The sequence below is a fragment of the Streptomyces sp. HUAS MG56 genome (genome assembly GCF_058673395.1).
This window is the reverse complement of the sequence record NZ_CM178722.1, coordinates 6,099,767-6,155,097: the sequence shown is the minus strand read 5'-3', so window position 1 is coordinate 6,155,097 and position 55,331 is coordinate 6,099,767. Positions and strand designations below refer to the sequence as shown.

The 55,331-nt window shown below is 71.6% G+C and carries 50 protein-coding genes, 1 tRNA gene, 1 pseudogene and 1 riboswitch (1 of these 53 cut by a window edge); of the genes and pseudogenes, 21 read left to right on the top strand and 31 right to left on the bottom strand.

Annotation, left to right across the window (positions count from 1 at the left end; genetic code table 11):
- Positions 1-18 precede the first annotated feature (18 nt).
- Complete coding sequence (locus AC4OXY_RS29110; RefSeq protein ID WP_376293373.1) at positions 19-249, top strand: DUF7489 domain-containing protein; 231 nt, start codon at positions 19-21, stop codon at positions 247-249.
- Positions 250-362: 113 nt separating this feature from the next.
- Here AC4OXY_RS29110 and AC4OXY_RS29105 read toward each other — a convergent pair.
- Positions 363-444: transfer RNA gene (locus AC4OXY_RS29105), tRNA-Tyr, on the bottom strand.
- 227 nt (positions 445-671) lie between these two features.
- On the opposite strand from AC4OXY_RS29105, the gene AC4OXY_RS29100 reads away from it, so the two are divergent.
- On the top strand, positions 672-1,160 hold the full coding sequence (locus AC4OXY_RS29100; RefSeq protein ID WP_356027471.1) for a YajQ family cyclic di-GMP-binding protein: 489 nt from the start codon (positions 672-674) through the stop codon (positions 1,158-1,160).
- Positions 1,161-1,270: 110 nt separating this feature from the next.
- Here the strand turns inward: AC4OXY_RS29100 and AC4OXY_RS29095 are convergent, their stop codons facing one another.
- On the bottom strand, positions 1,271-1,537 hold the full coding sequence (locus AC4OXY_RS29095; protein ID WP_356027474.1) for a GlsB/YeaQ/YmgE family stress response membrane protein: 267 nt from the start codon (positions 1,535-1,537) through the stop codon (positions 1,271-1,273).
- 164 nt (positions 1,538-1,701) lie between these two features.
- On the opposite strand from AC4OXY_RS29095, the gene AC4OXY_RS29090 reads away from it, so the two are divergent.
- Positions 1,702-2,955, top strand: coding sequence for an APC family permease (locus AC4OXY_RS29090; protein ID WP_491991339.1), 1,254 nt, complete (start codon positions 1,702-1,704; stop codon positions 2,953-2,955).
- Positions 2,956-3,101: 146 nt separating this feature from the next.
- Here AC4OXY_RS29090 and AC4OXY_RS29085 read toward each other — a convergent pair whose 3' ends face one another.
- The 12 genes from AC4OXY_RS29085 to AC4OXY_RS29030 form a co-directional block, all read right to left on the bottom strand.
- Positions 3,102-3,494, bottom strand: a complete 393-nt coding sequence (locus tag AC4OXY_RS29085) for a YccF domain-containing protein (RefSeq protein ID WP_356027479.1) — start codon at positions 3,492-3,494, stop codon at positions 3,102-3,104.
- Positions 3,491-4,354, bottom strand: a complete 864-nt coding sequence (htpX, locus tag AC4OXY_RS29080) for a zinc metalloprotease HtpX (RefSeq protein ID WP_362822958.1) — start codon at positions 4,352-4,354, stop codon at positions 3,491-3,493. The genes AC4OXY_RS29085 and htpX overlap by 4 nt, the downstream gene beginning before the upstream one ends.
- 191 nt (positions 4,355-4,545) lie before the next feature.
- Positions 4,546-6,063, bottom strand: a complete 1,518-nt coding sequence (locus AC4OXY_RS29075; protein WP_491991338.1) for an NADH-quinone oxidoreductase subunit N — start codon at positions 6,061-6,063, stop codon at positions 4,546-4,548.
- The gene (locus AC4OXY_RS29070; protein WP_491991337.1) at positions 6,060-7,634 is read right to left on the bottom strand and encodes an NADH-quinone oxidoreductase subunit M; all 1,575 of its coding nucleotides are present in this window, start codon (positions 7,632-7,634) and stop codon (positions 6,060-6,062) included. The genes AC4OXY_RS29075 and AC4OXY_RS29070 overlap by 4 nt, the downstream gene beginning before the upstream one ends.
- Positions 7,635-7,640: 6 nt before the next feature.
- Positions 7,641-9,662 (bottom strand): NADH-quinone oxidoreductase subunit 5 family protein, encoded by a 2,022-nt coding sequence (locus AC4OXY_RS29065; protein WP_491991336.1) that lies wholly within the window; start codon positions 9,660-9,662, stop codon positions 7,641-7,643.
- Positions 9,659-10,048 (bottom strand): NADH-quinone oxidoreductase subunit NuoK, encoded by a 390-nt coding sequence (gene nuoK, locus AC4OXY_RS29060; RefSeq protein ID WP_356027491.1) that lies wholly within the window; start codon positions 10,046-10,048, stop codon positions 9,659-9,661. The genes AC4OXY_RS29065 and nuoK (AC4OXY_RS29060) overlap by 4 nt, the downstream gene beginning before the upstream one ends.
- Positions 10,048-10,716: an NADH-quinone oxidoreductase subunit J family protein gene (locus tag AC4OXY_RS29055; RefSeq protein WP_376293442.1), complete on the bottom strand. Its 669-nt coding sequence runs from the start codon at positions 10,714-10,716 to the stop codon at positions 10,048-10,050. Before AC4OXY_RS29055 ends, nuoK (AC4OXY_RS29060) begins: the two co-directional genes overlap by 1 nt.
- Entirely contained in the window at positions 10,713-11,264 is a 552-nt protein-coding gene (locus tag AC4OXY_RS29050) for a NuoI/complex I 23 kDa subunit family protein (RefSeq protein ID WP_356027493.1), read from the bottom strand. The genes AC4OXY_RS29055 and AC4OXY_RS29050 overlap by 4 nt, the downstream gene beginning before the upstream one ends.
- The gene (locus AC4OXY_RS29045; protein WP_356027495.1) at positions 11,264-12,232 is read right to left on the bottom strand and encodes a complex I subunit 1/NuoH family protein; all 969 of its coding nucleotides are present in this window, start codon (positions 12,230-12,232) and stop codon (positions 11,264-11,266) included. The genes AC4OXY_RS29050 and AC4OXY_RS29045 overlap by 1 nt, the downstream gene beginning before the upstream one ends.
- Positions 12,229-13,596 (bottom strand): NADH-quinone oxidoreductase subunit C, encoded by a 1,368-nt coding sequence (locus tag AC4OXY_RS29040; protein ID WP_491991335.1) that lies wholly within the window; start codon positions 13,594-13,596, stop codon positions 12,229-12,231. The genes AC4OXY_RS29045 and AC4OXY_RS29040 overlap by 4 nt, the downstream gene beginning before the upstream one ends.
- Positions 13,596-14,234, bottom strand: a complete 639-nt coding sequence (locus AC4OXY_RS29035) for an NADH-quinone oxidoreductase subunit B (RefSeq protein WP_491991334.1) — start codon at positions 14,232-14,234, stop codon at positions 13,596-13,598. The genes AC4OXY_RS29040 and AC4OXY_RS29035 overlap by 1 nt, the downstream gene beginning before the upstream one ends.
- Positions 14,225-14,644: an NADH-quinone oxidoreductase subunit A gene (locus tag AC4OXY_RS29030; protein WP_356027503.1), complete on the bottom strand. Its 420-nt coding sequence runs from the start codon at positions 14,642-14,644 to the stop codon at positions 14,225-14,227. The genes AC4OXY_RS29035 and AC4OXY_RS29030 overlap by 10 nt, the downstream gene beginning before the upstream one ends.
- 243 nt (positions 14,645-14,887) lie before the next feature.
- Between AC4OXY_RS29030 and AC4OXY_RS29025 the strand changes: the two genes are divergently transcribed.
- From AC4OXY_RS29025 to AC4OXY_RS29005, 5 genes are all read left to right on the top strand, one after another.
- Entirely contained in the window at positions 14,888-16,069 is a 1,182-nt protein-coding gene (locus tag AC4OXY_RS29025; protein ID WP_356027505.1) for a sensor histidine kinase, read from the top strand.
- Positions 16,070-16,267: 198 nt separating this feature from the next.
- A complete protein-coding gene (locus AC4OXY_RS29020; protein WP_356027508.1) occupies positions 16,268-17,605 on the top strand; it encodes a sensor histidine kinase in 1,338 nt (445 codons plus the stop codon).
- A gap of 149 nt (positions 17,606-17,754) precedes the next feature.
- On the top strand, positions 17,755-18,444 hold the full coding sequence (locus tag AC4OXY_RS29015) for a LuxR C-terminal-related transcriptional regulator (RefSeq protein WP_356027510.1): 690 nt from the start codon (positions 17,755-17,757) through the stop codon (positions 18,442-18,444).
- 288 nt (positions 18,445-18,732) lie between these two features.
- Entirely contained in the window at positions 18,733-20,661 is a 1,929-nt protein-coding gene (locus tag AC4OXY_RS29010; RefSeq protein WP_491991333.1) for a 2-oxoacid:acceptor oxidoreductase subunit alpha, read from the top strand.
- Complete coding sequence (locus AC4OXY_RS29005) at positions 20,654-21,715, top strand: 2-oxoacid:ferredoxin oxidoreductase subunit beta (protein WP_356027515.1); 1,062 nt, start codon at positions 20,654-20,656, stop codon at positions 21,713-21,715. The genes AC4OXY_RS29010 and AC4OXY_RS29005 overlap by 8 nt, the downstream gene beginning before the upstream one ends.
- A gap of 28 nt (positions 21,716-21,743) precedes the next feature.
- Here AC4OXY_RS29005 and AC4OXY_RS29000 read toward each other — a convergent pair whose 3' ends face one another.
- Positions 21,744-22,133, bottom strand: a complete 390-nt coding sequence (locus AC4OXY_RS29000; RefSeq protein ID WP_362822965.1) for a winged helix-turn-helix transcriptional regulator — start codon at positions 22,131-22,133, stop codon at positions 21,744-21,746.
- Between the two features lie 92 nt (positions 22,134-22,225).
- Between AC4OXY_RS29000 and AC4OXY_RS28995 the strand changes: the two genes are divergently transcribed.
- From AC4OXY_RS28995 to AC4OXY_RS28985, 3 genes are all read left to right on the top strand, one after another.
- The gene (locus AC4OXY_RS28995) at positions 22,226-23,080 is read left to right on the top strand and encodes an SDR family oxidoreductase (protein ID WP_362822966.1); all 855 of its coding nucleotides are present in this window, start codon (positions 22,226-22,228) and stop codon (positions 23,078-23,080) included.
- A gap of 132 nt (positions 23,081-23,212) precedes the next feature.
- Positions 23,213-24,181, top strand: a complete 969-nt coding sequence (gene rarD, locus AC4OXY_RS28990) for an EamA family transporter RarD (protein WP_356027523.1) — start codon at positions 23,213-23,215, stop codon at positions 24,179-24,181.
- 86 nt (positions 24,182-24,267) lie between these two features.
- Positions 24,268-24,735 carry a VOC family protein gene (locus AC4OXY_RS28985; protein WP_376293460.1) on the top strand — a complete coding sequence of 156 codons (468 nt, stop codon included), beginning with the start codon at positions 24,268-24,270 and terminating at the stop codon, positions 24,733-24,735.
- Between the two features lie 52 nt (positions 24,736-24,787).
- On the opposite strand, the gene AC4OXY_RS28980 is transcribed toward AC4OXY_RS28985, so the two are convergent.
- From AC4OXY_RS28980 to AC4OXY_RS28960, 5 genes are all read right to left on the bottom strand, one after another.
- Positions 24,788-25,954 (bottom strand): hypothetical protein, encoded by a 1,167-nt coding sequence (locus tag AC4OXY_RS28980; RefSeq protein WP_491991332.1) that lies wholly within the window; start codon positions 25,952-25,954, stop codon positions 24,788-24,790.
- Positions 25,955-26,130: 176 nt separating this feature from the next.
- A complete protein-coding gene (locus AC4OXY_RS28975; RefSeq protein WP_491991331.1) occupies positions 26,131-27,048 on the bottom strand; it encodes an ABC transporter permease in 918 nt (305 codons plus the stop codon).
- On the bottom strand, positions 27,035-28,033 hold the full coding sequence (locus AC4OXY_RS28970) for an ABC transporter ATP-binding protein (RefSeq protein ID WP_362822969.1): 999 nt from the start codon (positions 28,031-28,033) through the stop codon (positions 27,035-27,037). The genes AC4OXY_RS28975 and AC4OXY_RS28970 overlap by 14 nt, the downstream gene beginning before the upstream one ends.
- A gap of 70 nt (positions 28,034-28,103) precedes the next feature.
- Positions 28,104-29,312 (bottom strand): LolA family protein, encoded by a 1,209-nt coding sequence (locus AC4OXY_RS28965; RefSeq protein ID WP_356027535.1) that lies wholly within the window; start codon positions 29,310-29,312, stop codon positions 28,104-28,106.
- A 341-nt stretch (positions 29,313-29,653) separates the two neighbouring features.
- Positions 29,654-30,664, bottom strand: coding sequence for a polyprenyl synthetase family protein (locus tag AC4OXY_RS28960; protein ID WP_356027538.1), 1,011 nt, complete (start codon positions 30,662-30,664; stop codon positions 29,654-29,656).
- 614 nt (positions 30,665-31,278) lie between these two features.
- Positions 31,279-31,459: riboswitch (cyclic di-AMP (ydaO/yuaA leader) on the top strand.
- Between the two features lie 4 nt (positions 31,460-31,463).
- Here AC4OXY_RS28960 and AC4OXY_RS28955 point away from each other — a divergent pair.
- The gene (locus tag AC4OXY_RS28955; protein WP_376293469.1) at positions 31,464-31,967 is read left to right on the top strand and encodes a transglycosylase SLT domain-containing protein; all 504 of its coding nucleotides are present in this window, start codon (positions 31,464-31,466) and stop codon (positions 31,965-31,967) included.
- 24 nt (positions 31,968-31,991) lie between these two features.
- Here the strand turns inward: AC4OXY_RS28955 and AC4OXY_RS28950 are convergent, their stop codons facing one another.
- The 3 genes from AC4OXY_RS28950 to AC4OXY_RS28940 form a co-directional block, all read right to left on the bottom strand.
- Positions 31,992-32,798 carry an HAD family hydrolase gene (locus AC4OXY_RS28950; protein ID WP_491991330.1) on the bottom strand — a complete coding sequence of 269 codons (807 nt, stop codon included), beginning with the start codon at positions 32,796-32,798 and terminating at the stop codon, positions 31,992-31,994.
- Between the two features lie 152 nt (positions 32,799-32,950).
- A complete protein-coding gene (locus AC4OXY_RS28945) occupies positions 32,951-34,189 on the bottom strand; it encodes an FAD-dependent oxidoreductase (RefSeq protein WP_356027545.1) in 1,239 nt (412 codons plus the stop codon).
- Between the two features lie 54 nt (positions 34,190-34,243).
- Positions 34,244-35,488 carry a carboxylate--amine ligase gene (locus AC4OXY_RS28940; RefSeq protein WP_491994656.1) on the bottom strand — a complete coding sequence of 415 codons (1,245 nt, stop codon included), beginning with the start codon at positions 35,486-35,488 and terminating at the stop codon, positions 34,244-34,246.
- A gap of 305 nt (positions 35,489-35,793) precedes the next feature.
- On the opposite strand from AC4OXY_RS28940, the gene fahA reads away from it, so the two are divergent.
- From fahA to AC4OXY_RS28900, 8 genes are all read left to right on the top strand, one after another.
- A complete protein-coding gene (fahA, locus tag AC4OXY_RS28935; protein WP_491991329.1) occupies positions 35,794-37,011 on the top strand; it encodes a fumarylacetoacetase in 1,218 nt (405 codons plus the stop codon).
- A gap of 700 nt (positions 37,012-37,711) precedes the next feature.
- The gene (locus tag AC4OXY_RS28930; RefSeq protein WP_491991328.1) at positions 37,712-38,650 is read left to right on the top strand and encodes a M56 family metallopeptidase; all 939 of its coding nucleotides are present in this window, start codon (positions 37,712-37,714) and stop codon (positions 38,648-38,650) included.
- 132 nt (positions 38,651-38,782) lie between these two features.
- Positions 38,783-39,571, top strand: a complete 789-nt coding sequence (locus AC4OXY_RS28925; RefSeq protein ID WP_356027552.1) for a GntR family transcriptional regulator — start codon at positions 38,783-38,785, stop codon at positions 39,569-39,571.
- A gap of 48 nt (positions 39,572-39,619) precedes the next feature.
- Positions 39,620-39,847, top strand: coding sequence for a 4Fe-4S dicluster domain-containing protein (locus AC4OXY_RS28920; protein WP_010986276.1), 228 nt, complete (start codon positions 39,620-39,622; stop codon positions 39,845-39,847).
- Positions 39,848-39,861: 14 nt separating this feature from the next.
- Positions 39,862-41,205, top strand: a complete 1,344-nt coding sequence (locus AC4OXY_RS28915; RefSeq protein ID WP_491991327.1) for an ABC transporter substrate-binding protein — start codon at positions 39,862-39,864, stop codon at positions 41,203-41,205.
- Positions 41,202-42,116: an ABC transporter permease gene (locus AC4OXY_RS28910; protein WP_491991326.1), complete on the top strand. Its 915-nt coding sequence runs from the start codon at positions 41,202-41,204 to the stop codon at positions 42,114-42,116. The genes AC4OXY_RS28915 and AC4OXY_RS28910 overlap by 4 nt, the downstream gene beginning before the upstream one ends.
- A complete protein-coding gene (locus tag AC4OXY_RS28905) occupies positions 42,100-42,891 on the top strand; it encodes an ABC transporter ATP-binding protein (protein WP_491991325.1) in 792 nt (263 codons plus the stop codon). The genes AC4OXY_RS28910 and AC4OXY_RS28905 overlap by 17 nt, the downstream gene beginning before the upstream one ends.
- 11 nt (positions 42,892-42,902) lie before the next feature.
- Complete coding sequence (locus AC4OXY_RS28900) at positions 42,903-45,668, top strand: fumarate reductase/succinate dehydrogenase flavoprotein subunit (RefSeq protein WP_402064146.1); 2,766 nt, start codon at positions 42,903-42,905, stop codon at positions 45,666-45,668.
- A 48-nt stretch (positions 45,669-45,716) separates the two neighbouring features.
- On the opposite strand, the gene recQ is transcribed toward AC4OXY_RS28900, so the two are convergent.
- On the bottom strand, positions 45,717-47,732 hold the full coding sequence (recQ, locus tag AC4OXY_RS28895; protein WP_402064149.1) for a DNA helicase RecQ: 2,016 nt from the start codon (positions 47,730-47,732) through the stop codon (positions 45,717-45,719).
- Positions 47,733-47,895: 163 nt separating this feature from the next.
- Here recQ and AC4OXY_RS28890 point away from each other — a divergent pair.
- Positions 47,896-48,157 (top strand): annotated as a pseudogene (locus tag AC4OXY_RS28890) (hypothetical protein); the annotation flags it as partial.
- Between the two features lie 45 nt (positions 48,158-48,202).
- On the opposite strand, the gene nuoN reads toward AC4OXY_RS28890, so the two are convergent.
- The 7 genes in view from nuoN to nuoH are tightly spaced (at most 15 nt apart) and all read right to left on the bottom strand, a layout consistent with a single transcriptional unit that may run on beyond the window.
- Positions 48,203-49,852, bottom strand: a complete 1,650-nt coding sequence (gene nuoN / locus AC4OXY_RS28885; protein WP_356027562.1) for an NADH-quinone oxidoreductase subunit NuoN — start codon at positions 49,850-49,852, stop codon at positions 48,203-48,205.
- Positions 49,849-51,420, bottom strand: coding sequence for an NADH-quinone oxidoreductase subunit M (locus AC4OXY_RS28880; RefSeq protein WP_356027565.1), 1,572 nt, complete (start codon positions 51,418-51,420; stop codon positions 49,849-49,851). Before AC4OXY_RS28880 ends, nuoN begins: the two co-directional genes overlap by 4 nt.
- Positions 51,421-51,425: 5 nt before the next feature.
- On the bottom strand, positions 51,426-53,321 hold the full coding sequence (gene nuoL / locus AC4OXY_RS28875) for an NADH-quinone oxidoreductase subunit L (RefSeq protein WP_491991324.1): 1,896 nt from the start codon (positions 53,319-53,321) through the stop codon (positions 51,426-51,428).
- 15 nt (positions 53,322-53,336) lie between these two features.
- Positions 53,337-53,636 carry an NADH-quinone oxidoreductase subunit NuoK gene (gene nuoK, locus AC4OXY_RS28870; RefSeq protein ID WP_071384283.1) on the bottom strand — a complete coding sequence of 100 codons (300 nt, stop codon included), beginning with the start codon at positions 53,634-53,636 and terminating at the stop codon, positions 53,337-53,339.
- Complete coding sequence (locus AC4OXY_RS28865) at positions 53,633-54,475, bottom strand: NADH-quinone oxidoreductase subunit J (protein WP_356027570.1); 843 nt, start codon at positions 54,473-54,475, stop codon at positions 53,633-53,635. The genes nuoK (AC4OXY_RS28870) and AC4OXY_RS28865 overlap by 4 nt, the downstream gene beginning before the upstream one ends.
- On the bottom strand, positions 54,472-55,122 hold the full coding sequence (gene nuoI / locus AC4OXY_RS28860) for an NADH-quinone oxidoreductase subunit NuoI (protein ID WP_376293496.1): 651 nt from the start codon (positions 55,120-55,122) through the stop codon (positions 54,472-54,474). Before nuoI ends, AC4OXY_RS28865 begins: the two co-directional genes overlap by 4 nt.
- Positions 55,115-55,331 carry the 3' end of an NADH-quinone oxidoreductase subunit NuoH gene (nuoH, locus tag AC4OXY_RS28855; RefSeq protein ID WP_362822981.1) on the bottom strand. 1,148 nt of this gene lie beyond the right edge of the window, so only the last 217 of its 1,365 coding nucleotides appear in the window; the start codon falls outside the window, past its right edge; its stop codon occupies positions 55,115-55,117. The genes nuoI and nuoH overlap by 8 nt, the downstream gene beginning before the upstream one ends.

Sequence of the window (55,331 nt, the reverse complement as noted above, 5' to 3'; positions counted from 1 at the left end):
CCTGGCTACAGTGATGAAATGTTCAAATCACGCAAAGTGCATGAAGAAGACGCCTGGGACGGCATCGTCATCGACAAGACCCGCGAGGCGCCCGACGGTTCGAACCACTACCACTACGTCGAAGTCCGCCTCCAGGACGGCACGACCAAGAAGGCCCGCATCGACAAGGCCCTCTGGGAGTCGCTGGCCACCGGCGATCGACTCGTCAAGGAAGCGGGCACCACGGCCCCGGTCAAGGCGCACCCGTAGCCGGCAGCGAACAGCCGACGACCGGCGGCAGGGCCGGACAGGGCACGCCGATCGGGAGAACGACGAGAGCCCCGTGATCTGCTCTCACAGATCACGGGGCTCTCGTTCCCGTGTGGCGGCGCCAGGATTCGAACCTGGGAAGGCTGAGCCGGCAGATTTACAGTCTGCTCCCTTTGGCCGCTCGGGCACACCGCCGGGTTTTGCTGCCGTCGAAGACCGCTTCTCGGCGGTGCTCCCTGGCAACGACGTAAACAATACCTGATGCAGGGGGGTGCTTCGCCACCCGGTTGATCTCCGCCTCTCGGCTCCCGGGGTGGCTAGGCTGGTGCGGATGCGGCCCGGTGACTCGCCGGGCCCGGCGGCCGCCGCCGCGCACGCCGGCACGCACCCGATTCGCACCCCGATACAAGGAGCCACAGGACATGGCCGACTCCAGTTTCGACATCGTCTCGAAGGTCGAGCGGCAGGAGGTCGACAACGCCCTCAACCAGGCCGCCAAGGAGATCTCGCAGCGCTACGACTTCAAGGGCGTGGGCGCCTCGATCTCGTGGTCCGGTGAGAAGATCCTCATGGAGGCGAACTCCGAGGACCGGGTGAACGCTGTCCTCGACGTCTTCCAGTCCAAGCTGATCAAGCGCGGCATCTCGCTGAAGGCGCTGGACGCCGGCGAACCCCAGCTGTCCGGCAAGGAGTACAAGATCTTCGCGTCGATCCAGGAGGGCATCTCCCAGGAGAACGCGAAGAAGGTGGCGAAGATCATCCGTGACGAGGGCCCGAAGGGCGTCAAGGCGCAGGTCCAGGGCGAGGAACTGCGCGTCACCTCCAAGAGCCGCGACGACCTCCAGGCCGTGATCGCGCTCCTGAAGGGCAAGGACTTCGACTTCGCGCTCCAGTTCGTGAACTACCGCTAGGACACCGGCGGGAACAGCGACAGCGAGCGCAACGGCAGGGGTGGGCCGCCCGGTTCCGGGCGGCCCACCCCTGCGGTGTCCCACGTGTCAGGGTCGCGTCCCACGGGGGCTCAGTCGCGTGAGTTTCCGAACAGGATGCGGTAGACGATCAGCAGCACCAGCGAGCCGCCGACGGCCGCGGCCCAGGTGGCACCGTCGTAGAAGCTCTTGGTGATCGGGTGGTCCAGCCAGCGGGCCGAGATCCAGCCGCCGATGAACGCCCCCGCGATGCCGATGAGGGTCGTACCGATGAAGCCGCCGGGGTCACGCCCCGGCAGGAGGACCTTGGCGATGACTCCGGCCGCCAGGCCCAGGATGATCCAAGCGATGATGCTCATGTCGTGAACCTGCCCTTCCCAGCTCTCCTCGCACGGTCCCGCTGCTGAGGATCCGGTGAGGACTCGCTGTCCACGCGCGCGTGTTCGTGTCGCGTCGATGGAGAGGACGTCACGGGTCCCTCACCTGGTTGCGACGGTCGGCAGGGTGCGGCAGGGTGCGGCGCATGACCACATCCGGCACGGGCCTGCGGCGCACGCTGGGCGTACGCGACGCCGTGGTCGTCGGTCTCGGCTCGATGATCGGCGCCGGTGTCTTCTCGACCCTGGGCCCGGCCGCCCGCGCGGCCGGGTCGGGTCTGCTGCCCGGGCTGGCGCTCGCGGCCGTGGTGGCCTACTGCAACGCCATGTCCTCGGCCCGTCTCGCCGCCCGCCATCCGGCCTCCGGCGGGACGTACGTGTACGGCAGGGAGCGGCTCGGCGCCTTCTGGGGGTACCTGGCCGGCTGGGCGTTCGTGGTCGGCAAGACGGCGTCCTGTGCGGCCATGGCACTCACCCTGGGCGCCTACGTCTGGCCGGGACAGGCGCACGCGCCGGCGGTCGCGGCGGTGGTGGCGCTGACGGCCGTGAACTACGGCGGGATCCAGAAGTCGGCGTGGCTGACCCGGGCGATCGTGGCCGTCGTGCTGGCCGTCCTCGCGGCCGTGGTCGTCGTGTGCCTCGCCTCGGGGCGGGCCGGCGCCGAACGGCTGGACATAGGGCTGTCGTCGGGCGCGAACGGGGTGCTCCAGGCAGCCGGGCTGCTGTTCTTCGCGTTCGCCGGGTACGCGCGGATCGCGACTCTCGGCGAGGAGGTGCGGGATCCGGCACGGACGATCCCGCGCGCCGTCCCGCTGGCCCTCGGGATCACCTTGTTGGTGTACGCGTGCGTGGCCGTCGCGGTGCTCGCCGTCCTCGGCCCGGCCCTGCTCGGGCAGGCGGCGGCGCCGCTGGCCGACGCAGTGCGGGCTGCCGGGGCGCCGGGCCTCGTGCCGGTGGTGCGCGCGGGGGCCGCGGTGGCCGCGCTGGGTTCGCTGCTCGCGCTGATCCTCGGGGTGTCCCGTACGACGCTCGCCATGGCCCGGGACGGGCATCTGCCCGCGGCGCTCGCGGCCGTACATCCGCGGTTCCGGGTGCCGCACCGGGCGGAGCTGGCCGTGGGCTCGGTGGTCGCCGTACTGGCCGCGACGGTGGACGTGCGCGGCGCGATCGGCTTCTCGTCCTTCGGTGTGCTGGCCTACTACGCCGTCGCCAACGCCTCCGCGTGGACGCTGAGTCCGGCCCCGCGGTCCCGCGTCGTACCCGTGGCGGGCCTGCTGGGTTGCGCCACGCTGGCGTTCGCGCTGCCCGCCGGTTCGGTCGCGGCGGGAGCGGGCGTGCTCGTGGCGGGCGCGGCGGCCTACGGTGTACGACGGTGGTGGGCGGACCGGCGCCGCCCGTGACGCGCTGCCGGAGCGCTGGTTACGGCACGCGCGCGTGAGCCGTCGTCGGTACCGGGGCGAGGCCCGGCGCGTCGGCGGGAGAAGTCGCCAGTGGCGGTACGCACGCGTGACGCCCTGTCAGTGACCTGGTGGCTGTGACCGCCTGCTCAGCGGCTCGCGAACGGCTGGTCCGTGGGGACGATCTCGCGGCCCAGCGGCAGCAGGGAGACCGGGATCAGCTTGAAGTTGGCGATGCCGAACGGGATGCCGATGATCGTGACGCACAGGGCGATGCCGGTGACGATGTGAGCGATCGCCAGCCACCAGCCGGCCAGGATCAGCCACAGGACGTTGCCGATGCAGGAGGGGGCGCCCGCGTCCCGGCGCTCGACCGTGGTGTACCCGAAGGGCCACAGGGCGTAGAGGCCGATACGGAAAGCCGCTATGCCGAAGGGGATGCCGATGACGGTGATGCACAGCAGGACGCCTGCGAACAGGTAGCCCAGGAACAGCCAGAAGCCGCTCAGGACGAGCCAAATGACGTTCAGGATGGTCTTCACCGGGTGCGTCCTGCCATCTTCTCGAGCCGGGCGATGCGGTCCGCCATCGGCGGGTGCGTGGAGAACATCTTCGTCAGTCCCTGGCCCGCACGGAAGGGGTTCGCGATCATCATGTGGCTGGCGGTCTCGATCCGGGGCTCCGGCGGCAGCGGAAGCTGCTGCGTGCCCACCTCCAGCTTGCGCAGGGCGCCGGCGAGGGCGAGCGGGTCGCCGGTGAGCTGCGCGCCGGAAGCGTCCGCCTCGTACTCGCGGGAGCGGCTGATGGCCAGCTGGATGAGGGTGGCGGCGAGCGGGCCGAGGATCATGATCAGGAGCATGCCGAGCAGGCCGGGGCCGTCGTCGTCGTCCGAGCGGCCGATCGGGATGAGCCAGGCGAAGTTCACCAGGAACATGATCACCGAGGCGAGGGCGCCGGCGACCGAGGAGATGAGGATGTCCCGGTTGTAGACGTGGCTCAGCTCGTGCCCGATCACGCCTCGCAGCTCGCGCTCGTCCAGCAGGCGCAGGATGCCCTCGGTGCAGCACACCGCGGCGTTGCGCGGGTTGCGGCCCGTGGCGAAGGCGTTGGGGGCCTCCGTGGGCGAGATGTACAGGCGGGGCATGGGCTGGCGGGCCTGCGTGGACAGCTCGCGGACCATCCGGTAGAGCGCGGGGGCCTCGAACTCGCTCACCGGGCGGGCGCGCATCGCGCGCAGCGCCAGCTTGTCGCTGTTCCAGTACGCGTACGCGTTCGTGCCGAGCGCGATCAGGACGGCGACGACGAGGCCGGTGCGGCCGAAGAAGCCGCCGATGACGATGATGAGTGCGGACAGTCCCCCGAGGAGTACTGCGGTCCTGAGCCCGTTGTGCCGGCGGTGCACCGTACGTCCTCCAAATCCGTGCAGCTGGGGAACACTTTGGTCCAGTGGACCCTCCCGTCTGTGACAACGCCAGGCGGCGGTCACGAGTTCCCTGTGTCCGTGCGGGCGTCGCTCGGCTGTACGGGTGACGTGCTGTTTCTTCCTCCCGCGCGCGTGGGGGTACGGATGCGGCACGCGCGCGGGGCGGTGTGTCAGAACAGTCCGGTGGAGGCGAACCGGAGGACCACCTGGGGTGCTCCGGACAGGGCGACGCCGAGGACTCCGGTGAGGGCGATGGCGGCCGTGAGAGGGGCCGGAACGCGGTGCCGCGCGGGCTCGCCCTCGGGGGCGCGGAACAGCAGGGCCGTCCACTGGAGGTAGTAGAAGAGGGCGATCACCACGTTGACGGCCATGACGACGGCGAGCGAGCCGAGGCCCGCGTCAACGGCCGCCGAGAACACGGTGACCTTGGCGAACAGGCCGATGACGCCCGGCGGGAGCCCGGCCAGGCACAGCAGGAAGAAGGCCAGGAGGAGCGCGGTGAGCGGGTTGGTGGCGTACAGCCCCCGGTAGTCGCTGATCCGGTTCAGGGCCCGGCTGCGGCCCACCAGGGCGGCCACCGCGAACGCGCCGAGGTTCACGGCCGCGTACATCAGCGCGTAGGCGACCGTGGAGCCGATCGCTTTCTGCGGGTCCTTGGCGTACCCGGCGGCGGCGATCGGCACCAGCAGATAGCCGGCCTGGCCGACGGAGGACCAGGCGAGCAGTCGTACGGCGCTGTACGCGCGCGTGGCCTGCTGGCGCAGGGCTCCGACGTTGCCGACGGTCATGGTGAGGGCGGCCAGGGCGGCGAGCGCGGGCCCCCAGACGTCGGCGTACGACGGGAACGCGACGACGGTGACGAGGATCAGGCCGGAGAAGCCGACCGCCTTGCCGACCACCGACAGGTAGGCGGCGACGGGCAGCGGCGCACCCACGTAGGTGTCGGGCACCCAGAAGTGGAACGGGACGGCGGCGGTCTTGAAGGCGAAGCCGACGAGGGTGAGGACGACCCCGGTCTGGGCGAGGGTGTGCAGCTGTCCGTCGACGTGGGGCAGGCGCTGCGCGACCTGGGTGAGGTACAGGGTGCCGGTGGAGGCGTAGACGAAGCTGACGCCCATCAGGCTGACCGCGGTGGCCGTGACCGAGGACAGGAAGAACTTCAGCGCGGCCTCGGAGGAGCGCTTGTCGCCGTGCCGGATGCCGACGAGAGCGAAGGCGGGCAGGGAGGCGACCTCCAGGGCGACGATCAGGGTGGCCAGGTCGCGGGAGGCGGGCAGCAGGGCGGCGCCGGCCGCGGAGGACAGCAGCAGGAACCAGAACTCCCCCGCGGGGACCCGCTGCTCGTCGTCCTTGAGGTTCGTGACCGACAGCAGGGCCGCCAGCAGCGCGCCGCCGAGGACCAGGAACTGGATGACGAGCGTGAAGTGGTCGGCGGTGTAGCTGCACGCGCGCGTGGCGCGGTCCACGCAGAAGGTGCTGCGGTGCCCGTCCAGGAGAGGCAGCAGCATCAGCGCGGCCAGGGCCAGGCCGGCGACCGAGACCCAGCCCAGGACGGCCTTGCGGGCCTCGGGCAGGAACAGGTCGGCGACCAGCACCGCGAGCGCGACCGCGGCGGCGACGAGCGGCGGGGCGACGGCGAGCCAGTCGACGGACTGGACCAGCGACTCGGCGAGGGGCTGGGCGCTCATCGGGGGCCTCCTGCGAGGAGCTGGTGCACGGCCGGGTCGGTCAGGCCGAGCAGGGCCTTGGGCCACAGCCCGGCGCCGACGGTGAGGGCGACGAGCGGGGTCCAGGCGGCGAACTCGTAGCCGTGGACGTCGGCGAGCTTCGGGACCTCCTGTTCCGCGCCGCCCATGCAGACGCGGCGCACCACGATCAGCATGTACGCGGCCGTCAGCAGGGTGCCGAACACGCCGATCGCCATGAACGTGAGGAACGCGGGCCGGCTGAGATCGGCGGCGGGCTTGAACGCGCCGAACAGGGCCAGCATCTCGCCCCAGAACCCGGCGAGCCCGGGCAGCCCGAGCGAGGCGACGGCGGCGAAGGCGAGCAGGCCGCCGAGGCGTGGGGCCCTGCCGTACAGGGCCGCGCCGCTCTCCTCGGCGAGGGTGTCCAGGTCGGTCGTGCCGGTGCGGTCCTTCAGGCCGCCGACCAGGAAGAACAGCAGCCCTGTGATGAGGCCGTGGGCGATGTTGGCGAACAGGGCGCCGTTCACGCCGGTCGGGGTCATGGTGGCGATGCCCAGCAGGACGAAGCCCATGTGGCCGACTGAGGAGTAGGCGATCAGCCGCTTCAGATCGCCCTTCGCGCCGCGCTTGGCCAGGGCCAGGCAGGCCAGGGATCCGTAGATGATCCCGACGACGGCGAAGGCGGCGAGGTACGGCGCGAAGGTGTGGAAGCCGTGCGGCGCGATCGGCAGCAGGATCCGGACGAACCCGTACGTACCCATCTTCAGCAGGACACCGGCCAGCAGGACCGAGCCGACGGTCGGGGCAGCGGTGTGGGCTTCGGGAAGCCAGCTGTGCAGCGGCCACATCGGGGACTTGACCGCGAGTCCGATCCCGATCGCCAGAACGGCGATGACCTGCACGGATGCGGTGAGCGACCGGCCGTTGTCAGTGGCGAGTGCCACCATGTCGAACGTGCCCGCCTTGATTCCGATCAGGAGCAGGCCGAGCAGCATGACGACGGAGCCGAGCAGCGTGAACAGGATGAACTTCCACGCGGCCCGGGTCCGCCCCTCGCCGCCCCAGCGGGCGATGAGGAAGTACATCGGAACGAGCACCGTCTCGAACGCGAGGAAGAACAGCAACAGGTCGAGGACTGCGAAGGTGGCGAGGGTGCCGGACTCAAGCAGGAGCAGCAGCGCGACGAACGCCTTGGGGGAGCCGCCCGTCGGCGGCTTGAAGTAGGAGTACAGCGCGCAGAGGAAGGTCAGCAGCGCGGTAAGGACCAGAAGGGGGAGGGAGATGCCGTCGATGCCGAGGTGGATCCGCACGTCGAGCGCGGGGATCCAGCTGATGTCGGTCGTGGCCTGCATCTTCGACGGGTGGTCGCTGTCGAAGCCGAGCGCGAGGACGATCGCGGCGATGAGGATCGCGCCGGTCACGGTGACGCCGTGGCGCAGCACGGCCTGCTCGGGCGACCTCCCCTTCAGCCCGGGCGGGGCGGGCAGGAGAGCGGCGACGGCGCCGAGGAGCGGGCCGACGACGACGAACGCCAGAAGGAACTGCATCACGGACTCGTTGATATCGATCACGCCTGCTCACGCTCCGGTGGCGACGAGGACGACGGCGACCGTCAGGACGACGGTGCCGGCGAGCAGCGCGCTCACGTAGGTCTGCACATTGCCGGTCTGCGCCCGCCGCACGGCGGCCCCGAGCACGCGGGGCAGGGCGGCCGCGCCGCGTACGTAGGTGTCGACGACCTCGCGGTCGAGGAATCGCACGAGGCTCGCCCCGGCCTGGACCGGGCGGACGAACAGGGCCGTGTACACGGCGTCCAGGTGGAAGCCGGTGGCCGCGTGCCGGTACAGCGGGCCGAGCAGCAGCCGCCCGGGGTCGGGCGCGTGGGCGAGGTCGCGGTCGGCCGGGCCCTGGCTGGCGAGGGCGTGTGCCTCGACAAGGCTCGCATCGCCCTCCGGATGCGCGGCGGCCTCGCCCTGGAGGTGCTCCCACTCGAAGGAGGGCGCGGGCGCCGCCGGGGTACGGGCGGCGATCGCACTGGTGCGCTGCCAGGCGCCGTAGGTGAGAAGGCCGCCCACCAGGGCGAGGCCGGTGCCGAGGATCGAGGTGAGGGGGGTGGGGGTCAGGTCGCGGCCGTCGAACCAGCCGGGCAGCGCGCGGTAGGCGAGCCCGCCGAAGGCGAGGGACGGCACGGCCAGGACCCACAGCACCGCGTTCATCGTCAGCGGCTGGCGGCCGTGGTCGGGCGCCTCGGTGCCCCGGCCGCGGAAGGCCAGCAGCCACAGGCGGGTCGCGTAGGCGGCGGTGAGCAGGGCCGTGAGCAGACCGGCGACGAGGACGATCCAGCCCGCCGCTCCTGGAGCGTGGCCGGTGTTCCCGGTGGCCACGTGCTCGGCGGCGCCGAGCACGGACTCCTTGGAGAAGAAGCCGCTGAACGGCGGGATCGCGGCGAGCGCGAGCAGCGCCACGGTCATCGTCCAGTAGGCGTCCGGGACGCGCTCTCGCAGGCCGTGCATGCGGGACATGGCCGCCAGCGAGTTGGTGCCGGCGGCGTGGATGATCACGCCGGCCGCGAGGAACAGCAGCGCCTTGAAGGCGCCGTGGGACAGGAGGTGGAAGACGGCGGCACCGCGGTCGCCGACGGCGAGGGCGCCGGTCATGTAGCCGAGCTGGCCGATCGTCGAGTAGGCGAGGACGCGCTTGATGTCGTCCTGGGCGAGCGCGGCGAGCGCCGAGCCGGCCATCGTGACGGCGGCCATGACGGCGAGGACGACCATCGCGGCCCGGGAGGCCTCGAACACCGGAAGGAGACGGGCGATGAAGTAGACACCGGCGGCGACCATCGTCGCGGCGTGGATCAGTGCCGAGACGGGCGTGGGGCCCGCCATCGCGTCCGGGAGCCAGGTGTGCAGCGGGAACTGCGCCGACTTGCCGGCCACGCCCGCCAGGAGCAGCAGGGCGGTCACGGTCGGGTGGTCGAGACCGCCGCTCGTCACCGCGCCGAGGATCCGGGTGATGCGGAACGATCCGGCGTCGGTGCCGAGGGCGAACAGGCCGATGAGGAACGGCACGTCGCCGAGCTTGGTGACCAGGAAGGCCTTCAGGGAGGCGGCGCGGGCCTCGGGGGTCTCCCAGTAGTGGCCGACCAGGAAGTAGGAGCAGATGCCCATGACTTCCCAGCCGACCAGCAGCACGATCAGGTCGCCGGAGTAGACGACCAGGAGCATCGCGGAGGTGAACAGGGAGACGAGAGCGGCGTAGGACGGGTAGCGCGGGTCGTCGCGCAGATAGCCGGTCGAGTAGATCTGCACGCAGGACGCGACGAACGCGACCAGGATCGCGACGAGTGCGGCGAAGCCGTCGATGTGCAGGGCCAGCTCGATCGGGACCGAGCCGGTGGGTGTCAGTTCCGTGTGGGCGTCGACGGCCCGGCCGCCGCCCTGGTCGGCGGCGACCAGCGCGGCGAGGACGAGCGCCACCAGCGGCGGCAGCACGGCGAGCGGGCGGACGAACCGGGGGGCGGTGCGGCCGAGCAGCAGGCCGGCCACGGCACCCAGGAACGGCAGGAGGGGGACGAGGACGGCGAGGTGGATCGTGGTCACGCGGTGGCCTCAGCCTTCTCGGCCGCGGAGGTGCCGGGGCCCTCGGTGCCGGGGCCGCCGGCCTCGGGGCCCTCGGCGGTGTCGCGGAGCTTGTCGATGTCGGAGGTGCCGCGATTGCGGTAGACGGCGAGCACGATCGCCAGGCCGATGCCGATCTCGGCGGCGGCGATGGCGATGGTGAACAGGGTCAGCGCCTGGCCGGAGTGCAGGGTGTCCCTGGCGGCCCGGCTGAGCCAGACGTCGAAGGCGACCAGGTTGAGGTTGACGGCGTTGAGCATCAGCTCGACCGACATGAGGACCAGGATCGCGTTGCGGCGGGCCAGGACGCCGTACAGGCCGGTGCAGAACAGGAGGGCGGAGAGGACGGCGGGATAGGCGAGATGCATCAGTGGGCGCCTTCCGGCTCGGCCGGGTGAATTCCGGAATCCGTGCCCGAATCCGTGACGGACGGGGAACTCTCGGTGACCGCTCGGGAGTTCACAGGGGGAGGGCCCGACTCCGCCTTCGCCTTGCGGGACAGGACGATCGCGCCGACCAGGGCCGCGAGGAGGAGGACGGACAGGGCCTCGAAGGGCAGCACCCAGTGCCGGAACAGGCTCTCGCCGGTGACGCGGGTGGTGCCGGCGGCGGGGCCGGTCAGGTCGATCCACGTGGTGCGGAAGGCGTCGACCACCACCCACACCAGCGCCGCGGCGGCGACGGCCGCGACGGCGAGGGCGACCCAGCGGTTGCCGGAGTCGGCGTCCGGGGACCGGCCGATCGGCGCCTTGGTGAGCATCAGACCGAACAGGAGGAGGACGACGACGGAACCGACGTAGATGAGGACCTGCACCCAGGCGATGAACTCGGCGGTGAGCAGGAGGTACTCGACGGCGAGGCCGCCGAGCGCGACCACCAGCCACAGGGCGGCGTGCACCAGTTGACGGGTGGTGACCGTGATCAGGGCCGCGCCGAAGGTGGCGAGGCCGACGAGCAGGAAGGCGATCTCGACGCCGGTCGGGGACAGGAACCCGTGCGGGGCTGCCGCCAGGCTCACGGCTGCGGCGGGGCTCACGACTGGCCCTCCCCCGGTTCGGCCTGCGCGGCCGCCAGCTTCTCGGCGGTCTTGCGGGCGGCGGCGATCTCCTTGGGCTCCTCGGCGCACGGGTCGAGGGCGGGCGGGGCCGGGACGGTCCACATCCACTCGCGGAGCTTGTCCCGCTCGTGGGTGAGGTCGTGGATGTCGGTCTCGGCGTACTCGAACTCCGGGGACCAGAACAGCGCGTCGAAAGGACAGACCTCGATGCAGATACCGCAGTACATGCACAGGGAGAAGTCGATCGCGAACCGGTCGAGGACGTTGCGGCTGCGTTCGCGGCCGCCGGGCGCGGCGGGCGGGACGGTCTCCTTGTGGGAGTCGATGTAGATGCACCAGTCCGGGCACTCGCGGGCGCAGAGCATGCAGACCGTGCAGTTCTCCTCGAACAGGCCGATCACGCCACGGGTGCGCGGCGGCAGTTCGGGCTGGGCGTCCGGGTACTGCTCGGTGACGGACTTGCGCGTCATCGTGCGGAGCGTGACGGCCAGGCCCTTGGCGAGGCCGCTGCCAGGAATGGGGGCCATCAGCTGATCACCACCTTGACGATGCCGGTGAGGGCGATCTGGGCGAGGGAGAGGGGGACGAGGAGGGTCCAGGAGAGCTTCTGGAGCTGGTCCTCGCGCAGGCGGGGATAGGTGACACGGAGCCAGATGACGACGAAGGCGAGGATCGCGGTCTTCAACAGGGTCCACAGCCAGCCCAGGCCGGCGGCGCCCCAGGGACCGTGCCAGCCGCCCAGGAAGAGGACGGTGGTCAGACCGCACAGGACGACGATGCCGGCGTACTCGGCGAGGAGGAACAGTGCGAAACGCAGTCCGGTGTACTCGGTGTACGCGCCGAAGATGATCTCCGAGTCGGCGACGGGCATGTCGAACGGCGGGCGTTGCAGCTCGGCGAGTCCGGCCACGAAGAAGACGAGCGCGCCGACGATCTGCCAGGGCACCCACCACCAGTGGAAGGCGTGCAGGATGCCGGGCAGGGAGACCGTGCCCGCGGCCATCGCGACCGAGGCGGCGGCCAGCAGCATCGGCAGTTCGTAGGCGAGGAGTTGCGCGGCGGTGCGCAGGCCGCCGAGGAGGGAGAACTTGTTCGCGCTGGCCCAGCCGGCCATCAGCGAGCCGAGCACGCCGACACCCATCACCGCGAGCACGAAGAAGACGCCCGCGTCGACGACCTGGCCGACCGCGCCCTCGCTCGGGCCGATCGGGACGGCGAGCAGCACGAGGAGGTACGGCAGCAGGGCGACGGCGGGGGCGAGCTGGAAGACGCGGCGGTCGGCGCCGGCCGGGACCACGTCCTCCTTCTGCGCGAACTTCACGCCGTCCGCGATGAGCTGGGCCCAGCCGTGAAAGCCGCCCGCGTACATCGGGCCGAGGCGGCCCTGCATGTGGGCCATCACCTTGTGCTCGGTCTGGCCGACGATCAGCGGGAAGGTGAGGAAGACGACGAACACGACCAGGAGTCGCAGGGCGACGTCCAGCGTGTCGTTCACTGCGGGCCTCCTGTGGGGTCGCCGCCGGGGGTGCGGTCGGGAGTGCTGGGGGGTTCGGGGCGCTCGGGCGGTTCGGCGGTTGCGGAGCCGGCCGGCCCTTCGGCTTGCCCGCTCTCCGGCTCGCGTTCCGGCCCGCTCTCGGGTTCGGTCTCGGGTTCGCGCTCCGGCTCGGGCCGGGACGTCGGCCCGGACGCCGCCTCCGGCTCGTCGAAGGCCGGGCGGGCGTGGTGCCAGGGGGCGTCCGAGCTGTGCGGGGCCGTGCTGCGCCGGGCCGGGCGGGACGCGCCCTCCGGTTCCGCCGGTGCCTGCTCCTGGCCCGGAGCCCGGCCTTGCTCCTGCTGCTGCGCCTGCTCCGGCATCGGTGCGTCGGCCCGCTGGGAGGCGGAGCCCTGGGAAGCGCTGCGCGAGCGGCGTGAGCCGGTCGGTGTCGCAGCAGCCGACGGCTCCGCCGAGGCGGCCTCGCCGGCCCCGGCCTCCGGCACCGGCCGGCCCGTCTCGCCTCCGCCCTCGGCCGGGGCCGGTGTCTGGCTCGCCGAGCCCTGGCTCGCGCTCCGCATCCGGCGCGGCCGGGCACCCGCACCGGTATCGGCGGCCGGAGCTCCCGCCACGGTCCCGGCGGCCTCCGTCGCGGCGCCGGAGGTCTGGCTCGCGGAGCCCTCGGTGGCTGTGCGGGTGCGCCGTACCGGGCGGTCCCCGGAGGCGGGCGCGCCCGCGCGGGCCGGGCGGTCGCCCGCCGCGCGGCCTGCCGCCGCGCCGCGTGCCGGGCGGGCCGGAGCCGGGGGGAGCTGGCCCTTCAGCGGGCCCCACTCGTTGGGGTCGGGGACGCCCGGGGGCAGCATCTGGCGGCGCTTGGGCCCGGCGTGTGCCGCACCCGCCGCAGGTTCCCCCGGCTCCTTCGCGCCCGGCCAGGCCTTGGCAACGCGGGCGGCGAGGACGAAGTCCTTGCGCAGGGGGTGGCCCTCGAAGGTCTCGGGGAGGAGGAGGTGGTCGAGCCCCGGGTGGCCCGTGAAGCGGACGCCGAACATCTCGTGGGTCTCGCGCTCGTGCCAGGCGGCGCCCGCGTACACGCCGACGGCGCTGGGCAGTTCCGGCGCCTCGTGCGGGAGTGTCGTACGGACGAGGAGGCGGCGGACCGGGCCGAGGGCGACGACGTGGGCCGAGACACGGAAGCCCGTGCCCGGTTCGTCGACGGCGCTCAGCCAGTCGAAGTAGGTGCAGCCCAGGGTCGTACGGGCCGTCTCCAGGGCGGTGAGCCAGGTGGACGGCGGTACGTCCACGGTCAGGACGTCGTACGACTCCTCGGCCGTGGCGTCCGTGCCGAAGAGGTCCTCGACCGGGGCGGGCAGCCAGCCGACCGTGCTCATCACGCGCCCCCCTCGGCAGCGGGCGCCGGCGGCTTCACCAGGTCGCTGGTCAGGGCGGCCACCGACGGCCGGGCGGACCCGGTGCCGTAGCGCTCCTCCAGCGACTCGCGGGCGATCTTCTCCTGGAGTTTGAGGATGCCCTGGAGCAGCGCCTCGGGGCGCGGCGGGCAGCCGGGGACGTAGACGTCGACGGGGATGATCTGGTCGACGCCCTTGGTGACGGAGTAGGAGTCCCAGTAGGGGCCGCCGCAGTTGGAGCAGGCGCCGAAGGAGATGACGTACTTCGGCTCGGGCATCTGCTCATACAGGCGCTTGACCGCCGGGGCCATCTTGTCCGTGACCGTGCCCGACACCACCATCAGGTCGGCCTGGCGGGGGCCCGGCGCGAAGGGGATGACGCCGAGGCGGATGAAGTCGTGCCGGGCCATCGACGCGGCGATGAACTCGATCGCGCAGCAGGCGAGGCCGAAGTTGAAGACCCAGAGCGAGTAGCGGCGGCCCCAGTTCAGGATCACCTTCATCGGCTCGGGGGCCAGCCGGGCCAGCGCGCCCAGACGCTTCGGTTCCGGCAGCAGCACGGGCTCGGAGACGAACTCGGTCGCCGACGGGTTCCCGTCCACCGAGTGGTTCACGTCCATGTCAGGACGCCCTTCTTGTATGCGTACAGCAGGCCCACGGCGAGGAAGCCCAGGAAGACGAACATCTCCACGAGGGTGGTCGCGCCGTAGCCGGGGGCGGCGAAGACCGTCGCCCAGGGGAACAGGAAGATCGAGTCGACCGCGAAGATCACGTACAGGAAAGCGTAGACGTAGTAGCGGACCTGGGTGTGGGCCCAGCCCTCGCCGACGGGGTCGACGCCGCACTCGTAGGTCAGGAGCTTCTCGGGGGTGGGGACGACGGGGCGCAGCAGGCGGCCCGCGCCGAAGGCGACGGCGACGAACAGCACGCCGACGAGCGCGAGCAGGCCCACCACCGAGTAGGACCGGAAGTAGCCGGCCGCGATGACGTGCGCCGTGGCGACCCCACCGTCCCCCAACGTCTCCCGCACCGTCCGTCCCTCATTCCCTGACGTCGTGGCCTGCATGACCCGAGTGAATTCGGTGATCCCATGTGATTCGAGGATCTGTACGCACGGGAGTCTAGGCCCTGATAAAGAGACGGTAAGCAGCCCGTCATCGGGTGAGACGGCTGGCGGCGGGCCGGGGTTCGACGGGGGTGGGGCTTTCCCCCGCGAGCGGAGGGCGGCGTACCGCATGGCGCCGGGGGCGGCGCGCACGGCAGGCTGGCTGCCATGACCGCTCCCAGCTCAGCCGCCGGCGCGGCAGACGGCACCGACCGCCTGCCGCCGCCGCGGCCGGCCTACGACGCGCACACCTGGAAGGAGATCGCGTATCTCCTGCTGAACCTGCCGCTGGCGGTGTTCGGCTTCGTGTACGCGCTCACCGCGCTGTCCGTCGGCGGGTCGCTCTCGATCACGGTGATCGGCCTGCCGCTGCTGGCGCTGAGCCTGCTGGGTTCCCGGCAGCTGGGGAAGCTGCAGCGGGCCCGCGCCCGCCGGCTGCTCGGGGTGCGGGTGGAGGAGCCGACCCCGCTGCCGTTCGCCAGGGCCGGGAGCCTGACGCAGCGGCTGTGGCTGGCGCTGAAGGACCCGGTGGGCTGGCGGACGATGCTGTACGACCTGGTCCGGCTGCCCTGGGGCGTCCTCACCTTCTGCGCCACGCTGATCTCGTTGATCGCGCTGTGGCCGGTGCTGCCGTATCTGGCCCGGGGCCTCTCGAACGTGGACCGGGCGCTGGTGCGCGGGCTGCTGTCGCCCTCGGACGAGCTGGAGCGCCGTATCGCCGAGCTGGAGTCGGACCGGGGGATCGTGGTCGACACCGCCGCCGCCGACCTGCGCCGCATCGAGCGCGACCTGCACGACGGGGCGCAGGCCCGGCTGGTGAACCTGGCCATGGGGCTCGGCCTGGCCAAGGAGAAGCTGCTGGAGGACCCCGACTCGGCGGCGGCGATGGTGGAGGAGGCGCACGGCGAGGTGAAGCTGGCCCTTCAGGAGCTGCGCGATCTCGCCCGCGGCATCCACCCGGCCGTTCTGACCGACCGCGGCCTGGACGCGGCCCTGTCCTCGGTGGCCACGCGCTGCACGGTGCCGGTGAAGGTCACCGTGGACCTGGCCACCCGCCCGGCGCCCGCCATCGAGGGCATCGCCTACTTCACGGTCTCCGAACTGCTCCAGAACATCAGCAAGCACAGCGGCGCCCGGGGCGCCTCCGTCGACGTCTGGCGCGCCGAGGAGCGGCTGCTGATCCAGGTCCGTGACGACGGCCGGGGCGGCGCGCGCCTGGACGGCGGCACGGGGATGCGGGGGCTCGCCGAGCGGCTGGGCGCGGTGGACGGCCTGTTCGTCCTCGACTCCCCGGCCGGCGGTCCGACGGTGGTCACGGCGGAACTGCCGTGGCGGGACCGGACCGAGTAGCCACGCCCACGCCCGTGCGCAGACGCGCCCCCGTGCGGTGCGGGGCGGGGGTGGGGAAAACCCCCGGGTGGAGACGCCGACGGCCTCCATGGCCCGCGGAGCCGCGACGCACGACCGTAGAAGCACAGCCTCACAGGACAGCCGCAGAGGCGCGGCCGCAGAGACACGGCCGACACGACGAGAACGGAACGAGAATCGATGGCCATGGAGTACGGACACGGGTATGAGCGGGGGCAGGGGCGGCCCGCCGGAACCGGCCACCGGCTGCCCGCCGGACTGCGGGCGCCGTTCGAGGCGCGCAGCTGGCGTGAGTTCGGGTACGTCCTGCTGAGCCTGCCGGTCTCGACCGTGCTGTTCGCCTGGACGGTGACGATGGTGTCGCTCGGGGCGGGCCTGCTCGTCACCTTCCTCGGGGTCCCGGTGCTCGCGGCGGCGCTCGCCGGCTGCCGGGGCTTCGGCGCACTGGAGCGGGCGCGGGCGCGCGCGCTGCTCGGGGTGGAGGTGGCCGCGCCGGAGCCGCTGCGGGTGCGCAAGCCGGGCGTGCCGGCCTGGGTGGGCGCGGTCCTCAAGAGCGGCGCCTCCTGGCGGAGCACGCTGTACGCGCTGGTGCAGTTCCCCTGGGCGGTGTTCTCGTTCGTGGTGGCGGTGACCCTGTGGCCCCTGGGCTGGTCGCTGCTGACCTACCCGCTGTGGTTCTGGGTCTTCCCGGCCTACGTCGGCCAGGGCGGCCTTCAGCTGTACGGCGACGAGCACCACAGCGTGTACCTGGACAACCCGTTCGAGATCACCGTGACCGCGCTGGTCGGGCTGCTGGTCACGCTGGCCACGCCGTGGATCGTCCGGGCCCTGACGACGGTCGACGGGCTGCTGGTGCGCGGGCTGCTGGGGCCGTCGCCGCTGTCGGCGCGCGTGGTGGAGCTGGAGTCGGACCGGGGCGTCGTGGTCGACACGGCCGCCGCCGACCTGCGGCGCATCGAGCGCGACCTGCACGACGGGGCGCAGGCCCGGCTGGTGAGCCTGGCGATGGACCTGGGGCTGGCGAAGGAGAAGCTCCAGGAGGACCCGAAGGCCGCGGCGCAGATGGTGGAGGAGGCGCACGGCGAGGTGAAGACCGCGCTCCAGGAGCTGCGCGATCTCGCCCGCGGCATCCACCCGGCCGTTCTGACCGACCGCGGCCTGGACGCGGCCCTGTCGGCGGTCGCCTCGCGCTGCACGGTGCCGGTGCGGGTCGAGGTCGACCTGCCGGGCCGCCCGGCGGCCGCCATCGAGGGCATCGCCTACTTCACGGTCTCCGAACTGCTCCAGAACATCAGCAAGCACAGCCGGGCCCGGTCCGCGTCGGTGGACGTGTGGCGGGCGGAGGACCGGCTGATGCTCCAGGTGATCGACGACGGGGTCGGCGGCGCGGACGTCTCGCGCGGCTCGGGTCTGGCCGGCCTCGCCGGACGCCTGGACGCGGTGGACGGCGTCCTCGTGGTGGACTCCCCCGCGGGCGGCCCCACCCGGGTCATCGCGGAACTGCCCTGGCGGGCCTGAGGCACACCCCCCCCCGCCCCGGCACCGCACTCCCCTGGAACCCCCTTCTCCGAGGGCGGGGTTCCCAGGTGGGGCGGCGGGCCGGGGCGATTGCTGGAATGCTTGACCTCCGTACGGACCGTAGGGACGAACACCGTCGGAGAGCGGGCATGGGGGGCCGGGAGATCGTGGAGAACAGGGTGCGGGTGGTCATCGCCGAGGATTCGGTGCTGCTCAGAGAGGGTCTGACCCGGCTGCTGACCGACCGCGGGCACGATGTCGTGGCCGGTGTCGGGGACGCGGAGGCGCTGGTGAAGACCATCGCCGACCTCGACGGACAGGGCGCGCTGCCCGACGTGGTGGTGGCGGACGTACGGATGCCGCCGACGCACACCGACGAGGGCGTGCGCGCGGCCGTGCGGCTGCGCAAGACGTATCCGCGGCTCGGGGTGCTGGTGCTGTCGCAGTACGTGGAGGAGCGTTACGCCACCGAGCTGCTGGCCGGTTCCAGCCGGGGCGTGGGCTATCTCCTCAAGGACCGGGTCGCCGAGGTGCGCGAGTTCGTGGACGCGGTGGTGCGGGTCGCCGAGGGCGGTACGGCGCTGGACCCGGAGGTGGTCGCGCAGTTGCTCGGCCGCAGCCGCAAGCAGGACGTGCTGGCGGGGCTGACACCGCGCGAGCGCGAGGTGCTCGGGCTGATGGCCGAGGGCCGTACGAACTCGGCGATCGCCCGGCAGCTGGTGGTCAGCGACGGCGCCGTGGAGAAGCACGTCAGCAACATCTTCCTGAAGCTCGGCCTGGCGCCGAGCGACGGCGACCACCGGCGGGTGCTGGCCGTTCTCACGTATCTGAACTCCTGACGGCCGCCTCCTCCGGGCCCGCCCCGTCAGCTCCGCGTCAGACCGTCCGGCTTCTGTGGGAGGCGGGCGGGGAACCGTGGAACGTGCGGGGAGCGCCTTGACCGGTGCTCGAGCACGGCGGGACATCATGGAAGCCAGCTAGCCAAGCCAGCGCGACAGGCCGTCTCGAAATGTCGTCCAATCGGTGGATGGCCTCGGGAAGGCGACCCTAACCGACGTAGGGTTGATCTGGGATGGTCCGTGGGACGGCCAACCCCCGGACAGCCGCCTCGAAGGAGGTCCAGTTCAGTGACCAGCCAGGTCAGCAGCCCAGCGGAGCAGGCCGACGGAAACGTCGTGGGAGAGCAGCGCGATCCGGGCGACGCGAAGGACGTGCGGCGTCTGGACCGGGTGATCATCCGGTTCGCGGGGGACTCGGGTGACGGCATGCAGCTCACCGGTGACCGTTTCACCTCGGAAACCGCTTCCTTCGGCAACGACCTCTCCACCCTCCCCAACTTCCCCGCCGAGATCCGCGCCCCCGCCGGCACCCTGCCCGGCGTCTCCAGCTTCCAGCTGCACTTCGCGGACCACGACATCCTCACCCCGGGTGACGCGCCCAACGTGCTCGTCGCGATGAACCCGGCCGCGCTGAAGGCGAACATCGGCGACCTGCCGCGCGGCGCCGAGGTCATCGTCAACACGGACGAGTTCACCAAGCGCGCCCTGCAGAAGGTCGGCTACGACGCCTCCCCGCTGGACGACGGCTCGCTGGACGGCTACAACCTGCACCCGGTGCCGCTGACCACGCTCACGGTGGAGGCCCTGAAGGAGTTCGACCTCTCCCGCAAGGAGGCCGAACGCAGCAAGAACATGTTCGCGCTGGGCCTGCTGTCGTGGATGTACCACCGGCCGACCGAGGGCACCGAGAGGTTCCTGAAGTCGAAGTTCGCGAAGAAGCCCGAGATCATGGCGGCGAACATCGCGGCGTTCCGCGCGGGCTGGAACTTCGGCGAGACGACGGAGGACTTCGCGGTCTCCTACGAGGTCGCCCCGGCCGCCAAGGCCTTCCCCGTGGGCACCTACCGGAACATCTCCGGCAACCTCGCCCTCGCCTACGGCCTGATCGCGGCCTCGCGCCAGGCGGACCTGCCGCTGTTCCTGGGCTCGTACCCGATCACCCCGGCCTCCGACATCCTGCACGAGCTGAGCCGGCACAAGAACTTCGGCGTACGCACCTTCCAGGCCGAGGACGAGATCGCGGGCATCGGCGCGGCGCTCGGCGCGGCGTTCGGCGGCTCGCTCGCGGTGACCACGACGTCCGGCCCGGGTGTGGCGCTCAAGAGCGAGACGATCGGCCTGGCCGTCTCCCTGGAACTGCCGCTGCTGGTGGTCGACATCCAGCGCGGCGGCCCGTCGACGGGTCTGCCGACCAAGACCGAGCAGGCGGACCTGCTCCAGGCGATGTACGGCCGCAACGGCGAGGCACCGGTGCCGATCGTCGCCCCGAAGACCCCGGCGGACTGCTTCGACGCGGCCCTGGAGGCGGCCCGGATCGCACTGACGTACCGCACGCCGGTGATGCTGCTCTCCGACGGCTACCTGGCCAACGGCTCGGAGCCCTGGCGGATCCCCGACCTGGACGAACTGCCGGACCTCACCGTCCAGTTCGCGCAGGGCCCGAACCACACCCTGGCCGACGGCACCGAGGTCTTCTGGCCCTACAAGCGGGATCCGCACACCCTGGCCCGGCCGTGGGCGATCCCGGGCACGCCGGGTCTGGAGCACCGCATCGGCGGCATCGAGAAGCAGGACGGCACCGGCAACATCTCCTACGACCCGGCCAACCACGACTTCATGGTCCGTACCCGCCAGGCCAAGATCGACGGCATCACCGTGCCGGACATCGAGGTCGACGACCCGGACACCGCGCGGACGCTGGTGCTGGGCTGGGGCTCGACGTACGGACCGATCACGGCGGCGGTACGACGCCTGCGCCGCTCCGGCGAGTCGATCGCACAGGCGCACCTGCGCCACCTCAACCCCTTCCCGCGGAATCTCGGTGAGGTGCTGCGGCGTTACGACAAGGTGGTGATCCCCGAGATGAACCTCGGGCAGCTCGCCATGCTGATCCGGGCGAAGTACCTGGTCGACGCCCACTCCTACAACCAGGTCAACGGCATGCCGTTCAAGGCGGAACAGCTCGCCACGGCGCTGAAGGAGGCCATCCATGACTGACGCCGGCAACGGGCTGCTCCAGCTGGTCCCCAAGGCCGAGGCCAAGCAGTCGATGAAGGACTTCAAGTCGGACCAGGAGGTGCGCTGGTGCCCGGGCTGCGGTGACTACGCGATCCTGGCCGCCGTCCAGGGCTTCATGCCCGAGCTGGGCCTGGCGAAGGAGAACATCGTCTTCGTCTCCGGCATCGGCTGCTCCTCCCGCTTCCCGTACTACATGAACACCTACGGGATGCACTCCATCCACGGGCGCGCCCCGGCGATCGCGACCGGGCTCGCCACCAGCAGGCGGGACCTGAGCGTGTGGGTGGTCACCGGTGACGGCGACGCGCTGTCCATCGGCGGCAACCACCTGATCCACGCCCTGCGGCGCAACGTGAACCTGAAGATCCTGCTGTTCAACAACCGGATCTACGGCCTGACCAAGGGCCAGTACAGCCCGACCTCCGAGGTCGGCAAGATCACCAAGTCGACCCCGATGGGCTCCCTGGACGCCCCGTTCAACCCGGTGTCGCTGGCCATCGGCGCCGAGGCGTCCTTCGTGGCCCGCACGATCGACTCCGACCGCAAGCACCTGACCGAGGTGCTGCGCCAGGCCGCAGACCACCCGGGCACGGCCCTGATCGAGATCTACCAGAACTGCAACATCTTCAACGACGGCGCCTTCGACGCCCTGAAGGACAAGCAGCGGGCCCAGGAAGCACTGATCCGCCTGGAGCACGGGCAGCCGATCCGCTTCGGCGCCGACGGCGCGCGCGGTGTCGTACGCGACCGGGCCACCGGCGACCTCGAAGTCGTCACCGTGACCGCGGAGAACGAGGCGGACATCGTGGTCCACGACGCACGCTCCGCGTCCCCGACCACCGCCTTCGCCCTCTCCCGCCTCGCCGACCCCGACACCCTGCACCACACCCCGATCGGCGTCTTCCGCAACGTCGAACGCCCGGTCTACGACACCGCGATGGCCGACCAGCTGGACACCGCCGTCGAGCAGAAGGGCAAGGGCGACCTCGCCGCGCTGCTGGCCGGGGGCGACACCTGGACGGTCGTCGGCTGAAGCGTCAGCTCTCGTCTCTCTCGCTCGGCTACGAGGCCCGGGACTGGATTTCCCGGGCCTCGTCGTATGCCCGCCGGGCGCCGAGCACGTCGTCCATGCGCCGCGCGGTCCACTGCGCCAGCGCCCGCACCTGCTCCGCCGCCTCGCGGCCGAGGTCGGTGAGGGAGTAGTCGACACGGGGCGGGATGACGGGCTTGGCGTCCCGGTGGACGAGGCCGTCGCGCTCCAGGGTCTGGAGGGTCTGCGTGAGCATCTTCTCGCTGACCCGGCCGATCGCGCGGCGCAGTTCGCTGAAGCGGTACGGGCGGTCGAGGAGCTGGATCAGCACCAGCACACCCCAACGGCTGGTGACATGCTCCAGGACCAGGCGCTGGGGGCACATCGCCTCGCCGCCGCCCTTCCACTCACTTACCGACATGCAGGTACCTTACTTCAAAGTAGGTACTTTCCAACAGTTAGCGCCACTCCTAGGGTTAGCGAAGGACGCACCCGAGAAGGAGATCGCACATCATGAGCATCGTCGTCACCGGAGCCACCGGACACCTCGGCCGCCACGTCGTGGAGCAGCTGCTGGAAAAGGTTCCGGCGGAGCAGATCACCGCCGTCGTGCGCGACGAGCAGAAGGCCGCCGACCTCGCGGCCCGCGGCGTACGGCTCGCCGTCGCCGACTACAACGCGCCCGAGACCTTCGGCAGCCTCTTCGCCGCCGGCGACAAGGTCCTGCTGATCTCGGGCAACGAGTTCGACAAGGGCCGGGTGGCGCAGCACAAGGTCGTCATCGACGCGGCGAAGGCGGCCGGCGTGGCGCTGCTCGCGTACACCAGCGCCCCGGGCACCCTGACGGCCGCCCTCGCGGACGACCACCGCGCGACCGAGGAGGTGCTGCTCGCCTCCGGCCTGCCGTACACGCTGCTGCGCAACGGCTGGTACTTCGAGAACTACACCGAGAACCTCGCACCGGTGCTGGAGCACGGCGCCGTCGTCCAGGCCGCCGGCGCCGGCCGGATCTCCGCCGCCTCCCGCGCCGACTACGCCGCCGCCGCGGTCGCGGTGCTGACCGGCGAGGGCCACGAGAACAAGACCTACGAGCTGGGCGGCGACGAGCCCTTCGGCTTCGCCGAGTACGCGGCCGAGCTCAGCCGGCAGACCGGCAAGGAGATCGCCTACACCCCGGTCACCCCCGAGGTGCTGACCGGCATCCTGACCGGCGCCGGGCTGCCCGCTCCGCTGGCCGGGATCCTGGCCGAAGTGGACGCCTCCATCGAGAAGGGCGAGCTGGTCGTCACCACCGGCGACCTCACCCGTCTGACCGGCCGCCCGGCGCAGTCGCTGGCGGAGGCGGTCAGCGCGGCCGTCAAGGGCTGACCCTTCCGCCTCCACCGGGTTTCCACCGGCTGTCATGACCGTATACCGATACGGGCATGACAGCCGGGGGTGCTCGGCACTACCTTCGTTCTCGCGCGCGCGTGTGCCGATGCACCACGAGAAGGAGGGGCCGTGAGCGGGACGTCCAAGAACTCCGGGAGCTCCGGAAGCGAGGACCGGACAGGCCTGCTGAACGGCTTCGCCGCCTATGGCATGTGGGGGCTGGTCCCCCTCTTCTGGCCGCTGCTGAAACCCGCCGGCGCGGTGGAGATCCTCGCCCACCGCATGGTCTGGTCCCTGGTCGTCGTCGCCGCCGCGCTGCTCTTCGTACGGCGCTGGGCCTGGGCCGGAGAGCTGCTGCGCCAGCCGCGCCGGCTCGCGCTCGTCGCCGTGGCGGCGACCGTCATCAGCGTGAACTGGGGCGTCTACATCTGGGCCGTGAACGCCGGCCATGTGGTCGAGGCCTCGCTCGGGTACTTCATCAACCCGCTGGTGACCATCGCGCTGGGCGTGCTGCTACTCAAGGAACGGCTGCGGCCGGTGCAGTGGGCGGCGGTCGCGACCGGCCTCGCCGCCGTCGTCGTGCTGGCCATCGGCTACGGCCGCCCGCCGTGGATCTCGCTCGTCCTCGCCTTCTCCTTCGGCACCTACGGCCTGGTGAAGAAGAAGGTCGACCTCGGCGGCGTCGAGTCACTGGCCGCCGAGACCGCGATCCAGTTCCTGCCCGCGCTCGGCTATCTGCTCTGGCTCGTCGCCCACGGCGAGTCCAGCTTCGTGAACGACGGCTCCGGGCACGCCGCCCTGCTCGCCTCCACCGGCCTGGTCACCGCGCTGCCGCTGGTCTGCTTCGGCGCGGCGGCGATCCGCGTGCCGCTGTCCACGCTGGGCCTGCTCCAGTACCTCGCCCCCGTCTTCCAGTTCCTGCTCGGCATCCTGTACTTCCACGAGGCCATGCCGATGGAGCGGTGGGCCGGCTTCGCGCTGGTCTGGCTGGCGCTGATCCTGCTCACGGGCGACGCGCTGCGCTCCGCGCGCCGCACGCGGCGGTCGCTGGTGGTGGCGCGCGGCGGCCAGGCCGAGTCCGCCGCGGTGGACGCCTGACGGCTGTTCCACGGCCACGGCCGTCGTGGCGGGCCGCGGTCGTGTCCGACGGCCGCTGTCAGTGGCGCGCGCTATAAGTGACAGCCATGTCGACACAGACGCCCGCACCCCTGCACTGGAAGCTCGTCATCGACGCGGCCGACCCGCACGCCCAGGCCGACTTCTGGGCCGCGGCGCTGCACTACCCGGCCGAGGACAACAGCGCCCTGATCGAACGGCTGCTGTCCGCCGGCGCGCTGCCCGGCGAGGCCACGGTCGAGTACCACGGCCGCCCCGCCTTCCGTGACCTGATCGCCGTACGGCACCCCGACGACCCGTACGACCCCGCAACCGGCACCGGGCTGGGCCGGCGCCTGCTCTTCCAACGCGTCCCGGAGCCGAAGACGGCCAAGAACCGGCTCCACCTCGACCTGCACGCCGGCCCGGAGCGGCGCGCGCAGGAGGTGGCCCGGCTGGAGGCGCTGGGCGCGCGCGTGGTGCGCGAGGTGACGGAGCCCGCCGGGCAGTGGGTGGTGCTGACGGACCCCGAGGGCAACGAGTTCTGCGTGCAGTGAGCCGCGGGGCGAGCCCCGTGGGACCTCGCTCACGGCTGTACGGCGGCCGGGCTCACGACTGTGCGGCGCGGGCCGCCCGGTCGGTCAGGCGGCCCATGCGGGCGCGGGCGGACTCCAGGGGGTGCAGGTCGTCGGAGGCGGGACCCGGCTCGGCGCTGAGGTCCGTCCACAGCTCGATCAGGTCGCGGCCCAGCCGCAGGCCCTCCTCGGGGTCACGCACCGCACGCCAGGCGGTCGCCGCGCTGCGGACGTTGCCGTAGGCGGCTTCCGCGTCCCGCGCCTGCCGGCGCAGCCGGGCGAGGTCCAGGGACTGTTCGAAGGCGCGGACCGGTTCGCCGCCCAAGTAGGCGATGTAGGCGGACAGTTCACGCAGGTGCAGCACCTCGGCATGGCCGGGGCCCAGCACGGTGGAGGCCTCGGTGACCGTACGGTCGGTGAGCTCCGCCGCCACCTCGATCCGGCCCGCGCGCACGGCCTCGTTGATCCGCGTCATCGGCTCGGTCAGCAACTCGGCTCCCTCCGCCGTCTCCGTCAACGGCCCGTCCCCGAGCACCTCCTCGGCGACGGCGTCGAACCCCCGGGCCGGCGTGTGGGCCGCGACCGGCGCCTCCGGCTCGGCGTACAGGGGGAGAGAGACCGAGAGGGAGGGGGAGGGGGAGGAGGCGGCGGGAGCAGGGATGTGGTCGGGGGTGGGGAGGGGTGCGGCTTCGGGCGCGGGGGCGGCGGAAGAGGGAGTGGAGAGGGCGGAGGGAGCGGAGGGAGCAGCAGCCGTGGTGGTGGTTGTGGTGGCGGCGGCCGCCACCGGCGCGTCCATGACCGGCGGGGGGCCGAACTGCCCCGTCGGCACCCGCGCCGTCCCGGCCTTCGGTTCCGGGCACGACCCGGCCTGCTCCGCCGGCTGCGCCTTCTCCGCCTCGTGCGGCGGAGCCGTCCGCACCGGCTCCCCCATGACGCGGCTGGAACCGTCCGCCGAGACCTCCAGGGGAACCATGAGGCCCACCCGGTCGTCCTGGATCGTGGCACGTATCGGGGCGCCGAGGCTGATGGCGAGGCGCTGGAGGCGGTTCAGGACCGTCTGGTGGATCTCCTCGCCCGGCACGGCCGCCACCGACGTCCCGCCCACCGACGCGCCACCCGCGCCGAACACCCGGACCGGCACCGCCGCCCGGTGCTCCGCGGGCCGCTGCGCCCGCTTCTTCTCGAAGCTCAGTCGAGACATCGGTTTTCCCTCACTCCCCCGGCGTCGCGATTCCGGTCGTACGCGTCCTGCCCACCAGTGTCTCCGCTCCCCTCGGCTTCCGGGTCACCGCACCGTCACAGCCTCGCACCAGCCGCCTCCCGGGAGCATGCTCAGCGGCGGCGCGAAGACGCTCTTCGCGCGGGCCCGGCAGGAGCTCAGGCGCTGATGTCCTTCGTCGTGAACCTCGCCCAGGCCGCCGTGCCGAACACGGCCGCGTACAGCGCCTGGAGGCCGAGGTTCTTCTCCAGGCCGTCCCAGTAGACGGGGTCGCGGATCAGGTCGGCGAAGGACAGCCAGTAGTGCGAGAAGAAGTACGGCTGGAGGGCGTGCAGCTGGGGTATCTGGTCGAGAATCTGGACGGTGATGAGCAGCCCCACGGTGGTCGCCATCGCCGCGATGCCGCTGTTCGTGAGCGTCGAGACGAACAGGCCGAGGGCGGCCACGCCGACCAGCGAGAGGGCGACGACCAGGGCGATCAGCAGGGCTCGGCCGAGGCCCTCGGCGAAGCTGATCTGCGTGCCGGATATCGTCGTGAGGTCGCCCAGCGGGAAGAGCAGCACGCCGACGATCAGTGCCGAGACGGCGACGACCAGGGTGGCCAGCAGGCAGAAGGCCATCACCGTCGCGTACTTGGTGAGCAGCAGCCGGGTGCGGCCGGCCGGGGCGACCATCAGATAGCGCAGCGTGCCCGCGCCCGCCTCGCCCGCTATCGCGTCCCCCGCGACGACGCCGACGGCCATCGGCAGGAAGAACGGCAAGGTCGCGGCGAGTGCCGTGAACACCAGGAACAGGCCGTTGTTGGTGATCTGCGAGATGAACGCAGGGCCCTGGCCGCCGTGGTCCGCCGACCCGCCGCCGCGCGTCTCGATCTTCACCGCGATCCCGACCAGCACCGGCACCGCGGCCAGCACCCCGAGCAGGGCGAGCGTGCGCCAGCGTCGGACGGTCGTGACCAGTTCGCTGCGCAGCAGCCCGAACGTCCACAGCGGGCTCGGCCGGCGCACGGCGGGGACGAGGGCCGCCCCGAACCCGGGAGCCCTCTCGGACAGGGGATCCGTCTCAGCCCGCGACATCGAAGCCCTCCCCCGTCAGTGCCACGAACGCGTCCTCCAGCGAGGCCCGTTCGAGCGCGAGGCCGCGCACCCGCACGCCCGCCATGACCAGCGCGGCGTTCACCTCGGCGAGGTCCCGCGCGGGCGGTTCGCCGGTGACCCGGTCGCCGTCGGCGGTGACGTCCGCGACGCCCTGTTCCTTCAGCACCCGGGCAGCCTCGGCCGGATCCGGGGTGGTCACCACCAGCCGGCCGCGCGCCCCGGCAGCCAGGTCGGCCACCGCGCCCTGTGTGACGAGCCGGCCCTGCGCCATGACCGCCGCGTGCGTGCACACCTGCTCGATCTCGTCGAGGAGGTGGGAGGAGAGAAAGACCGTCGTGCCGTCGGCGGCCAGTTCTCTGATCAGGGTGCGGATCTCCCGCATGCCCTGCGGGTCGAGGCCGTTGGTGGGCTCGTCCAGGACGAGCAGCCGGCGCGGCTGGAGCAGGGCGGCCGCAAGACCCAGGCGCTGCTTCATGCCCAGCGAGTACGCTCTCGCCTTCTTTCCGGCGGCCGCCGCGAGGCCCACCCGGTCCAGGGCGGCGGCGACGCGGGCGCGCCGGGTGCGCGGGTCGGCGGTCGGGTCGGCGGCGTCGTAGCGCAGCAGGTTGTCCCGGCCGGAGAGGAAGCCGTACAGCGCGGGGCCCTCGATGAGCGCGCCGACCTCGGGCAGCACGGAGCGGGCCGCCCGGGGCATCGGGCGGCCCAGCACCCGGGCCGTGCCTGCGGTCGGCTCGATCAGGCCCATCAGCATGCGGATGGTCGTGGTCTTGCCCGAGCCGTTCGGACCGAGGAAGCCGAAGACACTGCCGGCCGGGACGGTCAGATCCAGACCGTCCACGGCGAGCTGTCCGCCGCGGTAGCGCTTGGTGAGACCGCGCGTGGCGATGACGCTCGCCTCGGCCTGCCCGGGGGCATGCCGCTCGGCGTCCCCCGCCTCCCGCTCCGTGGCGGACGGTCCGTCCATCGGCTCCCCCTCGGTTCGTGCTTCCGTAAAGGGTCAACGCACGATCACGGTCCGTAGTGCCCGGACAGGGTCACTTTCCTTCGTTCGCCGCCTTCACCAGGGCGTCCTTCGTCACCGCGCCGGCGTAGACCTTGCCGTCGTCGGTCATCAGGACGTTGACCAGGCGGGTGGAGAAGACCGTGCCCTTGCCGAACTTGCCCGAGACCTTGTCGCCGAGCGAGCCGAGGAAGCCGCTGAGGTCGCCGGCCTTGGAACCGCCGCTCGGCAGGCCGCCCTTGGCGCCCGTGTCGAACGTGGCGACGGACGTCCAGCCCTTGCCGATGACAGTGCCCTTGTCGTGGCCCTGGGCGAGGCCCCCGCCGGGCTTGAACCCGTCGTGCTCCCGGGCCGTGGCGCCCTTCTTCTGCTCCGTCACCTTCGCGCCCTTGGGCGGGGTGAAGGTGAACGTGGAGGCGGCCGGCCTGGCGAAGGAGACCTCGGTGAAGCCCGCGTCGACGACGGCGGCGCCGCCGCTCTTCGGGGTCAGCGTGAACTTCAGCGGCATGCCCGTCTTCGCGTCGACCGCGATGCTGATCGCGCCGACCGTGGTGCCCGACTGGCGCGGCTTGATCAGCAGCTTGTAGGCGGCGCGGCCGGCGACCTGCTCGGTGCCGTCGACGGTGACGGACGTGGTGCCGTCCACCGCCTTCAGCGCCTGGTCGGCGAAGTCCTTCGGCGTGGCCGGCGGCTGCTCGGCCCTGCGGTCCTTGCCCGTCTCGGGGGAGGTGCTGTGGGAGACGGAGTTGGTCTTGCTGTCGTAGCCCCAGACGTTCGTGCCGTCGTGGATGAGGCTGTACTCGGAGCCGCTCTCCAGCAGCGAGATCTTCTGCTTGTCCGGGCCGTCGGCGGCGACGCGCAGCGTGTGCGTGCCGGAGACCAGCTCGGTGAGCTTGGCCTGCGGGTCGGCGGAGGAGCCGGCGCCGGCGCCCTTGCCGGCCCCGGAGGCCAGGCTGCTCTCCAGGCCGCCGAGGTTCGGCAGGCCGAGGTCGGTGCTGATCTTCACCGTGCCGGACAGCTGCTGCACGTCCGACTTGGCGATCTTGTCGATGAGCTGCTTCGCGGTGATCTTGGGCAGGTCCGGGTCGCCCGAGGCGGCGAGCGCCGGGACCAGCCCGATCGTGGCCGCCGCCACGCCCACCACCGCGACCGGGACCGCGTAACGCGCGGCCTTGCGGCGTCCGGCGTGCGGGTTCTCGTCCCGCGCGACGTCCACCGCGTCATCGGATTCGTACGGTGCCATGTGTGCCTTACCTCCGTCGTCGGCGGCGGCTTTCCTCACGCTGGTCCACCCTGAGCCGCCATTCTCACCCGAATCGGTGAGGAGTGGTGATGTCCGTGTTCCCCATCTCACCAAATCGGCCATGAGGAAGCGTCAGACCACGGAGCCAACTCCGTGTACGCCTGCGGTATGACACGTAGGGGCGGCGACCACCGGGACCCCTAGGGGCCGGGCCCGGTCGCACGGATGCCGAAGGGCGCCGTACGGCCGTGTGCCATATCGCGGACACGTCAGCCACTGTCAGCGGGGACGAGCCGGTACGCCGTCGCGGGCCGGCACGCCGTCGTGGGTGGCCCGGGGCCTCAGCCCGCGCGGTGCACCACCGCGTCGCACAGCTCCACCAGAGCCGCCTTGGCGTCGCAGTCCCGCAGCGGCGACAGCGCGGCCCGGGCCTCCTCGGCATAACGCACGGTGTCGCGGCGGGCCTGCTCCAGCGCGGGGTGCGCACGCAGCGCGGTCAGGGCCTCGGCGTGCCGGGCGTCGTCGGTGAGGTCGGAGTCCAACAGCTCGCACAGCGCGAGGTCCTCGGGCAGCCCCAGCCGGGCCGCGCGCTCGCGCAGCCGGAGCACGGGCAGCGTCGGGATGCCCTCGCGCAGGTCGGTGCCCGGGGTCTTGCCGGACTCGTGCGAGTCGGAGGCGATGTCCAGGACGTCGTCGGCGAGCTGGAAGGCGACGCCGAGCCGCTCGCCGTACTGGGTGAGGACGTCGACGACCGTCTCGTCGGCGCCCGACATCATCGCGCCGAACCGGCACGAGACCGCCACCAGCGAGCCGGTCTTGCCGCCGAGCACGTCCAGGTAGTGCTCGACCGGGTCGCGGCCGTCCGAGGGGCCCGCGGTCTCCAGGATCTGGCCCGTGACCAGCCGCTCGAACGCGAGGGCCTGCACCCGGACCGCCTCGGGCCCGAGGTCGGCGAGGATCTGGGAGGCACGGGCGAAGAGGAAGTCGCCGGTGAGGACCGCGACGGAGTTGCCCCAGCGGGTGTTGGCGCTGTCCACACCGCGCCGCACGGCCGCCTCGTCCATGACGTCGTCGTGGTACAGCGTGGCGAGGTGGGTCAGCTCCACGACGACGGCCGACGGCACGATGCCCGGCGCGTAGCGGTCGCCGAACTGCGCCGCGAGCATCACGAGCAGCGGCCGGAACCGCTTCCCGCCGGCCCGTACGAGGTGCTGCGCGGCCTCCGTGATGAACGGGACCTCGCTCTTGGTGGCCTCGAGCAAGCCTTCCTCGACAGCCGCCAATCCGGCCTGGACATCGGCTTCGAGAGCCTGGTCCCGCACGCTCAGCCCGAACGGCCCGACGACGGTCACGAGGGGTCTCCTGTCTGCTGGTGTCTGCTGGCGATTACACGGTTTGTCGATAGGTCGCTGCCATCACTCAAGTCAGCGTATCCGGTCCTGTTTCGATCACCGATAGCGCCCACCGGTCCGGCCCGGGCGCTATTGGATCATGGCCGCTTTGTTTTCGATCAGATGGTAAGAACGGACATTCATCGACTTAACAGGACACCTTGCGCTTTGTCGCGAACCGAGGGGCGAGCGGAGTAATGGCTCCACCCTCACCCGCGGGCCATCTCACACCCACCCCTCACTCCACCCCTCACCCACCCCCCTTTCCACGTCCCCCTTCGCGACCGGCGCCACTCCGAGCGCGAGTCCCTGAAATCCGCTATGTCCCCTTTATGACTATTTGATACTTCGTGAGTTGGGTCACGGACGCCCATGTCCGCACACCGGCCGCCGAACCGCCCGTTCTCCTTGCCCGGCGCGCGAGTTGAGGGTTGACAACCGCAAAGGATCAAGTACCACATAGGGGGCAGTTCAAGGTCAAACAGGACGTTGTGTGATTCCGGCACTTGTTCCCGACATGTGCTCTCGCATACGTTCCGGCTCGCTGGGCGGACGCCGAATCCTGCCGCCGCCCGCACAACCATCCGCGAACCCATTCGTACGGCAGGAGCGGGGGACCCAGGTAAGTCGCCGGACCGGTCGGCACACGTCGCACCGGAACGGCTAGGGGTGAAGCCGCGCCTTCTCGCGAAGGCACGGCCGGGCACCTCCCCGCCCGAACCCGACAGCTCACCTCGCAGGCGCCGGAGAGGAACTCCCCATGTCTGCTGCCGCTCAGCACAGCCGTACCCGCACCAGCCGTCTCATGCGCACCCTCGCCGTCGCCGGCACCGGTGCCGCCGTCCTCGCGATGCCGCTCATCGGCGCCACCAGCGCCTCCGCCGCCACCAGCACGCCCTCGACGGCCGCCGCGACCACGTCCCTCGTCCACACGTCCGGGTACACGAACACCCTCGACGGCTGGATCCGCGAGTCCCTCTCGATCATGGCCCAGAAGGGCATCCCCGGCTCCTACAACGGCATCTTCCGCAACATCATGCGGGAGTCCTCCGGCAACCCGCTGGCCATCAACAACTGGGACTCCAACGCCGCCGCCGGCATCCCGTCCAAGGGCCTGCTCCAGGTCATCGACCCGACCTTCCGGGCCTACCACGTGACCGGCACCGCGTTCGACCCGTACGACCCGGTCGCGAACATCACCGCGGCCTGCAACTACGCCGCCGCGCGCTACGGCTCGATCGACAACGTCCACAGCGCGTACTGAGACACCGGTCAGCCGGTCAGCCGGTCAGCCGGTCGGAAACAGTCTTTCGAGGACGACGGCGACGCCGTCGTCCTCGTTCGACATGGTGATCTCGTCGGCCAACGCCTTCAGTTCGGGATGCGCGCCGGCCATGGCGACCCCGTGCCCGGCCCAGTCGAACATCGGGATGTCGTTGGGCATGTCCCCGAAGGCCAGCGCCTGTCGGGCACCGACGCCGAGCCGCTCCGCGGCGAGCGCCAGCCCGGTCGCCTTGGTCACCCCGGACGGCTGGAGCTCCACGGTCCCCGGCCCCGACATGGTGACCGTCGCGAGCGAACCCACCACCGCGCGCGCGACGGCCGCCAACTCGTCGTCGGACAGGGCGGCATGGCGCAGCAGCACCTTGCTGATGGGCTTGTGCCACAGGTCGTCGCGCCGGTCGACCCGCACCGAGGGCAGGGTCGGGTGCGGCATCCGGTAGCCGGGCTCGATGAGCGTGAGCCCGTCGACGCCGTCCTGGTCGACGGCCGCGTAGACCTGCCCCACCTCGGCCTCGATCTTGCCGAGCGCCTCCTCGGCCAGTTCCCGGTGCAGCCGGACCGACCAGAGCAGGCGCCCGCTCCCGGCGTCGTAGACCTGCGCGCCCTGTCCGCACACCGCGAGCCCCGCGCAGCCGAGGCGCGCGAGCAGCGGCCGTACCCGAGGGGCCGGACGGCCCGTCACCACCAGATGCCGGGCACCGGCCCGCGCCGCCCGCGCGAGCGCGGCGAGCGACCGGTCGGAGACCGTGTCGTCGCCCCGCAGCAGCGTGCCGTCCAGGTCAGTGGCGATCAGTGCGTATGCGGCTGCCATGATCAGAGAATACGGACGCGGGGCCTGTCCGACTCACCTTGCCGTACTGCGTACTTACGTGCTCATCACCCCCAAGTGGCGCCCGCCGTCGGCCTGATGACACCGTCGGGGTCCCCTGTATGCCGTCGCCGTCCCCGGATGCGGCCGCTTCGTCAGCCGTGGGCCGCCGCCAGGTGCTTCGCCAGTCGCGGCGAGGCGAACTCCGTGCCGCACACGAAGCGCATCACCGGGCCGTACGACGCCGCCGCCGGCAGGCCGGTGAAGTACAGGCCGGGGACGGAGGAGACGCAGCCGGGGCCGAGCCTCGGCGCACCGCGGCTCACGGCCAGCCGGGTGCGCAGGCCGTGGCCGAGGAAGTCCATCGCCGCGATGTCGACGCGGTAGCCGGTGGCCGCGATGACGTGGTCGGCGGCGAGCCGTTCCACGCCGTCGGCAGGGGTCTGCCCGCGCGGGCCGGTTCGGGAGCGGGAGAACGTGCGGACGGTGAGGACGGGGCTGCCGTCCGACGCCTCAGCGCGGACGATCCGCTCGACTTCCTGCACCTGTACGGCGCTGTCGAACCGCTCGCGCAGCCACCAGGCGCCGAGCGGTCCGAGGACGCGGCGGACCAGGTAGTGACGGGCGGCCTCGGGCAGGTGGCGGTAGGGGTGCGGGTAGTAGCTGAGCGCCCACAGCGACCAGGCGCGGCCGAAGGGGGATGCGGGGCGCAGCCTCGGCTGCTCCCAGGGCGGGGCGCCGAAGGCGACCCGGCCGCGGCCGCGCGCGACCACGCGCACGCGTGCGCCGGCTTCGGCGGCGAGCGCGGCCGTCTCCAGCGCGGACTGGCCGGCGCCGACGACGATCAGCTCCCGGCCGGCGAACCGCCCGAGGTCGTGGTGCTGGGAGCTGTGCGAGAGCGGTCCGGTGGCGGAAGGCCCGTCGGGTGCCGCGCCCGCGAGTTCCGGCGGAAGGTGGGCGAGGCCGGACAGGCCGGTGGCGACGACGACCGCGCGCGCGGTGCACAGCTCTCCCGAGTCCAGCTTGAGTTCGAAGCCGCCGCGCGCGTCACGGTCGACGGACACGACCCGCACCCGCTCCAGGCCGGGCAGCAGCTTCTGCTGGAACCACTCGCCGTAGGCGACGAAGGTCTCCACCGGGATGATGTCCTCGTCGGCCACCAGGCGGCGGATGCCGGCCGCGTCGCAGTAGTCGGCGAGGGTGTGGCCGGGCTGCGGGCAGTCCAGGCTCGACGCGGCGGGTGTCGACTTCAGGAGCATGCCCTCGGGCATGTGGGCGCGCCAGCTGACCATGGGGTCGCCGAAGACGCGGACAGGGATGCCGCGCGCGCGGAGATGGGCGGCGGTGGACAGGCCGAACGGCCCGGCCCCGATGACTGCAACCGGTCGAGTCACGAAGTCCCTCCCCAGGACACGGTGCGCCACTCTTGCTCGTCTTGGTGGCTTGGCCTACTTCGTGGAGGTGTTGCCGCCGCGGCGGTTGGTCCGCCACAGCTGATACAGGTGCTTCGCGCCCGGGCGCACGAAGCGGGCGAGCATCGTGAGGAACGGCAGCGGGTCGTCACCCGCGAACCAGGCCAGCTCCGTCCCGCTCGCCTTCGCCGGTGCGTGCGGCGTCGTGTAGCCGCTGCGGCGGTAGGCGAGGAGGGCAGGCAGGTCGATGTTCTCCACGACGTAGCGGTGGCCGGCGCGCTGTTCCCCCTCCGGTACGGCGCGGCCGGTCAGGTGCAGGTGCAGGGCGCGGACCACGTCCACCCCCGACTCGTTCTCGAAGAGCCGGAACTGGGCGCCCATGCGGGGGTTGAAGTCCAGGAGTTTGTACTGTCCGTCGCGCCGGTCGAAGCGCAGGTCGAGGTCGATGATGCCGCTGAAGCCGATCTGTTTGATGAAACGCGCGGCGAGATCGGCGAGTTCCGGGTTGTCGACGACGTAGGCGTTCGCCGTCATCCCGGCGTGCGGCGGCCACGAGCGGACCTTGACGCCGGTGAACAGCGCGAGCGGGGTGGAGTCGGGGCCGAAGCAGGCGTGCACGATCCAGTCCTCGGCCTCCTCGCGCGGGAGGTACTCCTGGAGGATCACGCCCGGCTCGTCGCCCCAGTCGCGGGCCAGGGCGAGCAGGCCCTCCCGGGTGGCGATCCGTGTGGTGCCGTTCACGGCGGGCCGGCGCCGCCGTACGAACGCCTCGCGGTTCTTGGCCACCACCGGGAAGCGGGCCGTGTCCGCGAAGGCGACGATGTCGTCGTACGACTCCGGGAACGCGGCCGACGGGCTGGCGATGCCGTGCTCGACGCACAGTTCGTGCAGTCCCTGTTTGCTGGCGAGCCGGCGCGGCAGCCCCGGCTCGACCCTCGGGAAGAGAAAAGATCCGGCCAGCTCGTCCTGGTGCTCGGCGATCAGGACGGCGGCCTCTTCGTCGGTCGGTATCAGGACGGTCGGGCGGCCGATGCGACGGCCGACGCGCAGCAGCCCCTCGACCAGGTGGCCCGGGTCCTCCGCGCCGGTCGTCGGCCACACGAACGCCTTCTTCAGATAGCGCGAGGACGCCGCCGGCGTGTACGGATCCTCGGTGATGGCGTACATGGGCACGCCGAGGCGGCCCAGACTGCGAATGGCGCCGACACCGCCGTGGTGCAGCGGATAATCGCCGAACTTGACGATCAGCCCCGGCACGTCACGGTCGGCCTCGAACGGCACACTGACGGCGTCTCCGGCCACGGGTCCCCCCACGTGTCCCCCCAAACGGAACGGATCCAGCCCGTCCGTGTCCCCAAAGGACGCTAAGCCGGAATTGCCCACTCCGACAAGGCCTATTCGGAGCCTATTCGGACATTGCGAACCCTTTAGGTATCGTGCGGGCAACCTTCGGGGCACCTGGCGGGACGTGCACCGGGGCACACCTCGGGGCTCTGCCCAAGACATGCGTCACGGCCGTAACGTGTGGCGCGACCACATGGAACGCATCGCCATGCACGGCCCGGATGAGAGTGAGGCAGCACCCCATGCCCCCCTTCGACGTCCCCGAGGGCGACCCCTTCGGCCCGCACAACCTTCCCTATGGCGTGTTCTCGCCCTCCGGCAGCACGGAGCGGAGGGTCGGCGTCCGGCTCGGGGACCACGTCCTCGACGCGGGCGCGGCGGCCGCCGCCCTCGGCTCGCCGCACCAGGCGCTGCTCGCCCGCCCCACCCTCAACGCCCTCATGGGCGCCGGCCGCGCGACGTGGTCGGAGGTACGGGACGCCGTCACGGCCTGGGTCACGGACCCCGCGCACCGCGAGGCCGTGGAACCGCTGTTCCGCCCCTTGTCCGAGGTGACCCTGCACCTGCCCTTCGAGGTCGCGGACTACGTCGACTTCTACGCCTCGGAGAACCACGCGAGGAACGTCGGCCAGATCTTCCGCCCGGACGCCGCGGACTCCCTCACTCCCAACTGGAAGCATCTGCCGATCGGTTACCACGGCCGCTCCGGCACGGTCGTCGTCTCGGGCACGGACGTCGTACGGCCCTCGGGGCAGCGCAAGGGCCCGGACGACCCGGTGCCCGTGTTCGGCCCGTCGGTCCGGCTGGACATCGAGGCCGAGGTCGGCTTCGTCGTGGGCGTCCCGTCCGCACTGGGCAGCCCGGTCGCACTCGGCGACTTCCGGGAGCACGTCTTCGGCCTCTGCCTGCTGAACGACTGGTCCGCGCGGGACATCCAGGCCTGGGAGTACGTCCCCCTCGGCCCGTTCCTCGGCAAGTCCTTCGCCACCTCGGTATCCGCATGGATCACCCCGCTGGACGCGCTGGAGCACGCGCGCGTGACCGCCCCGGAGCGCACGCACCCCCTGCTGCCCTATCTGGACGACGCGGCGCCGGGCATCGAGCCGGGCGGCTACGACCTGCGGATCTCCGTCGCGATCAACGGCCATGTGGTCTCCGAGCCGCCGTTCTCGACCATGTACTGGACCGCTGCCCAGCAACTCGCCCACATGACGGTGAACGGCGCCTCGCTGCGCACCGGCGACCTGTACGGCTCGGGCACGGTGAGCGGTCCCGAGGAACGCCAGCGCGGCTCCCTCCTGGAGCTGACCTGGAACGGCCGCGAGCCCCTCGAACTCCCCGACGGCAAGCGGGCCTTCCTGGAGGACGGCGACGTGGTGACGCTGTCCGCGTGGGCCCCCGGCCCGGACGGACGCCGGGTCGGGCTGGGGGAGGTCAGCGGCCGCGTCGTATCGGCGTGAGCCACGCGGTCGCCACGCGCGTGCGTGCGTGCGTGGCGGCGCGTGCCGGCGACGTCCGGCGCGGCGGCCCCGCCGGACGGCCTGGACCGGCCGGGCCGCCAACCGACCGTGACCTGCGACGGGACCGCGGGCACCGTGTCCACCGCGGTCCCGGTGCCGCTGTCCCCGGTCGCGCTGGTGACTTCGGACGGATCCGCGCCCGGCTCGCCGTCCGGATCGGCAGCGGGCGACCGCCGGAGGGCGATCGACTGCCGACGCTACGGCGGCGGGCCCCATGGCGCGCGTGTGCCGCGAGCCGGAGGCGGCGTCGCTGGTCCGCACCCGGCGCGGCGCGGGGACGCGGGTCGCTCCACCGCCGCCGGGCGCCCGACACCGCGAGACGGCGGAACTCGCCGACGGCACGAGGGACTTCGCGGCCTGGACGCCCGCGCCGGGGTTCGGGCCGGACGACGTGCTGGAGGCGGTGCGGCAGGCCGTGCGGAAGCGGGAGACGAAGGGCTTCCGCCCCCGGAGGCCGGCCGAGCCGGACGCGACGGAACGATGCGGCCGGGAGCGCGGGACAGATCACTGCCGAGACCTGCCTCTCACCGCTCCTCCCCGGCATACTGGGCGGACAACGCACCATGCGACGCGCCCCCGGCCCATCGCCCCGCACCACCCGCACCCGCGCCCCTCTCCGACCAGGAACCGGAGCCCCGGCATGACCGTCTGCCTGCTCCTGCTGAGCGTCGTCGCCCTGACGTCCGCGCTGCCGGCACCGCGCGCGCTGACCCGTGCCGCCTGGCCCGAGCGGGAACCCGTGGTCGCGCTGTGGGTGTGGCAGTGCCTGGTCGCCACCGTCCTGTTGTGCTGTCTGGCCGCGCTGGTCCTGGGCACGGCGGCCGTCTTCCACACCGTCCGCGACCGCGTGTTCGCCCCCGCGCCGCCCTCCGTCACCGCCGCGTACGACCTGTCCGCCACACCGGTGTGGGCCACCGCCCTCACCCTGCTGCTGGCCTGCGGGGCCGCGTGGACGACGGCGATGCTGGCCCGGGAGATCGTCGAGGCCCGCCGCAGCCGCGGCCAGGCTCGCGCACAACTGCGCGAACGGGCCCCCGACCTGCCGGCCGGACTGCCTGCGGCGCGGGGCCCGATGCTCGTGCTGGAGGACGAGTACCCGGACGCCTGGTGGATGCCGGGCCACCCGCCACAGCTGGTCGTCACCACGGGCGCGCTGCAGCGCCTCACCGACCATCAGCTGGACGCCGTCCTCACACACGAACGCGGGCACGCGCGTGCCCACCACGACTGGCTGCTGCACCTGTCCACCGCGCTCGCCACGGGCTTCCCGCGCGTGCCGCTCTTCGCCCACTTCTGCGACCAGACGCACCGCCTGGTCGAGCTGGCCGCCGACGACACGGCGTCCCGCCGCTGCGGACACCTCACCACGGCCCTCGCGCTGATCGAGCTGAACCAGCACCGGGGTGTCCTCTCCTGCGACTCCAGCCGCCGCCTGCTGGGCGAGCGCGTGGACCGCCTCCTGGAGCCCCCGCCGCGGCTGCTGCGCCGACACCAGGCCCTGACGACGACGGTGGCCGCCCTGGTGCCGCTGCTGCCCCTCCTGATCACGTTCGCCCCGGGGCTGACGGCGCTGTCCTGACAGGCCCGCCGGTGGCAGATCTTCCCGCCCGCTGAGCGAGAACCGCAGCTCAGCGGTGTATCCAACACCCCCTCACCTGGCGCAACACTGCGGCAACACGCCTTTCCCCACCACATCGGTATGGTTCCAGCCATGCCACCCACCGACCGCCCCCGCGACCACGCCGGTCAGGGCGCCGCGACCACCGTCGCAGCCCACCGCGCACGTCGCCGGCTGCGTGCGGACCGGGCCCGGCAGCTCGCCGACCTGCTGCGCCACCAGCTCCTCACCGGCGCCTTCCAGGACGGCCCCCTCCCCCACGAGTCGATCCTCGCCGCCGACTACCGCGCCTCCCGCAACACCGTCCGCCAAGCCCTGGATTTGCTCCGGGCCGAAGGGCTGGTGGAGCGGCAGCCGGGGGTCGGCACCGTGATCGTCGCCCGGAAGTACCCGCACGGGCTCGACCGTCTTCTGGGCCTCGCGGAAACCCTCCGCGAACACGGCCGCGTCACCAACGAGGTCCGCACCATGGGCCCCGCTCCCGCACCCGCCCCGGTCGCCGACCGCCTCGGCGTACCGGCCGGCGCCGACGTGCTCTACATCGAGCGCCTGCGCCGCCTGAACGGCCTCCCCCTCTCCCTCGACCTGACCTACATCCCGCTCGACATCGGCACCGCCCTGCTCGGCGCCGACCTGGAGAACACCGATGTCTTCCGCCTTCTGGAAGCCATCACCGGCCAGCGCCTCGGCCACGCCGAGATCACCCTGGAGGCGGTGAACGCGGACGCCCACTCCGCCGCCGTGCTCCAGGCCCCGCGCGGCGGCGCCGTACTGATGCTGGAACGCCTCACCCACCTCGCCGACGGACGCCCCGTCGACCTGGAGTTCATCCGCTTCCGCGGCGACCGCATCACCATGAGCGGCCTGCTCCACCGGTCGTAGCAAAGGCCGCCGTACCTCACCCTGCCTGCACGTTTCCTGGAGACAGCCATGCCCTTGGCGCCCCAGCGGGCCGACGTGCCCGTCACCATCGACGAGTCGAAGTGCATCGACGGCTGCACCCTCTGCGTGGACATGTGCCCGCTGGACTCCCTCGCCATCGACGAGAGCAACGGCAAGGCGTACATGCACGTCGACGAGTGCTGGTACTGCGGCCCGTGCGCGGCCCGCTGTCCCACCGGAGCCGTCACGGTCAACATGCCCTACCTGCTCCGGTGAGAGGTACAACCCCCATGAAACGCACGGCAGTTGCCTTGTCGGCAGCCGCACTCCTGCTCCCCCTGTCCGCCTGCGGCGGCAGCGCCGAGGCGGGCAGCGGCTCCACGGTCACCGTGACCGTCGGCTACCAGTCCAAGACCATCAACACCGTCACCGCGGGAACCCTGTTGCGCTCCCTCGGCTACTTCGAGCAGCAGCTCGACTCCCTGCACGACGGCCACACCTACAAGGTCGACTGGCAGGACTACGCCACAGGCGCCCCGATCACCGCCCAGATGACCGCCGGGAAGATCGACATCGGCTCGATGGGCGACTTTCCGCTCCTGCTCAACGCGGCCCGCGGCAAGCAGCTCGGCCGCCCCACGCACCTGGTCTCGGTCACCGGCTACAACCTGCGCGGCGGCCTCAACACCGTAGTCACCGCCCCTGATGCGAAGCTCGCCTCGCTGACGGACCTGAAGGGCAAGACGGTCTCCACGAGCATCGGCTCCGCCGCCGACGGCACGCTCGTACGTGCCCTTCAACGCGCCGGCATCGACCCGGACAAAGGCATCTCCAAGCTCAACCAGCAACCCGCTGTGGGCGCCTCGGCGCTGGCCTCCGGCAGCGTGGACGCCCTGTCGCAGTTCGTCGCCTGGCCCGGGCTGCTCGCCTACCAGGGCAAGGCGAAGGCCTTGTACGACGGCGCCCAGCTGAATCTGCCCACCTTCCACGGTGTGACCGCCCGCGAGGACTTCGCCCGGCGGCATCCCGCCGTCCTGGAGGCCTTCCTCAAGGCCCAGGCCGAGGCGACGGACTACCTCAACGCCCACCCCGTCACCGCCGCCGAAAAAGTCGCCCGGGCCACGGGCCTGCCCGCCGAGGTGGTCTACCTCTACAACGGCGCCCACGGCATCGCCACCTTCGACCCGGCCGTCAAGCCCCAGCTCGTCTCCGCGCTGAAGCAGGACGTGTCCGTGCTGAAGGCCGCCAAGCTGACCGGCGACATCGACGTGGACTCCTTCGTCGACGACCAGTACGTGAAGAAGGCCCTCGGCACCTCCTACGCACAGCGGCTCACCGCCGCGCCCGCGCCGGCCGCGAGCGAGGTATGGGCCAGGAACAGCGACAAGACCCTCACCTTGAAGTCCCCGAAAGCGCTGCTGGCCTACGTGGCCGGGCACCAGGACGGCATCCGTGCCGCCTACGTGCCCGACGCCACCACCGGCACGCTCTGGTTCGCCGACAAGGCGGTCTGGGTGGCCTACGGCGACCGATTGCTGCCCTTCGTCACCCCGGACACCGCGCAGGCCTACGTCGCCGCCCACGGCGGCGCTCGCACCGTGTCGTACCGCGAGGCCCTGGAGCGGGCCTCATGACCCGCCGGCCCCTGACGCGATATGCGCTGCGCACCGCCTCCCTGGCGGCCTTCCTCGGCCTGTGGCAGCTGCTGACCGGCCTGAAGGTCGACCTGTGGCTGCGCTTCTCGCAGTTCCCGACCGCCACCGACGTGGCCCGTGCCTTCGCCGGCCGGCTCTCCGGTGACGACTACTGGACCGACCTCGCCGACAGCCTCACCCGGATCCTCACGGGCTTCGCCCTGGCCGCCGTCCTCGGCGTGGCGACAGGCGTGCTGGTGGCCCGCTCGCGGCTCGCCGAGGATCTGCTCGGTCCGGTCCTGGAGGTGATCCGCCCGATCCCGGCGATCGCCCTCGTCCCGGTCGCGATCCTCCTCTTCCCCTCCAACGAGCAGGGCATTGTCTTCATCACCTGCACCGCTGCCTATTTCCCCGTGCTGGTCTCCACCCGGCACGCGGTCCGCGCGCTCACCCCCGTCTGGGAGGAGGCGGTGCGCACCATGGGCGGTCGCCGACTGCGGATCCTCGCGTCGGTGGTGCTGCCGGGCGCGCTGCCCGGGATCTTCGGCGGGCTGTCGGTCGGTATCGGCGTGTCGTGGATCTGCGTGATCTCCGCCGAGATGATCTCCGGCCAGTACGGGGTCGGTTACCGCACCTGGCAGGACTACACGGTGGTGAACTACCCGGGTGTCTTCGTCGGCATGGTCACCATCGGCGTTCTCGGCTGGGTGACCTCCACGGCCGTGGAGCTCCTCGGCCGGCGTCTGACCCGCTGGCTGCCCCGAACCTCGTACGTCCCCGGCGGCCGCACCCGCGCGGCCCGGCCCGCTGTCGTCCCCGTTCGCGGCGGCCGCGATCCCGAGCAGCACGCCCAGCCCGAGCAGCAGGGCCACCAGGACACCGAGGAGGCCCGCGATGAGCACCTCGTCTGAGACCGTCACCGCTCCCGTCAGCACGCCGGCGCCGGGGAGCGCACGTGGTACCCGGCTCACGTTCCGTTCCGCCGTGCTCGGGCGGCCGGACGCGCCGGTGCTGTCCGAGGTCGACCTGGACGTCGATCCCGGCGAGATCCTCACCGTCGTCGGCCCCTCGGGCTGCGGCAAGTCCACGCTGCTGCGCACGCTCGCCGGGCTGCTGCCCGTGCTGGGCGGCACGGCCGAGGCGGAAGGCAGTCCCCTGACCGGGCCGTCGGCCGACCGCGCGCTGGTCTTCCAGGAGGACGCGCTGCTGCCCTGGCGCACCTTGCGGGGGAACGTCGAACTGCCGCTCGCCATCAGCGGCGTACCGCGCGGTGAACGCCGTGCCCGGGCCGAGTCCTGGCTCGAACGCGTCGGACTCAGCGCGCAGGCGGGGCAGTTGCCGCACCTCGTGTCCGGCGGGCAGCGCCAGCGCGCCCAGTTGGCTCGCGCGCTCGCCGACAGTCCACGCGCGGTCCTGATGGACGAGCCCTTCGGCGCCCTGGACGCCCAGACCCGCTCCGGCATGCAGGACCTGCTGGTGGAGGTGCTCCGCGGCACGGGCGCGACCGTCGTCTTCGTCACGCACGACGTGGACGAGGCCCTCTTCCTCGGCGACCGCGTGGCCCTCCTCGGCTCCGGCCGGGTGGTGGCCGTGCGCGACGTCCCGGGCCCCCGCGACCGCGGGGCTGTGGACGCTCCCGCCCGTGTGGCCCTGCGCCGCGACATCCTGACCTCGCTCGGCTCCTGAAAGGCACCCCGGTGACCACCCCCGCGCCCACCCTCCCGGAGATCCCCGCCGTCACCGACGCCGAGGAGCTGACCTGCGACGTCCTCGTCATCGGCGGTGGCACCGCCGGCACCATGGCCGCGCTGACCGCCGCCGAGCGCGGCGCCGACGTCCTGCTGCTGGAGAAGGCCCACGTCCGTCACTCCGGCGCGCTCGCCATGGGCATGGACGGCGTCAACAACGCGGTTGTCCCGGGCCGCGCCGAACCCGACGACTACGTCGCCGAGATCACCCGCGCCAACGACGGCATCGTCGACCAGTCCACCGTCCGCCAGACCGCCACCCGAGGTTTCGCGATGGTGCAGCGGCTGGAGTCGTACGGCGTCAAGTTCGAGAAGGACGAGCACGGTGAGTACGCGGTGCGCCAGGTGCATCGCTCCGGCTCGTACGTACTGCCGATGCCAGAGGGCAAGGACGTCAAAAAGGTCCTCTACCGGCAGCTGCGGCGACGCGAGATGCGGGAGCGGATCCGCATCGAGAACCGGGTGATGCCGGTCCGGGTGCTCACGGCGGGCGGGCGGGCCGTGGGCGCCGCCGGCTTCCACACCCGTACCGGCGCCTTCGTCACCGTCCGCGCGGGGGCGGTCATCCTCGCGACCGGCGCCTGCGGCCGGCTCGGGCTGCCCGCCTCCGGCTACCTGTACGGCACCTACGAGAACCCCACCAACGCCGGTGACGGATACGCCATGGCCTACCACGCGGGCGCCGAGCTGACCGGCATCGAGTGCTTCCAGATCAACCCGCTCATCAAGGACTACAACGGGCCCGCCTGCGCCTACGTCGCCAACCCCTTCGGCGGCTACCAGGTCAACCGGCACGGGGAGCGGTTCGTCGACTCCGACTACTGGTCCGGGCAGATGATGGCCGAGTTCGCCGCCGAGGTCGCCGGTGACCGCGGCCCGGTCTACCTCAAGCTCAGCCATCTCCCCGAGGAGTCGGTGTCCGCGCTGGAGTCGATCCTGCACTCCACCGAGCGCCCCACCCGGGGCACCTTCCACGCCGGGCGCGGGCACGACTACCGCACCCACGACGTCGAGATGCACATCTCCGAGATCGGCCTGTGCGGCGGCCACTCCGCCTCCGGCGTCCGCGTCGACGACCACGCCCGCACGACCGTCCCCGGCCTGTACGCCGCCGGTGACCTCGCCTGCGTCCCGCACAACTACATGATCGGCGCCTTCGTCTTCGGCGACCTCGCGGGCGCGGACGCCGCACAGTACACCGCGTACGCCGGGGAGCTTCCCGCGGACCAGGTGCGCGAGGCGCACGAGCTGATCTACCGTCCGCTGCGCAACCCGGACGGCCCGCCGCAGCCCCAGGTCGAGTACAAGCTGCGCCGCTTCGTGAACGACTACGTGGCACCGCCGAAGTCCGGCGCGCGGCTCTCCCTCGCCCTGGAGGCCTTCGAGCGGATGCGCGCCGACATCGCCGCCATGGGCGCCCGTACCCCGCACGAGCTGATGCGCTGCGCCGAGGTCACTTTCATCCGCGACTGCGCCGAGATGGCCGCCCGCGCCTCCCTCGCCCGCACCGAGTCCCGCTGGGGTCTCTACCACGACCGTCTCGACCATCCCGGACGGGACGACGCCTCCTGGTTCCACCATCTCGATCTGCACAAGTCCCCCTCTGGTGCGATGGAGTTCACGGCCCGTCCCGTGGCTTCCTATCTGGTCCCGGTCGAGGAGTTCGCGCCCGTCGGCGGTCCCTCCCGGCGGATCGGTGAGGTCCGCCCCGAGCACGTGGCGACGGCCGGTCCGCGCGAGGCGGCACCGGTCGCCGCGGGACCGGCCCCCGCACGCGCCGCTGCCTCCGGCGCGCGGGCCGGCGCCCACGGCTCCGCCTCGCCCCGACTCCTCCAGCTGCTGGAGCTGGCCGAGGCGGAGCCGGAACTCGCCGCTCTGGAGCCCTACTTGACGGACTCCGACCCCGCTGTGCGCCGTACGGCCGTCGCGGTGCTCACCGAGACCGTGCCGTCCGGCGGTGGGCTGGCCCTGGCCGGTGCGCTCGCCGACCCCGACGCCGGGGTCCGCGCGGCCGCCGCGGCCTCCCTGCGCGAGCTCGTCGAGACCCTGCCGCCCGACCCCGCCCTGGGCGGCGCCCTCACCGGTGCGCTCGACCAGGCCGACCCCGTGGTCCGGGCCGCCGCGCTCGATGTGCTGCGCGCCCTGCGGCTCGGCCGGGCCGGTGTGTTCGCTGCGGCACTGAACGACCCCGACATCGCCGTCCGCACCGAGGCCGTACGGGCGCTGGTCTCCGTCGACGCCGTCCGCCCGCTTGCCGGTGCCGCGGACGATCCCTCCCGGGAGGTCCGGGTCACGGTGGCCAGGGCGCTGGCCACCGTCGCCCCGGCGGCGTCGGCGGAAGCCGACCAGCAGCTGCTCAGGGCCACCCTGAACCGGCTGACGGAGGACACCGATGCCCTGGTGCGCGGCGCCGCGCTCGGCGCGCTGGCCGGCACCGGCTGCCCGGCGCCGCTCGCCGCCCGGGCCGTGGCCGCCCTGTCCGACCCGGCCTGGCAGGTCCGCTCCGGCGCCGCCACCGCGCTGTCGGCCGCGACCGCCGACGCGGCCGTACCCGCGCTGGCCGAGGCCCTGGGCGACGCCAATGCCGACGTACGCAAGGCGGCCGTCCTGGCCCTGACGCGGCATCGGGGCACGGCACAGGCCCGCGCGGCTCTCGCCACGGCCGCGACCGACTCGGACGCGGACGTCAGGGCCTACGCGGCACGGGGGCTGTGACGATCCCCCGCGTCTCCTCAGGCCGACCTGCTCGACCTGCTCGGCCCGCTATATCCAGTCGTCGGGCTCCGGCTCCTCGTCGTGCTCCGGCCAGTCGGCGTCCTGCACGGCACCGACGGCCGGAGCCGAGCCCACCGCGCCCGTCGGCCCCGCCGAGCCCGCCGGATCGTCCAGGGAAGCCAGCACCGCCAGTACGCCCTCCCCGTACGTGGCCAGCTTCTTCTCGCCGACGCCGCTCACCGTGCCCAGCTCGCGCACCGAGGTGGGATTCAGGGTGACGATGGCGCGCAGGGTGGCGTCGTTGAAGACGATGTACGGCGGGACACCCTGCTCGCGGGCCTGTTCGGTGCGCCAGGCGCGCAGGGCCTCGAAGGCGGGCAGCAGCTCGTCGGGCAGTTCGGCCGCGGCGGCCTTGGCCTTGCTGCCGCCGGACGCGCCCGCCGACCGCGACCGGGCCACGGCCGGCTTCTTCGGCTCCTTGCGCAGCGGCACCTCCCGCTCCTGCCGCAGCACCGAGCCGCTCTCCTCGGTGAGCACCAGCGTGCCGTACTCCCCCTCGACCGCCAGCAGCCCCTGGGCCAGCATCTGGCGGATGGCGCCCCGCCACTCGGCCTCGGTGAGGTCCGTACCGATACCGAAGACGGACAGCTGGTCATGGTCGAACTGGATGACCTTGCCGGTGCGCTTGCCGAGCAGGATGTCGACGATCTGCACGGCGCCGAACTTCTGCCCGCGCTCGCGCTGGAGCCGTACCACGGTCGACAGCACCTTCTGCGCAGCGATCGTGCCGTCCCAGGTCTCCGGCGGGGTCAGGCAGGTGTCGCAGTTGCCGCAGCCCGCCGGATCGGGGTCCTGGCCGAAGTAGGCGAGCAGCTGGCCGCGGCGGCACTGGGCCGTCTCGCACAGCGCGAGCATCGCGTCGAGGTGGGCGGAGGCACGGCGGCGGAAGGCGTCGTCGCCCTCGCCGGACTGGATCAGCTTGCGCTGCTGTATGACGTCGTTCAGGCCGTAGGCCATCCACGCCGTGGACGGTTGTCCGTCGCGGCCCGCGCGGCCCGTCTCCTGGTAGTAGCCCTCGATCGACTTGGGCAGGTCCAGGTGGGCGACGAACCGTACGTCCGGCTTGTCGATGCCCATGCCGAAGGCGATGGTCGCCACGACGATCAGGCCGTCCTCGCGCAGGAACCGGGACTGGTGGGCGGCGCGCACGCCCGCGTCCAGGCCCGCGTGGTAGGGCACCGCCTCGATGCCGTTGGCGGCCAGGAACTCCGCCGTCCGCTCCACCGAGTTGCGCGACAGGCAGTACACGATGCCCGCGTCGCCCGTGTGCTCCTGCCGAAGGAAGGCGAGCAGCTGCTTCTTCGGGTCGGCCTTGGGCACGATCCGGTACTGGATGTTGGGCCGGTCGAAGCTGGCGACGAAGTGGCGGGCCGTCGGCAGGTTCAGCCGTTGGGTGATCTCCTGGTGGGTGGCGCGGGTCGCCGTGGCGGTGAGGGCGATCCGCGGGACGTCCGGCCAGCGCTCGCCGAGGAGGGACAGCGCGAGGTAGTCAGGGCGGAAGTCGTGGCCCCACTGGGACACGCAGTGCGCCTCGTCGATCGCGAAGACGGAGATCTTGCCGCGCGAGAGAAGGTCGAGCGTGGTGTCCAGACGCAGCCGCTCCGGGGCCAGGTAGAGCAGGTCCAGCTCGCCGGACAGGAACTCGGCCTCGACCAGGCGGCGCTCGTCGAAGTCCTGCGTGGAGTTCATGAAGCCGGCGCGCACACCGAGGGCGCGCAGGGCGTCGACCTGGTCCTGCATCAGGGCGATCAGTGGGGAGATCACCACGCCTGTACCGGGTCTGACCAGGGCGGGGATCTGGTAGCAGAGCGACTTGCCGCCGCCGGTCGGCATGAGGACGAGGGCGTCGCCGCCGGCCACCACATGCTCGATGATCGCTTCCTGCTCGCCGCGGAAAGCCTCGTATCCGAAGATCCGGTGCAGCGTGGCCAGCGCCTCGCTGTCGGCCGCGCCCGGCCCCTCGGTCACCTGTGGCATCTCGCTGATCCCGCCCGTCGCTTTCATGGTCCTGTCCCCCGCCGGTCCCCCGTGTGTCGTATCCCGACCGCTGCCTCCACGATAGGGGGCCGCACCGACAGCCACGGAGTTATCCACAGGCTCACTCCATTCTCCTGCGTGACTGCCGCTAACCTGACGCAACCATCCGGTCTCCGCCGCGGGAGCACACATGAACGTTGCCGTCGAGACTTCGGCACCCCCTGGCCCGTTCCTCGCGAAGGCGGATGGACGGCCGACGATCTGGACTCCCTTCCGGACCTTCCGCCCCGCACGCGGCTGATCGACGCGGTGCGCGAGACCAAACCCGTCAAGTACGCCCGCGTGAGATCCCCCACTGCTGGCGGGTCGAGAACGAGGACGGCCGGGCCGCTGTACACGTCTTCGAACTGGAACCGACGACCGGCGCCTGCACCGGCACCGCGGCCCGGCACCCGCCTCATGAGGGGTGCCGGGCCGCGGCATGTACAAGCAGAGCGTCAGCGCACGAAGACTCCCGCCTGGCTCGCCAGGTTCAGGAAGTACTGCGGGGCCACGCCGAGCACCAGGGTCACCGCCACGCCCAGGCCGATCGCGGCCATGGTCAGCGGGGACGGGACGGCCACCGTCGGGCCGTCCGGGCGCGGTTCGCTGAAGAACATCAGGACGATCACGCGGATGTAGAAGAACGCGGCGATCGCCGAGGAGATCACACCGATGACGACCAGCGGGGCCGCGCCGCCGGCCGCCGCCGCCTTGAACACGGCGAACTTTCCGGCGAAGCCGGAGGTCAGCGGGATGCCGGCGAAGGCGAGGAGGAAGACCGCGAAGACGGCTGCCACCAGGGGGGAGCGGCGGCCCAGCCCCGCCCACTTGGACAGGTGGGTGGCCTCGCCGCCCGCATCGCGCACCAGCGTGACCACCGCGAAGGCGCCGATCGTCACGAAGGAGTAGCCGGCCAGGTAGAAGAGGACGGACGAGACACCGTCCTTCGAGGTGGCGATGACACCCGCGAGGATGAATCCGGCGTGTGCGATCGAGGAGTACGCCAGGAGGCGCTTGATGTCGGTCTGGGTGATCGCGACGATCGCACCGCCCAGCATGGTGACGATCGCCACCGCCCACATGACCGGCCGCCAGTCCCAGCGCATGCCCGGCAGGACGACGTACAGCAGGCGCAGCAGCGCGCCGAACGCGGCCACCTTCGTCGCCGCCGCCATGAAGCCCGTCACCGGGGTCGGCGCGCCCTGGTAGACGTCGGGCGTCCACATGTGGAACGGCACCGCGCCCACCTTGAACAGCAGACCCATCACGATCATGGCACCACCCATGAGCAGCAGGGCGTCGTTGCCCATGGTGTTGGCGAGTGCCGGGTCGACGTTGGTGACCGTGCCGTCGACGACCTGCGCGATGCGCGCGTACGACACCGAGCCCGCGTAGCCGTAGAGCAGGGCGATGCCGAACAGGGTGAACGCCGAGGCGAACGCGCCGAGCAGGAAGTACTTGACCGCGGCTTCCTGCGACATCAGCCGCTTGCGGCGGGCCAGCGCGCACAGCAGGTACAGCGGCAGGGAGAAGACCTCCAGGGCCACGAACAGCGTCAGCAGGTCGTTGGCCGAGGGGAAGACCAGCATGCCCGCGATGGCGAACAGCAACAGCGGGAAGACCTCTGTCGTGGTGAAGCCCGCCTTCACCGCCGCCTTCTCGCCGTCGCTGCCCGGCACCGCGGCGGCCTGTGCGGCGAAGGAGTCGACGCGGCTGCCGTGCGCGGCCGGGTCCAGGCGGCGCTCGGCGAAGGTGAACAGGGCGACCAGTCCGGCCAGCAGGATCGTGCCCTGGAGGAACAGGGCCGGTCCGTCGACGGCAATCGCGCCCATGGCCGCGATGTGCGCCTTGGTGGTGCCGTAGCCGTCGGCCGCGAGCCCGACCACCGCGGCGAACGCGGCGCACAGGGCGACGACGGACACGAACACCTGGGCGTAGTAACGGGACTTGCGCGGGACGAACGCCTCGATCAGCACGCCGACCAGCGCGGCACCGACGACGATCAGCGTCGGCGACAATTGTCCGTATTCGATCTTCGGCGTCGGGATCTTAGCGATCGGATCGGCCGCGGTTGTCCACAGGCTGTGGACGGCTGCTGTGCTCACTTGGCCGCCTCCACCGAGGGCTTGGGGTCGGTCTTGTGTACGTCGGACATGGTCTGTTTGACCGCCGGGTTGACGATGTCCGTGACGGGCTTCGGGTAGACGCCCAGGAAGATCAGCAGCACGATCAGCGGGGCGACCACCATCAGCTCGCGCGCGCGGAGGTCGGGCATCGCCGAGACCGCGGGCTTCACCGGGCCCGTCATCGTCCGCTGGTACAGCACGAGGGTGTAGAGCGCGGCGAGGACGATGCCGAAGGTGGCGATGACGCCGATCGCCGGGTAGCGCGTGAACGTGCCGACCAGGACGAGGAATTCGCTCACGAACGGTGCGAGGCCGGGCAGGGAGAGGGTGGCCAGGCTGCCGATCAGGAACGTGCCGGCGAGTACCGGGGCGACCTTCTGCACCCCGCCGTAGTCGGCGATGAGCCGCGAGCCGCGCCGGGAGATGAGGAACCCGGCGACCAGCATCAACGCGGCTGTGGAGATGCCGTGGTTGACCATGTAGAGCGTGGCGCCGGACTGGCCCTGGCTGGTCATCGCGAAGATGCCCATGATGATGAAGCCGAAGTGCGAGATCGACGCGTACGCCACCAGGCGCTTGATGTCCCGCTGCCCGACGGCGAGCAGTGCGCCGTAGACGATGCTGATCAGGGACAGGACGAGGATGACGGGCGTCGCCCACTTCGACGCCTCCGGGAACAGCTGGAGGCAGAAGCGGAGCATCGCGAAGGTGCCCACCTTGTCGACGACCGCGGTGATCAGGACGGCGACCGGGGCGGTGGCCTCCTGCATGGCGTTGGGCAGCCAGGTGTGCAGCGGCCACAGCGGCGCCTTCACCGCGAAGGCGAAGAAGAAGCCGAGGAACAGCCAGCGTTCGGTGCTGGTCGCCATGTGCAGCGAGCCCGTCGCGCGCGCGTGCGCGATGTCCGCGAGGCTGAAGCTCCCGGCGACGACGTAGAGGCCGATCACCGCGGCGAGCATGATCAGGCCGCCGACGAGGTTGTAGAGGAGGAACTTCACGGCCGCGTACGACCGTTGCGTCGAAGCCGCCGCCTCGCCCTGTGCGTGGGCGCGGTCGCCGAAGCCGCCGATGAGGAAGTACATCGGGATGAGCATGGCTTCGAAGAAGATGTAGAAGACGAAGACGTCGGTGGCCTCGAACGAAATGATCACCATCGCCTCGACGGCGAGGATCAGCGCGAAGAAGCCCTGTGTGGGCCGCCAGCGCCGGCTTCCCGTCTCCAGCGGGTCGGCGTCGTTCCAGCCGGCGAGGACGATGAACGGGATCAACAGGGCGGTCAGCGCGACCAGCGCCACCGCGATGCCGTCCACGCCCAGCTCGTACCGCACCCCGAAGTCCGCGATCCAGGCGTGGGACTCGGTGAGCTGGTAGCGGGCGCCGCCCGGGTCGAAGCGGACCAGGATCGTGATCGCCAGGGCGAGTGTGGCGAGCGAGACGAGCAGCGCCAGCCACTTGGCGGCGGTACGCCGCGCGGCCGGTACGGCGGCCGTGGCGACGGCTCCCACGGCCGGGAGCGCCGCCGTCGCTGTCAGCAGAGGAAAGGACATCGGTATCAGACCGCCCTCATCAGCAGGGTCGCGGCGACGATGAGTGCCGCGCCGCCGAACATCGAGACCGCGTAGGAGCGGGCGAAGCCGTTCTGGAGCCGGCGCAGCCGCCCGGACAGGCCGCCGAAGCCGGCCGCCGTGCCGTTGACGACACCGTCGACCAGGGTGTGGTCGACGTACACCAGGGAGCGCGTCAGGTGCTCGCCGCCACGGACCAGGACCACGTGGTTGAAGTCGTCCTGGAGCAGGTCGCGGCGGGCCGCGCGGGTGAGCAGCGAGCCGCGCGGGGCGACGGCCGGGACGGGCCTGCGGCCGTACTGCGCCCAGGCGATGCCGACGCCGATGACCAGGCAGACCATGGTCGCCCCGGTGACTGTCCAAGCGCTGACCGGGGAATGGCCCTCGCTGTGTCCGGTGACCGGCTCCAGCCAGTGCAGGAAGCGGTCGCCGATGCTGAAGAAGGCGCCACCGAAGACCGAGCCGACGGCGAGCACGATCATCGGGATCGTCATGACCCTCGGGGACTCGTGCGGGTGCGGCTCGTTGCCGTTCGCGTCGGGCTGCCAGCGCTTCTCGCCGAAGAACGTCATCAGCATCACGCGCGTCATGTAGAAGGCGGTGATGGCCGCGCCCAGCAGGGCCGCGCCGCCGAGGATCCAGCCCTCGGTGCCGCCCTTCGCGAAGGCCGCCTCGATGATCTTGTCCTTGGAGAAGAAGCCGGACAGGCCCGGGAAGCCGATGATGGCGAGGTAGCCGAGGCCGAAGGTGACGAAGGTGACCGGCATGTACGTCCTGAGGCCGCCGTACCTGCGCATGTCGACCTCGTCGTTCATGCCGTGCATGACCGAACCGGCGCCGAGGAACAGCCCGGCCTTGAAGAAGCCGTGCGTCACCAGGTGCATGATCGCGAAGACGTAGCCGACGGGGCCGAGGCCCGCGGCGAGGATCATGTAGCCGATCTGCGACATGGTCGAGCCGGCCAGCGCCTTCTTGATGTCGTCCTTGGCGCAACCGACGATCGCACCGAACAGGAGCGTGACCGCGCCGACGACGGTGACCGCCAGCTGCGCGTCGGGGGCGGCGTTGAAGACGGCTCCGGAGCGGACGATCAGGTACACGCCCGCGGTCACCATCGTCGCCGCGTGGATCAGGGCCGAGACCGGGGTCGGGCCCTCCATGGCATCCCCGAGCCAGGACTGCAGCGGCACCTGGGCCGACTTGCCGCAGGCGGCGAGCAGCAGCATCAGGCCGATCGCGGTGAGCCTGCCCTGGGAGGCGTCGGTCGCGTGGCCGAGGACCGGCCCGAAGGCGAACGTCCCGTACGTCGCGAACATCAGCATGATCGCGATCGACAGGCCCATGTCGCCGACGCGGTTGACCAGGAAGGCCTTCTTCGCGGCCGTCGCGGCGCTGGGCTTGTGCTGCCAGAAACCGATCAGCAGGTACGACGCGAGACCGACGCCCTCCCAGCCGACGTACAGCAGCAGGTAGTTGTCGGCGAGGACGAGCAGCAGCATCGCCGCAAGGAACAGGTTGAGATAGCCGAAGAAGCGGCGGCGCCGCTCGTCGTGCTCCATGTACCCGACCGAGTACAGGTGGATCAGCGAGCCGACGCCCGTGATGAGCAGGACGAACGTCATCGACAGCTGGTCGAGGCGGAGGGTGGCGTCCGCCTGGAAGCCGGCCACCGGGACCCAGCTGAACAGGTGCTTGATCAGGGTGCGGTGTTCGGCGTTCTTGCCGAGCAGGTCGGCGAAGAGGACCAGGCCGAACACGAAGGAGGCGGCCGACAGGAGCGTGCCGATCCAGTGGCCGACGCGGTCCAGGCGCCGGCCGCCGGTCAGCAGGACGGCCGCTCCGAGCAGGGGCGCCGCGATGAGCAGCGCGATCAGGTTCTCCACGATTCTTCCGACCCCTTACAGCTTCATCAGGCTGGCGTCGTCGACCGAGGCCGAGTGGCGGGTACGGAACAGCGACACGATGATCGCGAGGCCCACCACGACCTCCGCGGCGGCGACGACCATCGTGAAGAACGCGATGATCTGGCCGTCGAGGTTGCCGTGCATCCGGGAGAAGGTGACGAACGCGAGGTTGCAGGCGTTCAGCATCAGCTCGATGCACATGAAGACCACGATGGCGTTGCGCCGGATCAGGACGCCGGTCGCGCCGATCGTGAACAACAGGGCCGAGAGATACAGATAGTTGACCGGGTTCACTTCGACGCCTCCTCGGACCGCTTGAACGTCGTCGGTTCGATCGCCGTACGCTCCAGGCGCTCCTGCGAACGCTGCTCCAGCGCCCGCAGGTCGCCGAGCGCCTCCGCCGAGACGTCGCGGATCTGGCCGCGTTCGCGCAGCGTCTTGCTGACGGTCAGCTCGGACGGGGTGCCGTCGGGCAGCAGGCCGGCGATGTCCACGGCGTTGTGCCGGGCGTAGACACCGGGGGCGGGCAGCGGCGGGACGTGCTTGCCCTCGCGGATGCGCTGTTCGGACAGCTCGCGCTGGGTCTTGGCGCGCTCGGTGCGCTCCCGGTGCGTGAGCACCATGGCGCCGACGGCGGCCGTGATCAGCAGGGCGCCGGTGATTTCGAAGGCGAAGACGTACTTGGTGAAGATGAGGGAGGCGAGGCCCTCCACGTTGCCGTTCGCGTTCGCCCGGCCGGTGCCGTTGAACTCCTTCAGCGAGGCGTTGCCGATGCCGGCGAACAGCAGCACACCGAAGCCGACCCCGCACGCAAGGGCCAGCCAGCGCTGACCCTTGATGGTCTCCTTCAGCGAGTCCGCGGCCGTCACGCCGACGAGCATCACCACGAACAGGAACAGCATCATGATCGCGCCGGTGTAGACGACGATCTGCACGATGCCGAGGAAGTAGGCGCCGTTGGCGAGGTAGAACACCGCCAGGACGATCATGGTCCCGGCGAGGGAGAGGGCGCTGTGCACGGACTTCTTCATGAAGACGGTGCACAGGGCGCCGATCACCGCGACGGTGGCGAGCACCCAGAACTGGAAGGCCTCGCCGGTGGAGGTGGTGTAGGCCGCGAGCTGCGCGCTCATGCGTCCACCTCCCGCTCCTGGCCCTGGCCCTGGCCCTGGTCCTGGTCCTGGTCCTGCTGCCGGTCCTCGGGGGACTCGCCCTTGGAGACGGCGACCTGCCGTACGGTGCCGGGCGCGGCCTGGGTCACCAGACCGCGGTAGTAGTCCTGTTCGTCGGTGCCCGGGAAGATCGCGTGGGGCGTGTCGACCATGCCGTCCTCAAGGCCGGCGAGCAGCTGCTCCTTGGTGTAGATGAGGTTGGCGCGGCTGGAGTCGGCCAGCTCGAACTCGTTGGTCATCGTGAGCGCGCGCGTGGGGCACGCCTCGATGCACAGGCCGCACAGGATGCAGCGGGCGTAGTTGATCTGGTAGACGCGGCCGTACCGCTCACCCGGCGAGTAGCGCTCCTCGTCGGTGTTGTCGGCGCCCTCGACGTAGATCGCGTCGGCGGGGCAGGCCCAGGCGCACAGTTCGCAGCCGACGCACTTCTCCAGGCCGTCCGGATGGCGGTTGAGCTGGTGCCGTCCGTGGAACCGCGGGGCCGTGGTCTTCTTCTGCTCGGGGTACTGCTCGGTCAGCCGCTTCTTGAACATGGCCTTGAAGGTCACGCCGAAGCCGGCCACGGGGTTCAGGAAACCGGGCTTGGTCTCCTTGGGCTCCTCAGCCATCGGACGCCTCCTTTCCATCCGAAGATCCGTCACTGACAGTGTCCGACCCGCCACTGACAATCAGCTCCCGCTCGCTGCGGGGGCGGCGCCTCGGCACCGGCGGGAGCTCCTGCCCGGGCAGCGGCGGGACCGGGAATCCGCCCGCCATCGGGTCGAACCCGGCCTCCTGCGCGGCGGGCTGCTCGGTCTCCTTCGTCTTCTCGCGGAAC

What these genes read in the sequence shown, in the direction of transcription:
- AC4OXY_RS29110 (WP_376293373.1), top strand. Translation starts at nt 19, where the DNA reads ATGTTCAAATCACGCAAAGTGCATGAAGAAGACGCCTGGGACGGCATC.
- AC4OXY_RS29100 (WP_356027471.1), top strand. Translation starts at nt 672, where the DNA reads ATGGCCGACTCCAGTTTCGACATCGTCTCGAAGGTCGAGCGGCAGGAG.
- AC4OXY_RS29095 (WP_356027474.1), bottom strand. Translation starts at nt 1,537, where the DNA reads ATGAGCATCATCGCTTGGATCATCCTGGGCCTGGCGGCCGGAGTCATC.
- AC4OXY_RS29090 (WP_491991339.1), top strand. Translation starts at nt 1,702, where the DNA reads ATGACCACATCCGGCACGGGCCTGCGGCGCACGCTGGGCGTACGCGAC.
- AC4OXY_RS29075 (WP_491991338.1), bottom strand. Translation starts at nt 6,063, where the DNA reads ATGAGCGCCCAGCCCCTCGCCGAGTCGCTGGTCCAGTCCGTCGACTGG.
- nuoK (WP_356027491.1), bottom strand. Translation starts at nt 10,048, where the DNA reads ATGCATCTCGCCTATCCCGCCGTCCTCTCCGCCCTCCTGTTCTGCACC.
- AC4OXY_RS29050 (WP_356027493.1), bottom strand. Translation starts at nt 11,264, where the DNA reads ATGGCCCCCATTCCTGGCAGCGGCCTCGCCAAGGGCCTGGCCGTCACG.
- AC4OXY_RS29040 (WP_491991335.1), bottom strand. Translation starts at nt 13,596, where the DNA reads ATGAGCACGGTCGGCTGGCTGCCCGCCCCGGTCGAGGACCTCTTCGGC.
- AC4OXY_RS29035 (WP_491991334.1), bottom strand. Translation starts at nt 14,234, where the DNA reads ATGGACGTGAACCACTCGGTGGACGGGAACCCGTCGGCGACCGAGTTC.
- AC4OXY_RS29025 (WP_356027505.1), top strand. Translation starts at nt 14,888, where the DNA reads ATGACCGCTCCCAGCTCAGCCGCCGGCGCGGCAGACGGCACCGACCGC.
- AC4OXY_RS29020 (WP_356027508.1), top strand. Translation starts at nt 16,268, where the DNA reads ATGGCCATGGAGTACGGACACGGGTATGAGCGGGGGCAGGGGCGGCCC.
- AC4OXY_RS29015 (WP_356027510.1), top strand. Translation starts at nt 17,755, where the DNA reads ATGGGGGGCCGGGAGATCGTGGAGAACAGGGTGCGGGTGGTCATCGCC.
- AC4OXY_RS29005 (WP_356027515.1), top strand. Translation starts at nt 20,654, where the DNA reads ATGACTGACGCCGGCAACGGGCTGCTCCAGCTGGTCCCCAAGGCCGAG.
- AC4OXY_RS29000 (WP_362822965.1), bottom strand. Translation starts at nt 22,133, where the DNA reads ATGTCGGTAAGTGAGTGGAAGGGCGGCGGCGAGGCGATGTGCCCCCAG.
- AC4OXY_RS28995 (WP_362822966.1), top strand. Translation starts at nt 22,226, where the DNA reads ATGAGCATCGTCGTCACCGGAGCCACCGGACACCTCGGCCGCCACGTC.
- AC4OXY_RS28985 (WP_376293460.1), top strand. Translation starts at nt 24,268, where the DNA reads ATGTCGACACAGACGCCCGCACCCCTGCACTGGAAGCTCGTCATCGAC.
- AC4OXY_RS28980 (WP_491991332.1), bottom strand. Translation starts at nt 25,954, where the DNA reads ATGTCTCGACTGAGCTTCGAGAAGAAGCGGGCGCAGCGGCCCGCGGAG.
- AC4OXY_RS28975 (WP_491991331.1), bottom strand. Translation starts at nt 27,048, where the DNA reads ATGTCGCGGGCTGAGACGGATCCCCTGTCCGAGAGGGCTCCCGGGTTC.
- AC4OXY_RS28970 (WP_362822969.1), bottom strand. Translation starts at nt 28,033, where the DNA reads ATGGACGGACCGTCCGCCACGGAGCGGGAGGCGGGGGACGCCGAGCGG.
- AC4OXY_RS28965 (WP_356027535.1), bottom strand. Translation starts at nt 29,312, where the DNA reads ATGGCACCGTACGAATCCGATGACGCGGTGGACGTCGCGCGGGACGAG.
- AC4OXY_RS28955 (WP_376293469.1), top strand. Translation starts at nt 31,464, where the DNA reads ATGTCTGCTGCCGCTCAGCACAGCCGTACCCGCACCAGCCGTCTCATG.
- AC4OXY_RS28950 (WP_491991330.1), bottom strand. Translation starts at nt 32,798, where the DNA reads ATGGCAGCCGCATACGCACTGATCGCCACTGACCTGGACGGCACGCTG.
- fahA (WP_491991329.1), top strand. Translation starts at nt 35,794, where the DNA reads ATGCCCCCCTTCGACGTCCCCGAGGGCGACCCCTTCGGCCCGCACAAC.
- AC4OXY_RS28930 (WP_491991328.1), top strand. Translation starts at nt 37,712, where the DNA reads ATGACCGTCTGCCTGCTCCTGCTGAGCGTCGTCGCCCTGACGTCCGCG.
- AC4OXY_RS28925 (WP_356027552.1), top strand. Translation starts at nt 38,783, where the DNA reads ATGCCACCCACCGACCGCCCCCGCGACCACGCCGGTCAGGGCGCCGCG.
- AC4OXY_RS28920 (WP_010986276.1), top strand. Translation starts at nt 39,620, where the DNA reads ATGCCCTTGGCGCCCCAGCGGGCCGACGTGCCCGTCACCATCGACGAG.
- AC4OXY_RS28915 (WP_491991327.1), top strand. Translation starts at nt 39,862, where the DNA reads ATGAAACGCACGGCAGTTGCCTTGTCGGCAGCCGCACTCCTGCTCCCC.
- AC4OXY_RS28910 (WP_491991326.1), top strand. Translation starts at nt 41,202, where the DNA reads ATGACCCGCCGGCCCCTGACGCGATATGCGCTGCGCACCGCCTCCCTG.
- AC4OXY_RS28905 (WP_491991325.1), top strand. Translation starts at nt 42,100, where the DNA reads ATGAGCACCTCGTCTGAGACCGTCACCGCTCCCGTCAGCACGCCGGCG.
- recQ (WP_402064149.1), bottom strand. Translation starts at nt 47,732, where the DNA reads ATGAAAGCGACGGGCGGGATCAGCGAGATGCCACAGGTGACCGAGGGG.
- AC4OXY_RS28880 (WP_356027565.1), bottom strand. Translation starts at nt 51,420, where the DNA reads ATGTCCTTTCCTCTGCTGACAGCGACGGCGGCGCTCCCGGCCGTGGGA.
- AC4OXY_RS28865 (WP_356027570.1), bottom strand. Translation starts at nt 54,475, where the DNA reads ATGAGCGCGCAGCTCGCGGCCTACACCACCTCCACCGGCGAGGCCTTC.
- nuoI (WP_376293496.1), bottom strand. Translation starts at nt 55,122, where the DNA reads ATGGCTGAGGAGCCCAAGGAGACCAAGCCCGGTTTCCTGAACCCCGTG.